Source organism: Rhodoferax sp. LS1R11 (genome assembly GCF_056521395.1).
This window is the reverse complement of sequence record NZ_JBWMAW010000008.1, coordinates 1-57671: the sequence shown is the minus strand read 5'-3', so window position 1 is coordinate 57671 and position 57671 is coordinate 1. Positions and strand designations below refer to the sequence as shown.

51 protein-coding genes (1 of these 51 running past the window's edge) are annotated in these 57671 nt (G+C 56.4%); 30 read left to right on the top strand and 21 right to left on the bottom strand.

Annotated features, from left to right (window positions below):
- The 8 genes from AC097N_RS11315 to AC097N_RS11280 all read right to left on the bottom strand — a co-directional run.
- Positions 1 to 328, bottom strand: partial view of a hypothetical protein gene (locus AC097N_RS11315; RefSeq protein WP_479581118.1) — the 5' end (the start) only. It extends 557 nt beyond the left edge of the window; only the first 328 of its 885 coding nucleotides appear in the window; the start codon lies at positions 326 to 328; its stop codon lies off the left edge, out of view.
- An 88-nt stretch (positions 329 to 416) separates the two neighbouring features.
- Entirely contained in the window at positions 417 to 1259 is an 843-nt protein-coding gene (gene kdsA / locus AC097N_RS11310; RefSeq protein WP_479581117.1) for a 3-deoxy-8-phosphooctulonate synthase, read from the bottom strand.
- Between the two features lie 18 nt (positions 1260 to 1277).
- Positions 1278 to 2585, bottom strand: a complete 1308-nt coding sequence (locus tag AC097N_RS11305; RefSeq protein ID WP_479581116.1) for a 3-deoxy-D-manno-octulosonic acid transferase — start codon at positions 2583 to 2585, stop codon at positions 1278 to 1280.
- A gap of 2 nt (positions 2586 to 2587) precedes the next feature.
- Positions 2588 to 3574 carry a KpsF/GutQ family sugar-phosphate isomerase gene (locus tag AC097N_RS11300; protein ID WP_479581115.1) on the bottom strand — a complete coding sequence of 329 codons (987 nt, stop codon included), beginning with the start codon at positions 3572 to 3574 and terminating at the stop codon, positions 2588 to 2590.
- Positions 3567 to 4520 carry a GNAT family N-acetyltransferase gene (locus tag AC097N_RS11295; protein ID WP_479581114.1) on the bottom strand — a complete coding sequence of 318 codons (954 nt, stop codon included), beginning with the start codon at positions 4518 to 4520 and terminating at the stop codon, positions 3567 to 3569. The genes AC097N_RS11300 and AC097N_RS11295 overlap by 8 nt, the downstream gene beginning before the upstream one ends.
- A 118-nt stretch (positions 4521 to 4638) precedes the next feature.
- Positions 4639 to 5907, bottom strand: a complete 1269-nt coding sequence (locus AC097N_RS11290; protein WP_479581113.1) for a glycosyltransferase — start codon at positions 5905 to 5907, stop codon at positions 4639 to 4641.
- Positions 5892 to 7097, bottom strand: coding sequence for a DegT/DnrJ/EryC1/StrS family aminotransferase (locus tag AC097N_RS11285; protein ID WP_479581229.1), 1206 nt, complete (start codon positions 7095 to 7097; stop codon positions 5892 to 5894). The genes AC097N_RS11290 and AC097N_RS11285 overlap by 16 nt, the downstream gene beginning before the upstream one ends.
- A gap of 16 nt (positions 7098 to 7113) precedes the next feature.
- On the bottom strand, positions 7114 to 7851 hold the full coding sequence (locus tag AC097N_RS11280; RefSeq protein ID WP_479581112.1) for a tetratricopeptide repeat protein: 738 nt from the start codon (positions 7849 to 7851) through the stop codon (positions 7114 to 7116).
- A 148-nt stretch (positions 7852 to 7999) separates the two neighbouring features.
- Here AC097N_RS11280 and AC097N_RS11275 point away from each other — a divergent pair, with 148 nt between their 5' ends.
- Entirely contained in the window at positions 8000 to 8926 is a 927-nt protein-coding gene (locus tag AC097N_RS11275; protein WP_479581111.1) for a glycosyltransferase family 2 protein, read from the top strand.
- A complete protein-coding gene (locus tag AC097N_RS11270; protein ID WP_479581110.1) occupies positions 8923 to 10170 on the top strand; it encodes an acyltransferase family protein in 1248 nt (415 codons plus the stop codon). Before AC097N_RS11275 ends, AC097N_RS11270 begins: the two co-directional genes overlap by 4 nt.
- 315 nt (positions 10171 to 10485) lie before the next feature.
- On the opposite strand, the gene AC097N_RS11265 is transcribed toward AC097N_RS11270, so the two are convergent.
- From AC097N_RS11265 to AC097N_RS11255, 3 genes are read right to left on the bottom strand one after another with little or no spacing between them, the layout of a single operon-like run.
- Positions 10486 to 11388, bottom strand: a complete 903-nt coding sequence (locus AC097N_RS11265) for a hydrolase 1, exosortase A system-associated (protein ID WP_479581109.1) — start codon at positions 11386 to 11388, stop codon at positions 10486 to 10488.
- Positions 11385 to 12245, bottom strand: coding sequence for a hydrolase 2, exosortase A system-associated (locus tag AC097N_RS11260; protein WP_479581108.1), 861 nt, complete (start codon positions 12243 to 12245; stop codon positions 11385 to 11387). Before AC097N_RS11260 ends, AC097N_RS11265 begins: the two co-directional genes overlap by 4 nt.
- A 6-nt stretch (positions 12246 to 12251) precedes the next feature.
- Positions 12252 to 12503: an acyl carrier protein gene (locus tag AC097N_RS11255; RefSeq protein WP_479581107.1), complete on the bottom strand. Its 252-nt coding sequence runs from the start codon at positions 12501 to 12503 to the stop codon at positions 12252 to 12254.
- Between the two features lie 119 nt (positions 12504 to 12622).
- Here AC097N_RS11255 and AC097N_RS11250 point away from each other — a divergent pair, with 119 nt between their 5' ends.
- From AC097N_RS11250 to AC097N_RS11195, 12 genes are all read left to right on the top strand, one after another.
- Entirely contained in the window at positions 12623 to 14245 is a 1623-nt protein-coding gene (locus tag AC097N_RS11250; RefSeq protein ID WP_479581228.1) for an acyl-CoA ligase (AMP-forming), exosortase A system-associated, read from the top strand.
- 35 nt (positions 14246 to 14280) lie between these two features.
- On the top strand, positions 14281 to 15486 hold the full coding sequence (locus tag AC097N_RS11245) for a pyridoxal-dependent decarboxylase, exosortase A system-associated (protein ID WP_479581106.1): 1206 nt from the start codon (positions 14281 to 14283) through the stop codon (positions 15484 to 15486).
- Between the two features lie 64 nt (positions 15487 to 15550).
- Entirely contained in the window at positions 15551 to 17473 is a 1923-nt protein-coding gene (locus AC097N_RS11240; protein ID WP_479581105.1) for a hypothetical protein, read from the top strand.
- A gap of 172 nt (positions 17474 to 17645) precedes the next feature.
- The gene (locus AC097N_RS11235) at positions 17646 to 19025 is read left to right on the top strand and encodes a TIGR03013 family XrtA/PEP-CTERM system glycosyltransferase (protein ID WP_479581104.1); all 1380 of its coding nucleotides are present in this window, start codon (positions 17646 to 17648) and stop codon (positions 19023 to 19025) included.
- Positions 19026 to 19077: 52 nt separating this feature from the next.
- Positions 19078 to 21189 carry an XrtA/PEP-CTERM system histidine kinase PrsK gene (gene prsK / locus AC097N_RS11230; protein WP_479581103.1) on the top strand — a complete coding sequence of 704 codons (2112 nt, stop codon included), beginning with the start codon at positions 19078 to 19080 and terminating at the stop codon, positions 21187 to 21189.
- A complete protein-coding gene (gene prsR / locus AC097N_RS11225; RefSeq protein WP_479581102.1) occupies positions 21186 to 22547 on the top strand; it encodes a PEP-CTERM-box response regulator transcription factor in 1362 nt (453 codons plus the stop codon). Before prsK ends, prsR begins: the two co-directional genes overlap by 4 nt.
- A 36-nt stretch (positions 22548 to 22583) precedes the next feature.
- Positions 22584 to 25364 (top strand): XrtA/PEP-CTERM system TPR-repeat protein PrsT, encoded by a 2781-nt coding sequence (gene prsT, locus AC097N_RS11220; RefSeq protein ID WP_479581101.1) that lies wholly within the window; start codon positions 22584 to 22586, stop codon positions 25362 to 25364.
- A gap of 485 nt (positions 25365 to 25849) precedes the next feature.
- Positions 25850 to 26470, top strand: a complete 621-nt coding sequence (locus tag AC097N_RS11215) for a hypothetical protein (RefSeq protein WP_479581100.1) — start codon at positions 25850 to 25852, stop codon at positions 26468 to 26470.
- A 31-nt stretch (positions 26471 to 26501) separates the two neighbouring features.
- Positions 26502 to 26831, top strand: a complete 330-nt coding sequence (locus AC097N_RS11210) for an HPr-rel-A system PqqD family peptide chaperone (RefSeq protein ID WP_479581099.1) — start codon at positions 26502 to 26504, stop codon at positions 26829 to 26831.
- A complete protein-coding gene (locus AC097N_RS11205) occupies positions 26818 to 27735 on the top strand; it encodes an HprK-related kinase A (protein WP_479581098.1) in 918 nt (305 codons plus the stop codon). Before AC097N_RS11210 ends, AC097N_RS11205 begins: the two co-directional genes overlap by 14 nt.
- Positions 27732 to 28847 carry a nucleotidyltransferase domain-containing protein gene (locus AC097N_RS11200; RefSeq protein ID WP_479581097.1) on the top strand — a complete coding sequence of 372 codons (1116 nt, stop codon included), beginning with the start codon at positions 27732 to 27734 and terminating at the stop codon, positions 28845 to 28847. The genes AC097N_RS11205 and AC097N_RS11200 overlap by 4 nt, the downstream gene beginning before the upstream one ends.
- Positions 28848 to 28933: 86 nt before the next feature.
- Positions 28934 to 29719: a S1 family peptidase gene (locus tag AC097N_RS11195; RefSeq protein WP_479581096.1), complete on the top strand. Its 786-nt coding sequence runs from the start codon at positions 28934 to 28936 to the stop codon at positions 29717 to 29719.
- A 24-nt stretch (positions 29720 to 29743) separates the two neighbouring features.
- Here AC097N_RS11195 and AC097N_RS11190 read toward each other — a convergent pair whose 3' ends face one another.
- The 5 genes from AC097N_RS11190 to galE are packed head-to-tail and all read right to left on the bottom strand — an operon-like array spanning position 29744 to position 36056.
- Complete coding sequence (locus tag AC097N_RS11190; protein WP_479581095.1) at positions 29744 to 31039, bottom strand: N-acyl amino acid synthase FeeM domain-containing protein; 1296 nt, start codon at positions 31037 to 31039, stop codon at positions 29744 to 29746.
- A gap of 14 nt (positions 31040 to 31053) precedes the next feature.
- The gene (locus AC097N_RS11185; protein ID WP_479581094.1) at positions 31054 to 32346 is read right to left on the bottom strand and encodes a GNAT family N-acetyltransferase; all 1293 of its coding nucleotides are present in this window, start codon (positions 32344 to 32346) and stop codon (positions 31054 to 31056) included.
- A gap of 35 nt (positions 32347 to 32381) precedes the next feature.
- Entirely contained in the window at positions 32382 to 33860 is a 1479-nt protein-coding gene (locus AC097N_RS11180; RefSeq protein ID WP_479581093.1) for a mannose-1-phosphate guanylyltransferase/mannose-6-phosphate isomerase, read from the bottom strand.
- A 46-nt stretch (positions 33861 to 33906) separates the two neighbouring features.
- A complete protein-coding gene (locus AC097N_RS11175; protein WP_479581227.1) occupies positions 33907 to 34998 on the bottom strand; it encodes a nucleotidyltransferase family protein in 1092 nt (363 codons plus the stop codon).
- Between the two features lie 38 nt (positions 34999 to 35036).
- Positions 35037 to 36056: a UDP-glucose 4-epimerase GalE gene (galE, locus tag AC097N_RS11170; RefSeq protein WP_479581092.1), complete on the bottom strand. Its 1020-nt coding sequence runs from the start codon at positions 36054 to 36056 to the stop codon at positions 35037 to 35039.
- 164 nt (positions 36057 to 36220) lie between these two features.
- Between galE and AC097N_RS11165 the strand changes: the two genes are divergently transcribed.
- The 10 genes from AC097N_RS11165 (at position 36221) to AC097N_RS11120 (ending at position 49402) form a co-directional block, all read left to right on the top strand.
- Entirely contained in the window at positions 36221 to 36391 is a 171-nt protein-coding gene (locus tag AC097N_RS11165) for a helix-turn-helix domain-containing protein (protein ID WP_479581091.1), read from the top strand.
- Positions 36392 to 36419: 28 nt separating this feature from the next.
- Positions 36420 to 37706: a N,N-dimethylformamidase beta subunit family domain-containing protein gene (locus AC097N_RS11160; RefSeq protein ID WP_479581090.1), complete on the top strand. Its 1287-nt coding sequence runs from the start codon at positions 36420 to 36422 to the stop codon at positions 37704 to 37706.
- A gap of 249 nt (positions 37707 to 37955) precedes the next feature.
- Entirely contained in the window at positions 37956 to 38588 is a 633-nt protein-coding gene (locus tag AC097N_RS11155) for a polysaccharide biosynthesis/export family protein (protein ID WP_479581089.1), read from the top strand.
- A complete protein-coding gene (locus AC097N_RS11150) occupies positions 38585 to 40072 on the top strand; it encodes a GumC family protein (protein WP_479581088.1) in 1488 nt (495 codons plus the stop codon). Before AC097N_RS11155 ends, AC097N_RS11150 begins: the two co-directional genes overlap by 4 nt.
- Entirely contained in the window at positions 40069 to 41256 is a 1188-nt protein-coding gene (locus tag AC097N_RS11145; protein WP_479581087.1) for a glycoside hydrolase family 5 protein, read from the top strand. Before AC097N_RS11150 ends, AC097N_RS11145 begins: the two co-directional genes overlap by 4 nt.
- A gap of 10 nt (positions 41257 to 41266) precedes the next feature.
- The gene (locus AC097N_RS11140; protein ID WP_479581086.1) at positions 41267 to 42544 is read left to right on the top strand and encodes a VpsF family polysaccharide biosynthesis protein; all 1278 of its coding nucleotides are present in this window, start codon (positions 41267 to 41269) and stop codon (positions 42542 to 42544) included.
- A gap of 125 nt (positions 42545 to 42669) precedes the next feature.
- A complete protein-coding gene (locus AC097N_RS11135; protein WP_479581085.1) occupies positions 42670 to 44571 on the top strand; it encodes a WecB/TagA/CpsF family glycosyltransferase in 1902 nt (633 codons plus the stop codon).
- A 63-nt stretch (positions 44572 to 44634) separates the two neighbouring features.
- Complete coding sequence (locus tag AC097N_RS11130) at positions 44635 to 45225, top strand: P-loop NTPase family protein (RefSeq protein WP_479581084.1); 591 nt, start codon at positions 44635 to 44637, stop codon at positions 45223 to 45225.
- Entirely contained in the window at positions 45225 to 47981 is a 2757-nt protein-coding gene (locus AC097N_RS11125) for a glycosyltransferase (RefSeq protein ID WP_479581083.1), read from the top strand. Before AC097N_RS11130 ends, AC097N_RS11125 begins: the two co-directional genes overlap by 1 nt.
- Positions 47975 to 49402, top strand: a complete 1428-nt coding sequence (locus AC097N_RS11120) for an oligosaccharide flippase family protein (protein ID WP_479581082.1) — start codon at positions 47975 to 47977, stop codon at positions 49400 to 49402. The genes AC097N_RS11125 and AC097N_RS11120 overlap by 7 nt, the downstream gene beginning before the upstream one ends.
- A gap of 22 nt (positions 49403 to 49424) precedes the next feature.
- Here AC097N_RS11120 and AC097N_RS11115 read toward each other — a convergent pair whose 3' ends face one another.
- Genes AC097N_RS11115 through AC097N_RS11105 form a run of 3 tightly spaced genes read right to left on the bottom strand, consistent with a single transcriptional unit; the run spans position 49425 to position 52404 of the window.
- Positions 49425 to 50585, bottom strand: coding sequence for a GNAT family N-acetyltransferase (locus AC097N_RS11115; RefSeq protein ID WP_479581081.1), 1161 nt, complete (start codon positions 50583 to 50585; stop codon positions 49425 to 49427).
- Positions 50582 to 51520, bottom strand: a complete 939-nt coding sequence (locus AC097N_RS11110; RefSeq protein WP_479581080.1) for a hypothetical protein — start codon at positions 51518 to 51520, stop codon at positions 50582 to 50584. Before AC097N_RS11110 ends, AC097N_RS11115 begins: the two co-directional genes overlap by 4 nt.
- A gap of 11 nt (positions 51521 to 51531) precedes the next feature.
- A complete protein-coding gene (locus AC097N_RS11105; RefSeq protein ID WP_479581079.1) occupies positions 51532 to 52404 on the bottom strand; it encodes a L,D-transpeptidase Cds6 family protein in 873 nt (290 codons plus the stop codon).
- Positions 52405 to 52619: 215 nt separating this feature from the next.
- On the opposite strand from AC097N_RS11105, the gene mntA reads away from it, so the two are divergent.
- A complete protein-coding gene (gene mntA / locus AC097N_RS11100) occupies positions 52620 to 52964 on the top strand; it encodes a type VII toxin-antitoxin system MntA family adenylyltransferase antitoxin (protein ID WP_479581078.1) in 345 nt (114 codons plus the stop codon).
- Entirely contained in the window at positions 52954 to 53379 is a 426-nt protein-coding gene (gene hepT / locus AC097N_RS11095) for a type VII toxin-antitoxin system HepT family RNase toxin (RefSeq protein WP_479581077.1), read from the top strand. The genes mntA and hepT overlap by 11 nt, the downstream gene beginning before the upstream one ends.
- Positions 53380 to 53418: 39 nt before the next feature.
- Here hepT and AC097N_RS11090 read toward each other — a convergent pair whose 3' ends face one another.
- Positions 53419 to 53919 carry a GDP-mannose mannosyl hydrolase gene (locus tag AC097N_RS11090; protein WP_479581076.1) on the bottom strand — a complete coding sequence of 167 codons (501 nt, stop codon included), beginning with the start codon at positions 53917 to 53919 and terminating at the stop codon, positions 53419 to 53421.
- 103 nt (positions 53920 to 54022) lie between these two features.
- On the opposite strand from AC097N_RS11090, the gene AC097N_RS11085 reads away from it, so the two are divergent.
- The 4 genes from AC097N_RS11085 (at position 54023) to AC097N_RS11070 (ending at position 57126) form a co-directional block, all read left to right on the top strand.
- Positions 54023 to 55411 (top strand): beta/gamma crystallin-related protein, encoded by a 1389-nt coding sequence (locus AC097N_RS11085; protein ID WP_479581075.1) that lies wholly within the window; start codon positions 54023 to 54025, stop codon positions 55409 to 55411.
- 122 nt (positions 55412 to 55533) lie between these two features.
- Positions 55534 to 55968, top strand: coding sequence for a glycine zipper 2TM domain-containing protein (locus AC097N_RS11080; protein ID WP_479581074.1), 435 nt, complete (start codon positions 55534 to 55536; stop codon positions 55966 to 55968).
- Positions 55969 to 56059: 91 nt separating this feature from the next.
- Entirely contained in the window at positions 56060 to 56575 is a 516-nt protein-coding gene (locus AC097N_RS11075; protein WP_479581073.1) for a helix-turn-helix domain-containing protein, read from the top strand.
- Positions 56572 to 57126 (top strand): DUF6036 family nucleotidyltransferase, encoded by a 555-nt coding sequence (locus AC097N_RS11070; RefSeq protein ID WP_479581072.1) that lies wholly within the window; start codon positions 56572 to 56574, stop codon positions 57124 to 57126. Before AC097N_RS11075 ends, AC097N_RS11070 begins: the two co-directional genes overlap by 4 nt.
- A gap of 32 nt (positions 57127 to 57158) precedes the next feature.
- Here the strand turns inward: AC097N_RS11070 and AC097N_RS11065 are convergent.
- Positions 57159 to 57671 (bottom strand): NAD-dependent epimerase/dehydratase family protein (locus AC097N_RS11065; protein ID WP_479581071.1); only part of this gene is annotated, 513 nt, incomplete at its 5' end.

The following is a 57671-nucleotide window of genomic DNA, read 5'->3' as shown; positions in this document are numbered from 1 at the left end:
GGTCTGGTTTCAGCGCGCGCAGTTGTGGTCCGGCCAAGGCCACCAGTTCTTCAAAGAAGGCTTTGGAGGTGTGGTGTGTGAAGAACTCGCGCCACAACGGTGATACACGCTCATCAGCCACCACTTTGCAGGCTGGATAGTCAAACCAGGTGTCTTTGAGTGGACGGCCGTTCAGAATGATGGCATCAGCGGGAAACTGGTTTGAGAGTTGTTCGAAGATTGTCGGGTCAAGAGCCTCGGTAATTACCAGATGTGGATAGGGGTCTGTCACCAAGTCGGCTTTGGCGGCTCTGGACAAAATGCTGAGTGGATTTTTCTGGGGGGTCATATTGCTTCCCAAGAGATGTTGAGGATATTCAACGACGGTTCAAAGTCTCTCGGCACTGGTGCGCAAATCAAGTTGCGTTTGCGTGCGGTTAGGTAATGCGCAGCGGTGAAAAGGATTTCACTAAATCATCTAATGCCTTGAGTTGAGCCAGGAAGGGTTCCAACTGGTCAAGTGGCAACGCACTTGGACCATCGCACCTGGTTGAGTCAGGGGCTGGGTGTGCTTCCAAAAAGATACCAGCCAGCCCGACAGCCATACCGGCTCGGGCCAATTCAGCCACTTGCTGACGGCGGCCGCCAGAAGCAGTACCACCTGGGTCGCGCTGTTGCAGGGCATGTGTTACGTCAAAGATGATGGGCAGGTCGTCGCATACCTTCTTCATCACGCCAAATCCCAGCATGTCAACCACCAGGTTGTCATAGCCAAAGCAGGTGCCGCGGTCGCACAAGATCAGTTGATCGTTACCCGCTTCTTTGAACTTTTCAACGATGTTCAATACTTGTGACGGGCTTAGAAACTGAGGTTTTTTGATGTTGATGACGCACCCGGTTTTGGCTAGCGCCACCACAAGGTCCGTCTGGCGTGCCAAAAAAGCGGGCAACTGCAGCACGTCTACCACTTCAGCTACCAAAGGCGCCTGCCAGGGTTCGTGCACATCCGTGATCACCGGCACGCCAAATTCAGCCTTGACTGCCTCAAATATCTTCAAGCCTTCTTCCAGCCCAGGGCCGCGGTAGCTGTGGATGGATGAGCGGTTGGCTTTGTCAAAGCTGGCTTTGAATACATAGGGTATGCCCAGCTTTTGGGTTACACGCACATATTCGGCGCACGCGCGCAGGGCAAGCTCGCGCGACTCAAGCACATTAATGCCGCCAAACAGCACAAAGGGGCCGGTATTTGAGACCTGGATTTTGTCGTTTATGCAAATCAATTTATTTCTCCCTGCTTATCAGTTGTGCTGCGGCATCAAGGGTAGCAGCAGATCCAAGTGCCGGGCCACGGCACCGCGGGCCTTAGCTAAGGTTTGGTTGATGGCATGAACACTGCTGCGGTAATGGTCTGGGTTGTCGATCAGGGCAAGCCACGTGTTGGTCAACTGGGGCGCGGTAGTGGCCTCAAGCAGGGAGTGCGCGTCCATCAGCAGCCGGTAGACCGGGTAAGACGGGTAAGTGGTGTTCCATCCTGCCCCCACCGTCACGGGCCTGCAAAAGCCAAGGGGTTCCAGCACGTTGTGGTCTACGCCCACATGGGCCACGGTGGCTGCGGCATAAAAGTCGCGCAGCTCACCCATGGTGTCTAGCACCAGGCACGCGGTGTGATTATCAATGGGCGTGTCTGGCACGGTGGATTTAAAGACGCCTGGAAGGCTGCGCTGCATTAGGAAGTTGTGCAGGGTGTCCATGTGCTCGCCAACCTCTGGGTGGCGAGGAGCCAGCACCAGCAGTGCGTCTGAGTGTTGTTTGCGCACGCTCACAAAAGCGTCAAGCACCAGTTCTTGGTCGGCATAGTCGGTGATGCAGCCAGCAACAATTACCGGCCGTCCAGATTCAATGAGCGCGCCAAGCATGACCGGGCTGCGTGCTTGGGCTGGTGACCAGTCGCTGGAGGGCATGGCGTCAAACTTGATATTGCCAACCACTTCAACCCGGCCGGGGTCAGCACCTGCGGCAATCAGGTGTTGGCGAGTTTCTGCAGTTTGCGCGCCAATCGCGTCAAAGGCGCGCACGTAGTCGGCTTGGAACAAGCTACGCTCGATGGCATCCATGCGGCTGGCTGGTGTGTAGTGGTAAAGCCAGGCGTTAACCAAAACTGTGGCGGCGTCAGCTTGTTTGGCCTCAAGCAAAAAGGCAAATGAGAAGCGGCAAGGTGCGTCAGACGGCCAGCTGGGTATTTCTGCCACCACCAGCAGTTGCGGCGGGTAGTGCCGGGCCAACGTGGCAGCATCGGTGGCATGGCCGCGGGTGACACAGACTTCACCCGCAGGGTAGCGCGCCAGGTAGCTGTCGCGGTAGTGCGGGTGGTCTGTGATGAGTACCAGTTTGAGTTGGGGCAGACGGCCAACAATTTCGCGTAACAGGGGGTCGATGGCGTTGAGCTCGCCAATGGTTGACACAAATACCCAGAGCGATGCAAGTGGTTGTGCGGGCAGGACGAGTTTCAGGTGGCCAGCCGCGCTGTTGCCCTTGAGGTCGCTCAGACGCTCAAGCAGCCGGAATGCGGCCCATTTGATGTGGATGCCGAGGGCGATGTTCTTCATGGTTAAATCACGCCTGCCCTGAACAAATCATGCATGTTAAAAGCGCCAACCAGCCGGTTGTCAGGGTCTACCACCAGCATGCCGTTGATGCGCAGCGTTTCCATTTGCTTGACCGCCTCGGCAGCCAGGCGGTCGGCGTCAATGGTGCGCGGGTTGCGCTTCATCAGGTCGGCGATTTTTGCGCTGCGCAGGTCAACGTCGGCAGCAAGAATGCGGCGCAGGTCGCCATCGGTAAAGATGCCCAGAATGTGGCGCTCGCTATCCACGATGGCGGTCATGCCAAGGCCCTTGGCGCTCATTTCGAGCAGGGCTTCTACCAGGCTGCTGGCGCTGCCAACCTGCGGCAGATCTGTGCCTGAGTGCATCACGTCACTAACGCGCACCAGCAGTTTGCGTCCGAGCTTGCCACCCGGGTGCGATCGCGCAAAGTCTTGGGCGCTGAAGCCGCGTGCCTTGAGCAAGGCCACGGCCAGTGCATCGCCCAGTGCCAGCGCAGCGGTGGTGCTTGACGTTGGCGCCAGACCAAGTGGGCAGGCTTCTTTTTCAACTGCAGCGTCAAGGTGCACGTCGGCCAGCGTGGCAAGCGTGGAGGTGCAGACACCCGTGATGGCAATCAGGCTCGTGCCGTGGCGCTTGAGCAGAGGCATGATGGCTACCAGCTCGGTGCTTTCACCGGAGTTAGACAGTGCAATCACAACGTCCTCGGGGGTGATCATGCCAAGGTCGCCGTGGCTGGCTTCTCCCGGGTGCACAAAAAATGCCGGCGTGCCGGTGCTTGCCAGCGTCGCGGCAATTTTGCAGCCGATGTGGCCCGATTTACCCATGCCACTGACTACAACCCGCCCACGGCAGGCCAATATCAGCCGCAGCGCTTCAACAAAACTAGGGCCAAGACGGTCTACCAGGCTACGCACCGCATCGGCTTCAACCCGCAAGACCTCGCGGCCCAGCTCGAGCAATTCGTCGTCGGCAAAGGGGGCGTTAGTCATGGCTGGTTTCGGTGGTGCTGACGGGGTTCGGGGCGCTTGGGCGCAGGGCAGCACGCAGGTTCAGCAAGCCCAACACAAGCGCATGGCGGTAGACATTGGCGTGGTAAATGCCTCGGGCGTTCAGGGTCCAGCGGGTGTGCCATTCCATGACCTTGCCGTAAAATTCAATACGCTGAAACTTGGCCTCGTCAAACAGTTGCTGAAATTCGTCCTGGCGCATCAGGGTGGATGGCGACACCTGCTTGTACGATTCGTCATAGGTGGTTTTCAGTATGACGATGGCCGTGTCGTCGCAAATGCACAAGTCCATGGCTACTACCTTGTCATCAAACCAGTAGCGGTAAATACGGCCGCGCCCTACGTTGCAGAAGTTTTCCAGCATCTTTTGGTAAAACTTGCCTTGAGCGTTATCGGGGTGAATGGCTGTGCCATCGGCAGTCTTCCAGCCTGCGCTTTCCAGTGCACCGTAATCGGCAATGGCTTTGGGCACATCAGCAGCTGCGGTGATGCATTCCAGCCGGATAGTGGTGCCTTCAGTTTGCAATTTGTTGCGCTGCTTGCGGGTGTTTTGTCGCAAGTTTTTACCGCGGGCTTCCCAATAGGCATCAAAGGTGCAGTCGATGTCTACCCAGGCGGTTTCTATGTAGTCTTGGGTGCGTACTTTGGCACTGTCTTCTGGCCGGGGTTGAACGCTTGGGTCAAGCTGCGTTACGCCCAGGCCCAGGGTCAAGCCCGGTAGTTTGGTCACCAACGTATCAATCGTAGTGACTAAGTCAACGCCGTCATTGGACAGCCAGGCGCCCAGCGGTAGCTGAGAGGGTTGAAAGGTTTGCCACATGCCCTTGGGGCCGCGCTGCACGATGGCTGCAGCGCTAAGCTGGCCGTTGGTGTGGCGCAGGCACAGGAGCTCTTCGCCATTGCCAAAAGTGCCAAGGGCGGGTTGCAAAAAAAAGGTTTCCAAAAACGGTGTGCCTGGGTTGACCTTTGCCAAAGCATCCCATTGGCTGGCATAGGTGGGGAATTTCGCGATAGGGTGTAGGGTCCAAGTCATTGCTTTAGGGGTCTCATTGGGTGGCCGAGGGTTGCGCAATATGTTCAAGGTGCGCCTCATCCAGAAGTTTGGCCAGTTCACTTGCTTTTGAAAAACGTGAGAACGATCCTACAAACTTGGTATTGCGGCTGGATGACGCACCGTGGTGTAGTGCAGCCAGAAAATGACCAAGAGCAATGCCAATGAGTTGGCTTGATTCCAGCGGGGCAAGGTGGTGCATACCGGCGCGCTGCAACAGGTTTGCCGTGTCGCTGTCTGCGCCACACAGACCCAGGACGGGTTTACTGGCCCGGATGTATTCATACACCTTGGCGGGAATCTGATCGTTGCAGTCGTCTGACTGCAACACCAACAGGCCATCTGCCGCACACATTTCAGCCAACGCAGCTTGGTAGCCAATGGGTGGCATGATTTGCACCACGTCATCGAGTCCATAAATGGCGCTTAAGGATGCCAAAAAGTCGGAGTGCTCAGGTGCCCTGAATCTCAGCCTGAAATTTTCAGCAACTAAATTCCGGCTGTCAATAAGCTGGCGAACGGCTGCAAACAATTCACGTGGGTTGCGCCATTCGGGGTAAACAATGCCGCTGTGCAGCACGGTAACTTTGCCGGGATTTAGTGACTGGGGCAAAGGGCCAGGCGATAGCGGTATGAAAGATGACTCGTCGTAACCGTTTTCGATGACTTGTATGCGACTGGCTTGCGCCGGGTAGCGGCTGCGGTAGAGTCTGGCCGCACCAGGCGTGGTGAAGACCATTCGGCTGGCACATGTAAATACTTTTTGCTCGACTTTCAAGTAGCTTTGCCAGGTGGCTGGGTCAGATGGGTAGCCCTCATGCGCCATCGGGTCACGAAAATCTGCCACCCACGGCAGGCCACTGAGCCTTGAGAGCCAATAACCAATCAAGTGGGCGGTGGGGATGGGGTAGGTACTCCAGATCACATCGGGGTTGTGCTGCCGGATTATTCGCATGCCTGTGGGTATGGCCCCCAGCAGCCAGCTAAGCCAGCGATCGGGTCGGGCGATCCAGCCTGGGTAGCGGTTAAATAGCGACAAGTGCCGACGGGCATCCAGTGCAAAGGCGCGGGCAACGTGAACGTTGGCCGGAATGTCTTGCAGCAGGTCCCGGCTGGTGTTCTCGTAAGCCCTGGGGTGTGCGCTGAGCACTGCCGGTTGCCAGCCAAACGAAGGTAAATCCTGACTAAAACGCAAGGTGCGTTGAATGCCACTGCTACCTGCCAAGGGCGGGTAGTGGTAAGCGATCATCAGCACCCGTTGCATGGCAACGCCTTATGTAGCTTGTGATTGGGAATGCTGGGTGCATAAACCTGCTTGAGGTTGGCTACCATGCGTTGCAGCTCGCGGGCCGTGAGGTCTTGATGGCAGGCCAACTGGAGCACATGGTGCGACCAAGTGACGCCAAGGTCGCCATCAATGGGTGTCACGGTTGGCCAGAGGCGGTCCCATCGAGACACGGGGAATTCGATCCGACGCAGTTCTGCATAGCCCGGGTCAGGCTGCTCAACCCACAGTGGAAATACATAGGGTACGCAATGATCTGGCAAATGTGGCAACAGTGGGTGCATGCCTGAGACACCAGACAACGCCTTGGCAAAGAACAGGTAGTTTGCACGCCGTCTGTCTACGATGCGACCCTGGGGGGCGTGTTGGGCGATCCAGCGACTGGCTGCTGTGAGCGCCATATGGGCTTGAGCCATGTCAATGGTGAATCCATCACTTGGTGAGTCAACTGGCTGCGCCTGCCTGGCCGGTTGCTCAACCGGTGCAGGCTTGAATATGCTGCGTAGGCGGTTTACACCATTGATCAACGGGGCTACCCCGACGAGCCGGCCGTGGATAACGCCCGAATGGATAATGTCAAAACCTGCTTTGAGTTGGCTTTTAAAGCTGCGTTGATGTCGCGGGGAGGGCGGTGTGGGAACCCGGTTGTCTATTAGGCAGCCGCCCTCGGGCACAGGAAAAAACTTGGTGAGGCTGGCAATGGCCAGGTCGCCCCAGCGGCCCACGGCGCGGCCCCCACTCATGCCAAAGAGTGAGTGGGCGCAGTCTTCAATCAAGTGCACGCTGTTTGTGTCACACCATTGGCGAATGTCAGCCAATGGCTGCGGTAGACCGAAAAAATGGGCGACCAAAATGGCACGGATGTCTGTGCCGTGTTGTTGCCTGAGCCACTGTAGATCAGGTCCACCGCGGTCGCTGATTGGGTAAAAAACTGCCTGCGCGCCCAGCGCCTCAATAGGCGCGATCATGGTGGGGCAGTGGTAGGTGGGTACCAGTACTTTGTCACCTGGACTAACTTTAAGCATTTCAAGCGCCAACAAGATAGAGGCACGGCCACTTACCGTAAATTGGGCTGTAGAGTGCGTGAGTAGGCAGGGTGTGGCCGGTAGTTTGGCCCCTGAAAATGTGGCCCAGTCAAATACGGGAAGGCGTGGGGTTAGATACGCCATTTTCAAATTGCGCGCTTCATTGAGCTGCTTCGGGGACGGATGCAGCGGGTGCAGTTGGTCCATCGACTGTTGTCTCGGTGTGCTCTATTAATGGGGGTTTCCATTGGCTGGCCTTTTCGAGCAGGTTGCGCAGTTCAGTTCTCTCAAAACCAAGCGCCAAAGCGTGATGGGCCTGGATCAGTGCCTTGTTGTAGAGTTTTATGTCAAAGTAAGCTAAACCAATGTTGTAGTGCGTAAAGGCGTTGTCGCCTGCAATTTTGGTTGCCTGTTCCAATTGAGTGATTGCTTCGGGTGTGCGCTTATTTTTCGTTAGAAAAGTGGCATAAATGATACGTGCGATCGCATCGTCTGAGCTGAATCGAATGGCGCGCTCGAAATAACATTCAACATCGAATTTCAATCCGGCCGGTTTTTTGCTGGTTTTTTTTTCACCATATCGCATAACGGCCATCAGCGCACGGTGATGGTTCGGGAAAGCTCTGAGCGTGTAGTCAATATCACCGCCAGGATCATCTCCGCTGCGATGGCCTCTTATCAAAAGTTCAACTTCTTTGGTGAAGTGTGCTCCCTCAACAAGTGCAAGTTTGTAAGTGTGATCGCCGGTGCCCAGCGTTGGAGGGTCCCTATCTGGTCGGTAGTCGTAGGGGCCGAAACCGTTGTTCAGGGGACCACAATAGTTCATATCGACTTGCGCAAAGACGGGCAGGTAACCAAAAAATATACCGAAAATGAGAAGCGTTCTTAAAGGAATCATTGGTTACACCCTCCATTCCTGTTTAATATTGACCGGGAAAGCTGACGCATTTTTCTTGGACTGTCTCAATTTTAGGCTTGGGACTATTTGAGAAATTTTGCTGGTTGTAACATGATTTTTATTGCCAATTTTCAAACTGATTGCGAAAATGAATTTAGCCATGCCGAAAGTCTCTGTCGTTTTACCCGCTTACAACGCAGTGCCATTCATTCGGCAGACGATTGCCAGTATCGCCGCACAGAGTTTTGATGACTTTGAGATCGTTGTTGTCGATGATGGCTCAACTGATGCTACAGCAAAGGTCGCAGCGGCACAGGATCCGCGGGTCCGCGTCGTGCAGCAGCCTAATCAGGGAATTGCGGCTGCCAGAAATGTCGGCATCTCACATGCTCGCGGCGAATGGATAGCTTTCATGGATCATGATGACTTGTGGCACCCGCATAAGCTGAAAGCTCAGTGCGAGGTGCTTGGACGCGATCTGGATTGTGGGATTGTCTACGGTGAGTTTTTACGGTGGGATCCGCTAACGCCACCTGTTTTTCCAGATCAGATGATCGATAGCACGCGTGTGGTTGCTGACTTGTCTGGCTCCATACTCCCACAGCTCGTTCGGACCAATTGGGTTTTGCTGAGCACTGCGGTGATCAGGCGCAGCGTATTTGAAACTGTCGGGGAGTTTGATCCTGCCATGCCGCCGGCAGACGATTGGGACTTTATGCTCAGGGCTGCAGAGCATCACCGATTCATCAAGCTTGCCCAGCCGGTGACACTTTACCGAGTGCATGACGGGCAGACGTCGTTGAAGCTGACCCCCAGGAATGTCGAGTTTGAGCTAAGGGCGAGGGCGCTGGATCGATTAAACGCCTTAGGCGGGACTGTTTTGGATATGAATGACATAAACCAAAGACAGTTTCGTGCGTTGTTTAACTACGGATATCTTCAATATGGTGCGGGTTTTTACAGGAAGGCGCGTTCGACCTTTTTTTCTTCCTTGCAATTTCGTGCAATCTCTGGAAAAGCATGGAGATATTTGGCTGCATCCTGTGTCAAGTCAGTTCTAAGTGATCGACCATGACGATATTTGATTGCTGCTTTGTAAGGTCAAGTGGAACGTTTTGGGATCCGGTTAGTCCTTGGGCCGCAGTTTTTGCATTGCTGTTGGCATTTTCCACATCTTTCCTGATATCCAAAAAGTTCGGTTCACCACCGGAAGAAGGACGATTTTCATCAATAGATGGGTTGCGTGGCTATCTGGCATTTTTTGTTTTTCTTCATCATTCGTGTGTCTGGTATTTTTATTTGAGAACGAGTGAGTGGAAGATACCGCCTTCTAATCTCTATACCCATTTTGGACAGAGTTCAGTCGCTTTATTTTTCATGATTACCGGATTTCTTTTTTTTTCCAAACTCATCGATGAGAGAGGGGGGGAAATAGATTGGGGTAGATTATTCTTGGCAAGAATTTTTCGACTTGTACCTTTGTATTTTTTTGCGATGTTATTATTTTTTCTCGTAGTTGTTGTTTATTCAAAAGGCGTTTTTAATGTTTCAGTTTTAAAATTGGTTGATGGAGTAATACGGTGGTTGGGCTTTACGATAACCGGCGGGCCAGATCTGAATGCTATTGATCGTACTTGGATCATTGTTGCGGGAGTTACATGGTCGTTATCTTATGAGTGGATTTTCTATCTTTCACTTCCTCTCCTGGCTATGATGATTGGTGTGGTACCCCCACTCCTTTTCGTCGGTATCGGTGTTGCCAGTCTCGTATATTTAGAAGCATGGCATACCAGCATTCATTACTTGTCATTTGCCGGCGGAATCATCGCCGCATTCCTTGTTCGGTTGGACTGGTTGCGTCGTTTTGCAATCGGTAAGATGGCATCCTTTATTGCCATTGGCTGTATAGTCTTGGCGGTAGCTGTCTTCCCTTCCGCGTATGGAATCGGACCCCTTTTCTTACTGGCAATTTCCTTTTCATTAATCGCTTCTGGAAATAGTTTGTTTGGCGTATTAATAAGTGAATCCTCGCGCACACTTGGTGAATTTGCATACGGAATTTACCTGCTTCACGGCATCACCCTTTTTTGTGTGTTCAATTTTTTAGTTGGAGTGCCTGAATCGAAGGTGCTATCGCCTCTTCAGTTTTGGTTTGTCATTTTTTGTATAACTCCTGTGTTGATATTTATCTGTTTCCTTGCGTGTAGATTTATTGAGCGTCCTGCCATGCTTAAGGTCACCCCTGTTACTAGTTTTCTACGCACTTGGAGGCGACGTCATGTTGACTCCTTTTTCGGCAATATGGCAGGTCGCATGTAAAGCGTTCTCTTGCTGGTGCATTTCTTTGTGAATCGCCTCGGGATTTGTGGATGATGAAACCTTTGAGCAGATGGAGTCATGAGCAAATAAAATCGGTTTTTTCCGAAATGCGAGAACGTGCTGTGCGCATGGTGCGAGAGCACCTTGACGAATACCCTTGAGTGGGGGTCTTGGTTCAACACTACTGACTGCGGGAGCCCGTTGGACACATTTCACCGGCCGAAACGGAGGCAAATTATTATCGGTAACTCGCCGAGACAGTCAATTCTGAGGTCTTAACTGGAACCAATCTGCCTACAGGCAACCCGCGGCGATTCAAATATTACTGAATGCAGCCAACCAATCCAGTGTGATTTGTTCGGCTCTTCGGCGGGACGCAGCACCAGAAAAAGTGTGATCAACGCCGGGCACTTCATGACGCTGCAGGTGCGCATGGCCCAGGTAATTCTTCCACATCGCGTCAGAGCTTGCGAATTCTTGAAACTCTTTGGCCGTGTAGTCGTCACCGCTGAGGATCAATAGTATCGTTCCAGGGAACTGATGCCATGCCACAGCCATTCGTTGCTGAAAAGGTTTTTCGAGGGCTTTGGATTGACGGGCGCTGGTGACGGCACGCTCGTGGGTGTTATCTGCGTTTGATTTACTCGATCCTCCAAAAGCTACAAGTATGTTTTGCAGCAAGCCACTCAGGGCTTGGGTGGCTACGCCGCCGCGCAGTAGCTTCAGCCAGAACTCTTTTTGCTTCAACCGTTGGAGGTAATAGTGTTTGACCTGGGTACGGGCCAGACTGGCTTCAGATCGAACCCATGGATTCAGCAGACACAGGCCTGTCACGCGTGTGTCACGAGTTTCATGGCAATAGAGCAGGGCGGCGGCGGCGGCATCACACAGGCCCCAAAGCGCGACATGTTCGATGCTGGGCAGACGCTGTTGCAGTGTGCCAATGGCGGCGGAAATGTCGGCGTTCACGGCTTCAAAATTTCGCTGCTGACCTTCGCTGTCGCCCATGCCTCGGTAGTCAAATCGGAGTACGGCATACCCTGCGGCGGCCAGCGCGCGCGATAACAGTACAAATTGCCGGTGGCTCCCCGCTCGATATTGCGGGCCACCCACAATCACCACAATGCCCGTTTTCGCGGGAGTTTCTGGTCTGGCCAGAATACTGACCAACGTGTCGCCCTTGCAGCCAAAGAGTGCGGTTTCTTCGGTGTAAGTCATGCAACTGCCTTCAGCAGCGCTGCCGTAGAGGCTGCAATCAGTGCAGGGGCATCTTCTATTTCAGTGGTTTGCCAGAATGCGGGGCCCTTGGTTGGGTAACTATTGACTCTGAAGCCAGCTTGTTGCCAGCGGGCAACGGTTTGGGTTGAGACGGGGCTCAAAGTTGCGTCTTCCCGGGTGGAGATTTCCAGCCATTCAATTCGCGACACCTGGCCGGACTTTGGACTTGTCGGTGGTGCAAGCGTTGCGTTCTCCAGACCTGAAGCCAGCCCGGGCGAAAGGGAATAACCCGCAATTTCAACGGACGAGCCATCGGCCAGTTGCCGGCGCATGCCCTCCATGACGCCTTTGGACTGACCTCCAAGCATGTCAGTTGCCACTTTGAGACGCAAGAACTGCTGCAACAATTGCTTGCCTGTCGACGGCGGCTGCCAGAATAGAAAGTGGCAGGTTGCGTCTAGCTGGCCTGCCACTTCAACTGCCAGCAGGCAGCCAGCACGCAGGCCCCACAGCCAAAGCGGCACCTGATTCACATCGTTGTTATGGGCCCTATCGTAAGCGCGTAGCCATAGGCAGGCTTGTACGACGTCATTCACCCAGCTTTTCCAGGTGGCATCACCAAAATCGCCGGAACTATCTCCACAGCCCAGCAAATCAATTTGCAGTACTGAGAACCCGGCTTGTGCCAACGCTCGAGATTGCATCGCCGCCATCCGGCGGGCTTTGTTCATCTCTTCGGCAAAAGGATGAATGTAAACAACCAAGCCTCGGGTTAGAACACCTTGCGATGGATGGAGCAGACAAAAACGTTGCCCGTTCTCAATGGGGAGAAAAAAAGCCTCGGGCTGCACGGACATCGGTCGTCAACCGGCCAATTTTTCGTTAACAAAATCAGTTAAAGAGCCCACGGTCGCAAAGGTGGCTCCATCGATGTCGTCATCGTCTACCACCACGCCAAACTGTTCCTCAATGGTTGTAATAAGTGAAACCACCGCCATTGAGTCCAACTCAGGAATAGCGCCGAGTAGCGGTGTGTCGTGGGTGAAGGTGGCGGACCGACCGTTCAAGCTCAATACCTCGTCAATGACACGAAGCACTTCTTTCGTAACATCCAATTCAAACTCCCAAATAAACAATCGGCCCAAGTCGACGCATTTTAGGGCTCTCCGTGAGTGCGGGCTGTAAGATACTTTTATGCTTGCCAAATTTAATCGAGACTCTCGCTTTCATGCCCATGATTGAATCCACCCTCCTGCATGAGCTGATTGCCTTGTCCGCCGCGCGCGCCCCCCAGGCGACGGCTCTCACCAGTGGCGCGTCTTCAATGACTTACAGCGAATTGAGTGCCGGTGTCAGGCAGTTTGCCTCTGGAATCGTGGGATTGGGGCTGGCACGCGGTGACCGTGTCGCGATTTATCTGGAAAAGCGTTTTGAGACCGTGATTGCCAGCTTTGGCGCACCGGCAGCTGGGGTCGTTTTTGTGCCGATCAATCCGTTGCTCAAGCCGGAGCAGGTGGCATTTATTCTGCAAGACTGCAATGTGCGGGTTCTGGTGACCTCGCCTGAGCGGCTGCCTTTGCTGAAAGAGGTCTTGGTCGGGTGCCCAGACTTGCGACATGTGGTGGTGACCGATTCTGTGGCCAAGACAACCCAGGAGGAGCGGACCGTCATTAGCGCAATGGTGGCGACCACTTGGAGCGACTTGCTTGGTAGCCCTTTCCGGCGGGGCCATCGGGTGATTGACACCGATATGGCCGCCATTCTTTACACCTCGGGCAGCACCGGCAAGCCGAAAGGTGTGGTGTTGTCGCATCGCAATATGGTGGCAGGGGCCAAAAGCGTGGCGTCTTACCTTGAGAATACAGTGCAAGACACGCTGCTGGCTGCGCTACCCTTGTCCTTTGACGCCGGGTTCAGCCAGCTCACCACTGGATTTCACGCGGGCGCCCGGGTGGTGCTGCTGAACTACCTGATGCCACGCGATGTACTCAAGGCGATGGAGCGGGAGGGCGTGACCGGTCTTACGGCCGTGCCGCCCTTGTACATCCAACTGGCGCAGTTGGAGTGGCCCGCCCCCATCAAAGAGAAGTTGCGCTATTTTGCCAACACTGGCGGGCGAATGCCGCGTGAAACACTCAATGCCTTGCGCCAGAAGGTTCCCAATGCGAAACCATTTCTGATGTACGGGCTGACCGAAGCCTTTCGCTCCACCTACCTGCCGCCTGAAGAGGTCGACCGGCGCCCGGACTCTATCGGCAAGGCCATTCCAAATGCAGAAATTCTGGTCCTGCGCGAAGACGGTTCGTCTTGTTCGCCAGAAGAGCCCGGCGAATTAGTGCACCGCGGTGCCTTGGTGGGCATGGGGTATTGGAACGATGCTGACAAAACTGCGGAGCGCTACAAGCTCTTGGCCTCAGACGCGCCGGGTCGTCAGCGTGGCCTGCAGTTGCCTGAATACGCAGTTTTTTCCGGGGATACGGTCAGGATGGATGCCGAAGGGTTTCTGTATTTCATTGGGCGGCGCGACGAGATGATGAAAACATCGGGCTACCGGGTCAGTCCCACTGAGGTCGAGGAAGTTTTGTACGCCACTCAGATGGTCAGTGAATGTGTTGCCTTTGGCGTGGATCACGCGTCTCTGGGTCATGCTATACATTTAATAGCTACTCCCGTAGGTGGAGCGGGCGCTATTGACCTAAATCGCTTGATGGCTGAATGTCGGGCTCGCATGCCGGCTTACATGGTTCCGGCGGGTATCGAGGTTGTCTCAGGCCCGCTCCCGCGCAATCCGAATGGCAAGATTGACCGTAAATTACTGTCAACCGATTGGTTGGCGCGTCACAAGGCTGAAGCATGATCGTTCCTGAGCGTCAGATACCCGTTCATGCGGCGATGAACCAATTTCCTGTCAGTGATGGCGAATTGATCGTCGGCGGTGAGCGGCTGTCACTACTTGCCGCCCGGGTGGGACAAACCCCTTTTTATGCCTATGACCGTTCCCTGTTGCGCGCAAGAGTCACTGAATTGCGCAGCCTGCTGCCCCGCGAGGTCAAGCTGCACTACGCAATGAAGGCCAACCCCATGCCCGCCGTCGTCGGCTTCATGGCGGGTTTGGTGGACGGAATTGATGTGGCCTCCGCGGGTGAGTTGAAGGTGGCTTTGGACGCAGGGGCCGATCCAAAAGAGGTGAGCTTTGCTGGGCCTGGCAAACGTGATGTCGAGTTGCGACAGGCTGTGGCGTCTCGCGTACTAATCAATGTGGAGTCATTTCGCGAAGTGGTTGCGTTGGAGGCCATTTCATCAAAGTTGGGGGTGGCAGCCCGCGTGGCTGTGCGTGTTAACCCGGACTTTGAGCTCAAAGGTTCGGGCATGAAGATGGGTGGCGGCCCCAAGCAGTTTGGCGTGGATGTGGAGCAGATGCCTGAACTGTTGGCCGATATCGGGCGAGCTGGCCTGGCGTTTGAAGGATTTCATCTTTTTGCTGGCTCGCAGAATCTGCGCCCGGAATCCATTTGTGAGGCGCAGCAAAAATCATTTGAGTTGGCCGTGCGCTTGTCGCAGGATGCGCCCCTGCCGGTGCGGTTTTTGAATCTGGGTGGCGGTTTTGGCATTCCCTATTTTCCCGGGGAGCAGCGACTTGACTTGGGCCCTATTGGTGACAATCTCGCCCGTCTTGCCCAGCGATCGCAGATTGAGTTACCTGACGCTGCCTTTGTGATTGAACTGGGTCGGTATTTGGTCGGCGAGGCCGGTATTTATGTGGCCCGCATTGTGGACCGCAAGGTCTCTCGTGGGCAGGTGTATCTGGTGGCTGATGGTGGTCTACACCATCATTTGTCAGCGTCGGGCAACTTTGGACAGGTAGTTCGGAAAAACTACCCCGTCACGATTGGGAATCGGGCCGACTCGATGGAAAAAGAAGTGTCTTCCGTGGTTGGGCCACTGTGCACGCCTTTGGATTTGCTGGCAGACCGGATGTCCTTGCCGGTCGCTCAGGTGGGGGACCTTGCGGTCGTGTTCCAGTCGGGCGCCTATGGCGCAAGCGCCAGCCCGCAGGGCTTCTTGGGACATCCTGCTTGTGTCGAGGTTCTTGTTTAGATTGGGCCTACTGAGAGGGGTGCCTTGGCTGTTGGTCAGCGTGGGCTGTTGTGCGGCGGGGGCAATGCTTGCGTGGCATCACCCTTTGTGGCCGGTTGCGGCGCTGACGCTGTTTTGGTTTTGGTCCCTGGTCGCGGCCTGGTGTCCTGGTGCTTGGTACTTTGTGGTACCCGCCTGTCTTCCTTTTCTGAATTTCTCCCCGTGGAGTGGTTGGATTGTTTTTGACGAGTTTGACCTTTTACTGCTGGGCGCTCTTGCTGGCGGTTACGGGCGTTTGGCTTGCAGTTGCTGGTCTGGCAGGGGCATCAAAATATCAATGGAGTTGCGGGGGCTGATCGTCGTTTTGGGTGGCACAAGCTTGCTCGCGCTTTGGCGGGGATTTGAGGATGCGGGTGGTTTTTCGTTTGACTGGTTTGCGGGCTACACCGATGCCTTGAACAGCCTGCGTCTATTCAAAAGTGTGGGCTTTGCCCTGCTGTTTGCGCCTCTATTGCCAGGGCAACCGCAAGGTGCAGCAAAGGATGGTCAACGTTTGGCTGTTGGCATGGTGGCAGGGCTGACAGTGGTTACGCTTGCGGTGCTTTGGGAGCGCGCGGCCTTTCCTGGCGTATTTGATTTTTCAGCCCATTACCGGACTGTGGCTCTTTTTTGGGAAATGCATGTGGGCGGCGCTGCGATCGATGCTTATTTGGCTATGACCACCCCTTTTATTGTTTGGGCTTTGGTGGTTTCCCGTCGACCGGTAATTTGGACTGGGTTGTCGGCGCTGGCCTTGTTAACGGGCTACGCTTGCTTGAGCACCTTTTCCCGAGGCGTTTACTTTTCTGTTGCAGGCTCGTTGTGCCTCCTCGGTTTGTTGTTATGGGGGCAACGGTCTCACGTCAATCCATTGGCGCTCCTTCGTCACGCTTGGCAACGGCATGGGCTCGATACGTGGCGGGCAAAGGGGGCTTTGTTTTTGGTGGCCGCATTGGCTGCCGAGGTCGCCGTCGTACTGGGTGGAGGGTCCTTCATGGCGAAGCGTCTGGACAGGACTGATCGGGACATGGGTAGCCGCATCGCACATTGGCAGAATGGCGTTGCTCTGCTCCATGGGCCAACTGACTGGCTGCTTGGCATAGGCTTGGGGCGCTTGCCTGCCAACTATGCTGCGCAGGGCCCCCAAGGTGAATTTTCGGGCCGTGTAAATATTGAACATGAGTCTGGGACGGACGGAAAACTCAATACGTTCGTTTCGCTGCATGGTCCGCAATCGCAAAAAAAACTGGCAGGGCTGTACGCATTGACTCAGCGGGTGGGTGAGGTTTCAGGCGGGCGGAATCAGGTTAGTCTGGACGTCCGGGCCATCACGTCAACCGAAGTCTATGTGGAACTGTGTGAGCGACATTTACTGTATGACGGAGATTGCCAGGTCGGATTTTTACGGGTTGTGCCGGGTACGTCGGTAGACAAAGAAAAATGGCGAACCTTTGCGGTGTCGCTTGACGGTCCGGTGTTGGATAAGGGGCCTTGGTATGCGCCGCATCTCACCGTTTTATCACTGTCCGTCCTGAACGAAGGGCAAAAAGTCGATCTAGACAATGTGAGACTGACAGTGGGAGGCGGAAGTAGTGTGCTTGAGAATGGCAACTTCTCAAATGCGTTGGCCCACTGGTTGCCTGCTGCGCAGTTCTATTTTTTACCGTGGCACATAGATAACCTGTTTCTTGAAGCGCTCGTGGAGCGCGGGGTCATCGGATTGGCACTCTTTCTCACGTTAACCGGGTACGCGCTCTGGCATCTTGTTTTCGGCCAAGCCCGGTCGATGCCTCTATCACCCTATCTGGCTGCTTCCCTTTCCGCCGTGCTGTTGGTCGGGCTGATCAGCAGTGTCATGGATACACCGCGTATACATTTCATGGCTTATATGCTGGCGCTATTTTCAATTCAGTTAGGTGCACTCTATAGAACTCCTGCCCCTCTGTTTCTTGCCGACCATGCTGCATAGTCGTAGCCTGTATACACTTGTTCAGCGTAGAGAGGCATAGATGTAATTGCTACACTGGAGTTTCGAATTCCGGTAACGGTCATGTCAAGTCGTCAGCCTGTGTCAGCCATTGGGCAGCGGTGTACTATAAGAATGGATTGCTCAAGACTGAGCATGAAAATGGGGTCTGAAAATGGTAAAAATATTCAATCACTATTTTCGTAAGCGTACGCTTTTGCAGTTTTTCTTTGATGTCAGCATTGTCTTGGCTACTTTGGTGGTTTCTATCCTTTCCCAAGTGGCGGATCCAGGGTCAGAGTCATTGGTCGTTGTCAGTACCTCTTTGTTGCTCGCGGTCGGCATTTTGGTAATTAATGCAGGCCTTGGTTTTTACCGACGTGGCCACAACCTTACATTGGCGCAATCTGGTGCTCGGGCTGCCCTTGCCTTGTGCCTGTCTTTGCCATTCGCGTATGGGATTTTTCGCCTGTCCCCGCTCAAACTCGAAGATGGCAAAATATTTTTGATGACTTTGACGGCAGGCGTCGCCTTGATGTTGATCAACAGAGTTCGTGTGACACAAAAATCTAAAACGAAGACCCGGCAACGTGTTCTTATTTATGGATCGGGGATGCGCGCAAAGTTGGTTGGTCGAAGTCTAAAAATGTCAGACCCGAATGTCGATCTTTTGGGCTATTACCCCAGCCCCAATGAGATTGCAAGTGAGGTTTCTGCTTGGGGCCTTTTGTCACCTGAAAAATCGTTGACAGATATTGTTCACGAGCAAAAAGTCGATGAAATTGTGGTTGCCCTGACTGAGCGTCGTGGTGGCAGCATGCCTTTACGTGAGCTCCTCGATTGCAAGCTGAGGGGCGTGCGGGTGGTCGATATCGCCACCCATTTTGAAAAAACACTGGGGCAAATCAGGCTTGATGCGGTATCTGCCGGCTGGCTTATCTTTGGAGATGGTTTCGAGCAAGGCCTTGTCAGAACCTTGATTAAACGCTTTTACGACATTGTGGGGGCCGTGGCGTTGATAATTTTGTCTTTGCCGGTGATGTTGGTCACTGGGCTCCTGATTTTGCTGGAGAGCCGTGGGCCCGTTTTATACCGGCAGGAGCGGGTGGGGCTGAATGGGCGTTTGTTTAACGTTACCAAATTCAGAAGTATGCGAACTGATGCTGAAGTTGACGGGAAACCCCGGTGGGCATCGGCTACTGACGACCGAGTGACGAAGGTAGGCAAGGTGATCCGAAGGTTGCGAATTGATGAGTTGCCGCAGTTGTTCAACGTGTTGGGTGGATCGATGAGCTTGGTGGGCCCGCGGCCAGAGCGCCCCTACTTCGTTGATAAATTGACCCAGGAAATCCCTTACTTTGCAGTGCGCCAAAGTGTAAAGCCTGGTGTCACTGGTTGGGCGCAGGTGCGCTACCACTATGGGGCCTCAGTCGAGGACTCGGCCGAGAAGCTTCAATATGACCTGTATTACGTTAAAAACCACACTTTGTTTCTTGACCTCATCGTTCTTTTTGAAACGGTTGGTGTTGTTCTGACCGGGCAAGGCGCACATTGAGCTGGCCGTGGTCAATTTTTATTCCCAGGTCCTAGTCAGACTTCTTTAGTTCATGAGCGGCGACAGCATTCAATTGACGGCGTGGAGCTACGGTTTTGCCGGATTTGTCTATTCAGTATTTTCCTTTCGGCTGTTTCAGTTAGGGTATGCCTCAGCACCGCGAGAATTGACAAGGCAAGCCCTATTGGCAGCGGTGACCTTCAGCGCCGTATGGGGGGGGTTCGGGCTGGCGTTGTTGCTATCCGGCAAGTCGATTTTTCTATTGCTTAGCTTGCTGGGCGATTTGCTCCGATACGTTTGTTGGTTTGTTTTTTTGATTGCTCTTTCTAGACCCGGTCGGACACAAGACGTCCCCTATGGGAGGGCATGGACAACTCTCTTCTCAGGCGTCTTGTTTTTTTTGGGGTTGATGGCCTTGTTTTTTGGTGCCATAGGCATTGGTGTCCTTGGCGATCCTTCGCGATTGGCCCTATTCAGTTCCATGGCCCTATCGGTTTTCGCCATGGTTCTTCTAGAGCAGGTATTCAGAAACGTCTCAGAGGATTCGCGGTGGAGCATCAAACCTTTATGTCTTGGTTTGGCCGGCGTTTTTCTGTTTGATCTGTATCTTTTTTCGCAGGCGGTGCTATTCAATCGCCTTGATGAAGACGCGCTTGGCGTGCGCGGCGCCATGCATGCGCTGGTTGTGCCTTTGTTGCTGATTTCAATTTCCCGTCGACGTGATTGGATCAGCAAAATTCACCTTTCCCCAAAGGCTGCATTCCATTCCGCAACGCTTTTGATCGCCGGAATTTACCTGATTTTCATTTCTGGGGTCGGCTACTACGTGCGCTACTTCGGTGGCGAATGGGGGCGGGCACTCCAGGTCGGGCTGGTTTTTTTTGCGTTGATTGGTCTTGTAATCCTTGCCTTATCTGGATCGATGCGCGCCAAACTACGCGTGTATTTGGGCAAGCACTTCTTTCGTTATCGTTACGATTACCGAGAGGAGTGGCTTAAATTCACTCGGACCTTATCTCCCAGGAATTCGCCGCAAGAAATGGGACAGCAGGTTGTCCGTGCGCTAGCCGAAATGCTGGAGAGCCCCGCTGGCGGGTTGTGGATGAAAGCCAAAGGTGAGAGCGCTTTTAGCCAGACAGCACGCTGGAACTTGGCTGCCGTGTTGGAAAAAGAAGAGCGTAACTCGCCATTGTGCGAGTTCATGATGAAGAGCGGCTGGGTCATCAATCTAGAAGAGTACCGTTCATATTCGCGTCGCTACGGGACATTGAAGCTGCCAAGCTGGCTACAAGAGTTGGCCCAAGCTTGGCTTGTTGTGCCGCTTATAGTGGGCGACGAATTGATTGGCTTTGTCGTGCTGGCCAGTGCACGCACGCGCGTCGATGTGAATTGGGAAGTCAATGATTTATTGAAAACAGCGGGTCAGCAAGCGGCTGGCTTTTTGGCGCAGATGCAGGCTACCGAAGCTTTGCTCGAGGTCCGAAAGTTTGACGCCTTCAACCGGATGTCTGCGTTCGTCGTCCATGATCTAAAAAACATAGTGACGCAACTTTCCTTGATGATGAAGAATGCCAAGCGGCTGGCTGATAACCCGGAGTTTCAGCAGGATATGTTGCTGACAGTTGAAAATTCACTGGATCGCATGCGGCAGTTGATGCTTCAATTGCGAGAGGGGGCAACTCCTGCGGGCGCAGTTTTTGGTGTTGGTCTTGAGGCCATCATTCGCCGTATAGAAGGTGTTGCCAAAGGGCGGGGTAGATCACTTGAGCTTCAATTGCTGGAGGCTGTTGACACGCGTGGTCATGAAGAAAGGCTGGAACGAATCATCGGACATGTAGTCCAGAATGCCTTTGATGCGACAGATGTTCACGGACGCGTCTGGATCAAGCTTGATCGTTCCGGTGGTCGGGCAAGGGTTGTTATCGGTGATACAGGCTTGGGAATGTCTCAGGATTTCATCCGGGATCGATTGTTCAAGCCTTTTCAAACTACCAAAGAGGCTGGAATGGGGATTGGCGCCTATGAAAGCTTTCAGTATGTGCGGGAACTGGGTGGACACATTGAGGTTGAAAGTGAACTGAACAAGGGCACCACGGTCACAATACTCTTGCCATTATTTGAAACCCAGAAGACTTCGGACCTTCATTCGCTGGAATCCTCATGACATCTGAAAAAACGCGCGCCCTATTGATTGTAGAAGATGATTTGGCATTGCAAAAGCAAATCAAATGGTCGTTGGACCGGTTTGATTCGGTGACCGCACACGATCGGGAAAGTGCAATGTTGCAACTGCGCAAAACAATGCCCGCGGTGGTGACCATGGACTTGGGGTTGCCGCCTGATGCTGACTCAGTCTCTGAAGGATTCAAGTTGCTTGAGCAGATTATGGCGGTTGACCCGGATATCAAGGTGATTGTTCTCACCGGGCAAAATGACCAGAAAAATGCGCTACGTGCAGTCGCTATGGGTGCCTATGATTTTTTTGCCAAACCGTTTGAACCGGAATTGTTAAATCTCACAATTGAACGAGCCTTCAGGTTGTTCGAGCTTCAAAGTGAAAACCGGCGTTTGCGTGAATTACATCGTCCGGACTCTCTTTCCGGTCTTATGACGCGGGATCCTGAAATGATGCGCGTATGCCGGACGATTGAAAAAGTGGCGGGCAGCAATGCCACCGTGATGTTGCTTGGTGAGAGTGGCACTGGGAAAGAGGTGCTTGCAAGGGGATTGCACCAGTCTTCGCCGCGTCGCGCTGGGAAGTTCGTTGCAATCAACTGTGCTGCCATTCCGGAAAATCTCCTTGAGAGTGAGCTTTTCGGGCACGAAAAAGGCGCTTTCACTGGTGCCGCCAAAATGACTTTGGGAAAGATTGAAACTGCCAATGGCGGCACATTGATGCTCGACGAAATAGGAGACCTCCCATTTCCATTGCAGGCCAAATTGTTGCGCTTTTTGCAGGAACGTGTCATCGAGCGTGTGGGGGGGCGGCAGGAAATACCAGTGGATGTTCGCATCGTTTGCGCAACACATCAGGATCTGAATGCGCTTGGCAAAGAGGGGAAATTTCGTGAAGATTTATATTACAGATTGGCCGAAATAGTTATCAATATTCCGCCGTTGCGTGATCGTGTCGGCGATGCAGCGCTATTGGCACATGCATTTGTCAGACGCTTTTCGCAAGAGCAAAATCGTCCTTCAATGATGTTGACGGAAGGTGCTTTGAGATCGGTTGAAAATCATCCTTGGTCGGGCAATATCCGTGAACTTGAAAACTGTATCAGGCGCGCCACGATCATGGCAGATGGCAACCAGATTTCAAGCGAAGATCTGGGATTGACTAATCTTGCCGCCGATGACGTCGAAAGCTCTCTTGACTTGCGATTGATTCGTGACAGTGCTGAGAAGCGCGCGATTATTGCGGCGCTGGGACGTGTTAATGGAAATATGGTGAAGGCCGCTGAATTGCTGGGTGTGAGTCGGCCTACGCTTTACGATTTGATGCACCGACTGGGCTTGAAGTAATTTGCTTCGCTCAAAAATTTAATCTATGGGTAAAACATGAACTTCAAGAAAACAAATATGCGTCAGGTCATATCGATCGCGCTGATGTCGATGCTGCTTGGCGCTTGCAGCGAAAAGCCTGAAGCCATGCTAGCCTCTGCCAAAGACTATTTGGCAAAGGACGATAACAAAGCTGCCGTCATTCAGATCAAAAATGCGCTGCAGAGCAATCCCAACTCAGCCGAAGCACGTTTTCTTTTGGGTTCATCGCTTCTTAATACTGGCGACCCCGTCGGAGCTGAAACCGAATTGCGCAAGGCGCTTGATTTGAAACATCCGGTGGATGCAGTGGTGCCCCTGTTAGCCAAAGCCTTATTGGCTCAGGGGCAAGCGAAGAAATTGACAGATGAGTTGACCAAGTTTGAATTGACTCAGGCATCTGCCAAGGCAAGTTTCCAAACTTCGTTGGCATCTGCTTACCTCATGCAGGGCAAGGCGGAACCTTCGCAAGTCGCCTTGAGCGCAGCCTTGTTTGCGGAGCCAGGTTATGCGCCGGCACTGATTGCACAGGCGAGACAAAAGGCTGGACAGCGTGACTTTGACGGCGCACTGGTGGTGGCCGACGAGGTAATTGCCAAGTCGCCCAAGAACTACGAGGCTTGGAAACTCAAGGGCGACATTTTGTTATATGCGAAAAATCAGGCACCAGACGCGTTGGCAGCTTATCGCAAGACAATTGAAATCAAACCTGATTTCCTGGCGGGCCAGGTCGCTGTTATCACGATGTTGCTGCAGCAAGGCAACATCGCCGATGCGGCGACGCAAACAGAGCAATTGAAAAAATTCGCTCCCAACCATCCGCAAACCAAATACCTTGAAGCCCAGTTGGCGTTTCAGAAGAAAGACTTCAAGCTGGCCAGAGATCTGATTCAGCAGGTCTTGAAGGTAGCCCCAACAAATGCTCAAGGTTTGCAGTTGGCTGGCGCGGTAGAGCTTCAGCTTAATTCGCCCGTGCAGGCGGAAGGCTATTTGAGCAAGGCTGTTCAGGCTGCCCCGGAGCTTGCCTTGGCCCGTCGGTTGCTCGTTCTTACCTATCTGCGATCGGGGCAATCGGCTAAGGCGATGGCAACTTTGTTACCTGCTCTGAATCGTGAAAATGTGGATCCTGAATTGCTATCCGTGGCTGGCGAGGTTTATCTGCAAAACGGCGACATCAAGAAGGCCGAAGAGTTCTTTGCGAAGGCGACCAAGCAGGCGCCCAAAGACGGTAGAAAACGAACATCTCTCGCCTTGACTCATTTGATGAGTGGTCAGGTAGATACTGGATTCAGCGAGTTGGAAGAAATTGCCGCCTCTGATGCGGGTACGACGGCAGATTTGGCTCTCATCAGCGTGCATTTAAGGCGTCAAGAGTTCGACAAGGCATTGAAGGCCATTGATGGTCTTGAGAAAAAGCAGCCGGACAAAGCGTTGGCGGCCAATTTGCGGGGAAGAACCCTGATGGCCAAACAAGATACTGTAGGAGCCAGAAAAAGCTTCGAGCGTGCTTTGACGATCGATCCGACCTACTTTCCTGCCGTGGCCAGTCTGGCTGGGCTCGACATGGCGGACAAGAAACCGGAAGACGCCAAAAAGCGATTCGAAGCCGTGTTAGCCAAGAATCCTAAAAATGGCCAAGCATTGCTGGCACTGGTAGAACTCGCCGCAAGGTCGGGCGCAAACAATGAAGAGATGACCAAGCTGATTGGGAATGCCGTGGAGGCCAACCCTACGGACGCAACACCGCGTTTGTTACTGATTGACCTTTACTTACGCAACAAGGACGTCAAATCAGCCTCGTCGGCAGCACAAAATGCCGTGACTGCATTGCCCGAAAGCCCAGAAGTGCTCCATGCATTGGGCCGCACGCAACAAGCCGCTGGGGACATTAACCAAGCTATTGCCACTTTTAACAAGCTGGCAGTTATGCAGCCTTTGTCACCACAGCCTCATATGCGCCTAGCAGAAGCTCAAATGGTAGCCAAAAACAAGGAAGCTGCAGTGAGCAGCCTTCGTAAAGCGCTGGACATCAAGCCGGACCTATTGGAAGCGCAGCGTGCGTTGATCGCGCTACATCTTGACGGAAAGAGGATTCAGGACGCGCTAACCATAGGCCGTACCGTGCAACAGCAACGGCCCAAGGAGGCGGTGGGTTATGTTCTCGAGGGTGACATCAACGCTTCGCAGAAAAACTGGGATGCGGCAGCAACTGCCTATCGAGGTGGGCTCAAGCAGGTGAATGCGCCTGAGTTGGCCATCAAATTGCATTCTGTTCTATTGGCGTCTGGCAAGGGTGTTGAAGCGGATAAGTTCTCAACCAGCTGGCAAAAAGACAACGCCAAGGATGCTGCCTTTTTGTTTTATCTGGGTGATGGAGCCATTGTGCGCAAAGACTACGCCGGAGCTGAAAAGAATTATGCGGCGGTGGTCAAGCTTCAACCCAACAGCGCGGTCGCCTACAATAATTTGGCATGGGTGAGTGCCAAACTGAATAGAGATAACGCCATCGCTATCGCCTTTGCCGAGAAAGCAAATGCCTTGGCGCCAAATCAGCCCGCTTTTATGGACACCTTGGCCATGTTGCAGTCGGACAAAGGCGACTATGCGACGGCGGTGGACCTCCAAAACAAAGCGCTGATCCTTCAGCCGCAAAATGCGGTATTCAAACTTAATCGCGCAAAAATTCATATTAAAGGTGGGAAAAAAGACTTGGCGAGGAAAGAGCTGGTTGAGCTGACCAAACTTGGCGATAAGTTTGCGGGACAGGCTGAAGTTGCAGCTCTTATGAAGGGTTTGTAGATGTGTCGATTTTGTTTACTTCCAGCAGGCGACTTGGATGGTGCAAAATATAATTACTATATAAATCAATGACTTGGTTCGTTCGGCACGAAATATGCTGGTCGTCGCTATTGATGGTGCCTGATAGACGACTATAGGCGAGTACAGTAATACGTAGAACGTCAGCGATTGACATAAGATGGTTAGCATTGAGGTCGGCTGGGTCAGCGTATTTGTCGTAACCTTTGCAAGATTTGCTGTGACGCGAGGGAGTTTATATATGAGCACTGAGAATACTGAGTCCACGGAGCAAGCCAGCGCAGAAATGTTTTTCTGTGCTGCAATTGCTTGCCGCCATGTTTCCCATAAGGGAATCTGCAAAGGACGGATGGCTCCTGATGCCAAGATTTGTTTGTCAACTTTGGCGACTCAGAGTGAGCTGATTTCTGCCTACTCTTGCTGAAATTCGCCCCGAATTACTCGACTCAACCGTTTGGACAAACATCATGCAAAACGATCTTTCATCTACCCAGTCAAGCGAAGGCGAGAGCGGGCCATTGGAGTCGTCGTCGGCGATGTCGGCCGAGGCGCAGGCACGTAGACGTGCCCTATTTAAGGGTTTGAGCAGGGGCTCGGCGGCGCTGGCTATGGCGGTACCTATCAGTACGCTGGCGGCGCCTACTATCATTGGTGGTGGCAAGCTGTGCACGGTGTCGGGGGTACAGTCCAACATCGGCTCGCATCCCACGGACGGTGGAGTTTGCTCGGGCTTCCAGCCGGGCCACTATGCCCCCCCCCTAGGCAGCTTGGCGAACTGGCCGAGCTACAAGGCAGGCCCGCCGGCCATCGCCACTAATACGGTTGACGGCATTTTGTTCAACCAAGACACTAACTTTGCAACAGTGTTCGGTTCCGGGCCTGCTTCAACGAGTTTGTTTAATATTTTGAAAAATAGGCCTTTGACCGATCAGGCTGTTTGGGTGACGGCGCTGCTCAATGCGCTCAATCCGAGTAATGTCAACTTCCCCTACAACGCGTCGCAGGTGCGGGCGTTTTATATGGGTGGGGGCGTGCTGAAGACCCAGGCGTTGGCCTTTTTCAGAGGTTACATGCAGACCGTCGCGTGATCGCGGCGCTGGCTGTGATCCGTCTTCGCGCATGAGCGAGAGCTTGTCGGCAACGGGTTTCTCACAACCCGCCTATCGGATCAATCCGCTCGTTGAGTTGCATTGGCTTCAGTTTGATGATGACTGGGTTTTGTTTGATGCATTGTCGGGCCAAACTCACCAGATGACCGCAGTGGCGGCGGCCCAGTTGATGAGCTACGAGGAGGGCTTACCGTTGTCCATGACCGCGCTGCTGGCGATCTTGGGCCGTTATTTTGGTATTCCCATTGAGGCGACGGAGGCAGCCTTTGTGTCGGCGGTGATCGACCAGCTGGCCGCACTGGGTCTCATCACCCCTATGCCCGCTCATGTTGTTGTCTGAGTTGCCGCCCACTGAACTTGTGCGGCGCCTTTGTGGCGGAGGTTTGGCGTTGCGCACGGGACCTTTCGTGTTTCGCATTTTTTCGCCGGTGCCGTCGGTGGCCGAAGGCTTGAGCCTGCTTTATGCGTCCAACCTGTTGGCCGCAGAAGTTGAGTTCGTCGATTTCGACGTGCGGCTCGAATGGGTCCACGGTCTGCGCAGGTGGCTTCGGCCGCAGGTGCGCTTTGTCTTTGACGGCGAATCGCCTTTCGAGCCGCTGCCTGCCGACCATGCCTACCCGCTGCTGGAATGGGCAATGAACTGGTGCATTTCATCTCATGCCCACCAAGGCCTGCTGCTACACGCAGCGGTGGTTGAGCGGCAGGGGCTTGCGGTCATTCTGCCGGCGCCACCTGGCTCGGGCAAGAGCACCTTGTGCGCCGGGCTTGTCAGCAGTGACTGGCGTTTATTGTCGGACGAGGTCACCATGATCTCGTTGGCCGATGGGGGTGTTACTGCACTGGCCCGGCCCGTCAGCCTCAAGAACGAGTCGATTGAAGTAATCCGTCGCTTTGCGCCGCATGCTGTGTTCAATCGTGTTTCGCACGGTACCGTCAAGGGCAGCGTCACCCACATGCGAGCGCAAGCTGAGCATGTGCGCCGCGTCGACGAGCGCGCACGGCCGCGCTGGGTGGTGTTTCCACGCTATGTGTCCGGTGCGGACCCAACGATGCAACTGCGGCCCAAGGCCGAAAGCATGTTGGAACTCGGGCGCAATGCCTTCAACTACATGGTGCTGGGGCAATTGGGCTTTGAGGCACTAGGCGATCTGGTGGCGAACTGTGACTGCTACGATTTTCATTACAGCGATCTCAATGATGCAACAGTGGCGTTTGATGCGCTGCTGCAGCAGGCGCTCGAATGAGTGGTTTAAATTCCGCCTGCCAGGTCAGCGGTGACCTGCTGACAGCGGTATGGCAGCACCCGCAGCGTCTGCCGAAGATGACGCTCCGGCAATGGGAGTTACTGCTGGGGCAGGCGCGGCAGGCCCGGCTGATCTCGAGGCTAGCCCAGCATTACATCGATCTGAATGCGGTTGACTCGGTGCCCGAAGCCGCCTGGCGCCATTTGGATGGGGCGCTACGGTGGGTAGGACGGCAGCGGCACGAGGCGCAGTGGGAAGTCGATTGCATTCAACGTGCTCTGCAGGATGTCGACACCCCCATCGTGCTACTCAAAGGCGCTGCCTATGTTGTTGCCGGCTTGCCAGCGGGCAGGGCCAGGTTGTTCTCTGATATTGACATCCTGGTCAAGAGGGAGCGCTTGCCGGAGGTCGAGGGCGCGTTGTTTGGTGCTGGGTGGATTGGCGAAGAGCGCGATGCCTACAACGATCGTTACTACCGAGAGTGGATGCATGAAATCCCGCCGATGAAACATGTTCAGCGCCAAACGGTCATTGATGTGCACCATACGATCACACCACCCACCTCTCGATTCAAAGTCAATGGTTCTACGCTGTTCGATCGCCTCGTGGCTGTCGACGAGGGGCGTAGGCTGTATGTGCTGGCACCACCAGATATGGTGTTGCACAGTGCGGTGCATTTGTTCCAAGAAGGCGACTTCAGTCACGGACTGCGCGACCTGCTGGATATCAAGGATTTGCTGACACATTTTGCTCAGCAACAGGACTTCTGGTCTAGTCTGTTTGATCGTGCGGAGAATCTGGGCCTACAGATACCCCTGTTTCATGCGCTGTTTCACGTTCAGCGGCTGTTCGGCGTGTCAGCGCCGGCTGAATGGACGTTGCGTGTACGCCTGTTTGCTCCAGCAGCGCCGGCCCGAATCACGATGGTGTGGCTGCTTGGATTGGCTTTGCAGCCAGATCACCCGAGTTGCAACACTCGTTGGACCGGCTTGGCCCGATGGTTACTCTACGTTCGTTCGCATGCTTTGCGTATGCCATTTCACATGGTTGTGCCGCATCTTCTACGCAAAGTTTGGATGAAGACTTTTCCACAGAAAAGAATCAGTCATTGAGCAAGTGAGCATTGCAAAATAGACAAAAGAGCACGAAGAGTTTGTCTGCACATGGCTCAACAATAGAAACAACGGATATTTAAAAAATGAACAAAAGACTATTTCTCCTTGTTCTCATAGGTGTCTTCTTTGCAGGGCCTCTCAGAGCAGACCTTTCTAGCACCATTACCAAAATCAAACCAGCGGTCGTCTTGGTCGGGACCTTTAATGCCACCAGCAACCCGCGCTTCGGCTTGAGAGGCACAGGATTTGTCGTTGCCGATGCTGGCCAAGTCAAAAGTAATCTGGTCATCACCAACGCCCATGTCCTCCCGCAATCGGCTGACGTGGACGTGAATGCGACTTTGGTCGTTCAGAGTGGCGCCGGTCAAAACGAATTGCAGATGCGCGTTGCCACGGTGCTCGAAGTGGACAAAGTTCATGATTTGGTTTTACTGCGCTTCGACGGCGCTGCCATACCCGCTTTCAACGTGCGAGATTCCGATTCGGTCCGAGAGGGGCAGGCGATTGCCTTTATCGGGTTTCCGATTGGGGGGGCGCTGGGCTTCTCACCCGTGACGCATCGGGGTATTGTGTCGTCGATTGCCGCGGCGGCTTTGCCAACCCCATCGGCTCAAAAGCTTAACGAACAAACGATACGTAATTTGCGTAGCGGCGATCGGTTCAATGTATTTCAGCTTGATGGGACAGCCTATCCTGGTAACAGTGGTGGCCCCATGTTTGACCCTGAGACAGGCGATGTCCTGGGAGTTCTCAACATGGTGTTCATCAAAGGAACCCGTGAATCGGCTTTGACCAACCCATCGGGGATTAGCTATGCGATTCCGTCCCGATATGTACTGGAGTTACTCCGGAGAAACAAGAAAGACTGAAGCCAAGCCTGGTAACGACTTGCTTTATGACGTGAGAAACCGAGTGGCATTGTCCATATCTTCATGGGTTGCGCCTGATTTCAAAACACCAACGAACTTGCGCCAGGACAAGTCGGTTTCCGCCAGTTTGAAACCATAGATGCCGTATGGCCCAGTGTATTTGCCGTGCACTGGCATGGCCTTGATGACAGATTTTTCATCCATCCCGAGCTGAATTGTGGCTTGTCCCCACACTTGGGTGGGCAATGGTTCTTTTGAGCGAGCCAAGAAACCATCTTCTGATATCTCAATGATGCGTAAGTCGTAAGGGTCTGCGGCCTCTCGTCCGGTTGTCGTAAAACTGGCCGGGCATTTGAGTGAGTAGCGTCGATGCTCACGCTGGCGAATTCGAAAATTGGACTCAGAGAAAAACGCTGGCAGTACAGACCTGTACTCAGGAATGTTGTAAATGCAATGCAACAAACCCTTTTCTCGTTCGTTCAGGTGATCAAACGTTTGTGTGCGCTGATTGAAAAAATAGTCTAAGAGATCAGGTGTCATTACCGGATCATTGGTTGTGTAGTAACGCCTGCGGGGCATCACAATATTGCGCAATCGAGTCCGCCTGAAATACAAATACAAATTCTTTCGGCGCGTGCGCTTCCCATAGACCTGCTTAAGATTACCTGGGGCCTCTTGTAAATCCAGGCAGGCACCGACAGCCGGTGCGCCATTTACAAAATCATAGTTTTTAACTGAGGCTTGTTCCAGCCGCTCGAACAACAAGAGTGATTCATACATTTCAATCTTGTTGGGGTTGACGGCAATTACCAGGTGGCGGGTATCAAAAAAAGTCGTGCAATAGTCATACATGAACTTCATCAAAGGGAACAGGATCATGCCCCCTGTATTCCTGAACTTGGGGTGAACAGCCAGCGCCGAGACTTCCGCCAATTTTCCTTCCTTGGCACGAATTTCCTGCAGGTCAAAGATAGACTTCAACGGAAACCCGAATACGCTCTCTCTGATCAGGGACAAGGTGCCAACCACTTCACCGTCAAACTTGGCGCACAGTGTAGTCGTCGTTGGGAGCGCATGGTAAATGTTGACCCGCATGCCTGAGGGGTGGGGCACCATGAAGCCGCTGCCAACATAGGCGTCGTGCAAAAGCTTGAAACAAGCTTCCAGTTCTTCCTTGGTCTCTGCAATTTTGAGAACCAGCCGTTTGTCTGGTCTGGGGTCGCAATCGACAAAAGAGCGGTAGAGCGCAAATCGCCATACCTTTGGAAGTACCGAAAAAATCTTGCGTAGAGTATGGTGAAGGAGTCTCTTGGGGCTCAAAGCGCGCGATCTTGTCATGACAGCAAAAACCGGGTCGCATATTCCAGGTCCTCATGCGTCGCGCCCGATTTCAGGGCGCTGACGAATTTACGCCAAGCCAAATCGGGCTCGGCGAGTCGGAAACCGTAAAACCCCTCAAATCCATTGGCTTTTTCCCGTATGGCCATGACTTTCACGGTTGACCTTTCTGCCTGCCCCAATTGAATTGCTGCCTCGCCCCAAGTATGAAGCGGCAAAGGCTGGAGAGACTTGGCCTGAAATCCATATTCGGACAACTCCACGATTTCAAGCTGGTGGCTTTCAACATCAACCTGCAGGGTTCCCGGGCATTGGACGGTGTACCGCTCGTGTTGTCGAAGCCAATGCTGGCGCGTCACCTCAGACGGCATTTCGGGCAAAACGATTTTGTAGGCAGCGAGGTTGTAAATGGCGTGCAAAAGGCTCTTCTTGCGCGCCTCAAGCTGGGAGAAGACCTTGGTCTTTTGATTGAAAAAGTAATCAAGCAAGTCCGGCGTCATCACGGGATCATTGGTCGTGAAATAACGCCGGTTGGGAACGACAATATTGGGCAGCACGGTTTTGACGAAATACTGATGCAAATTTCGACGTTCCTTTTTCTTTCCATAAGTGCGTGCAAACACTGCAGGAGCGCCGTACAGGTCCAATGAAGCACCGACAGCTGGCGCCCCGTTGGCGAAGTCATAGTTGGCAATCGAGCTCTCCGACAGTCGGCGGAAAAACAGGAGTGATTCGTACAACTCAATCCGGTTTGGATTGACTGCAATGACGAGGTGACGCGTGTCAAAAAAAGTCGTGCAGTAGTCGTACATGAACTTCATGAGCGGGAACAGGATGGCACCTCCTGTTTTCCGGAACTTGGGGTGAACCGCAAGCGCCGATACTTCTGCAATGTTGCCTTTGTTCGCACGAACTTGACTCAGGTCAAAAATGGATTGCAGGGGAAATCCAAAAAGACTCTCCCTGATCAGGGACATGGTGCCAACCACTTCGCCGTCAAACTTGGCGCACAACGTGGTGGTGGTAGGTAAAGCATGGTAGATCGTAACCCGCATACCTGACGGGTCGGGCTTCATGAACCCGCTACTAACGTAAGAATCGTGCAATAGTTTGAAACAAGCCGCTAACTCTTCCTGAGTCTCCGCAATTTTTAGAACGAGGCGGGGGTCCGGATGAGGGTCACATTCGACGAATGAACGATAAATGGCAAATCGCAATGGCCGGGGTAGAAATGAAAACAGGTTGCGAAGGCGTTGATGAACGACCTTGCTTGCTTCCTTATTTTTCACGTCTTGTCCCCATTCAAACGCGGGGCTGCAAGCAGCTACCGCCCATACACATCCTCAAACCGAACAATATCATCTTCACCCAAGTAAGATCCTGACTGCACCTCGATCATCTCCAATGCAACGCAGCCGGGGTTTTCAAGCCGGTGGGTGGTCCCCAGTGGAATGAAGGTTGACGCATTCTCTGACAATAAGAACGTGTTGTCACCCATGGTTACCTTGGCAGTCCCGCTGACGACAATCCAGTGTTCTGCACGGTGGTGGTGCATTTGAAGCGACAGCGTACCGCCGGGTTTCACCACAATGCGCTTGACTTGAAAGCGTGCGCCCGCATCTACACTGTCATACCATCCCCAAGGGCGGAACACCTTGCGATGGATCGTTCCCTCAGTGCGTCCCTGCTTTTTCAGGCTGTCCACAATTTTTTTCACATCTTGGGTCTTGTCTTTGTGCGCCACGAGAATGGCGTCTGCGGTTTCCACCACCACCAGGTCACTCACACCAACACAGGCGATCAAGCGCCCCTCCGAAAGAGCCAGTGTGTTGTGACAATCCTGTAGCAAGACATCACCCTGAGCAACATTCCCAGAGGCATCTTTGGGCAATACCTGCCACAAAGCATCCCAGGCACCGACGTCAGACCATCCTGCCGTGAGCGGAATTACGACACCGGGCGGCAATGCGCTGGCGCCTGTGACCGGCTTGATAGCATTCGCGGCAATACGCTCCATCACTGCATAGTCGATGGAGTCGCTCGGGCAGTTGGCAAAAGCTTCCTTGCCTACGCGAACAAACTCACCGTCTGTCGAACCCTGGTCCCAAGCCGTCTGGCAGGCCGCCAGGATGTCAGGTCGACATACGCGGATGGCGTCCAACCACACTGAGGCTCGCATCATGAACAATCCGCTGTTCCAGAGGTAAGAGCCCTCGTCAAGGTAGGTCTGTGCTGTGGCAGCGTCGGGTTTTTCGACAAATCGGGCGATGACTTTGGCCGAAGATTGTGTTGCCTGAGCGGAGTTGGGTTTGTACGCCCCTCCCGATTGGATATAGCCGTAGCCGGTCTCGGGGGCATCAGGTGTGATGCCAAAGGTGACGATGGCGCCGTTCGCTGCCAGGGAGGCACCTTGGCTCACCACGCTCTGGAATGCCACGACATCGACAATGACGTGATCAGCTGGCATGACCAGTAGCACTGGATCTGCTCCGTTTTTGGTAGCGGATAACGATGCAAGAACAAGGGCTGGAGCTGTATTTCTCCCTGTTGGTTCCAGGACAATAATGCCAGGTTTTCCCATCAGGCGAAGTTGCTCGGCAATGACAAAACGGTATTCTTCGTTGCACACGACCATGGGTGGCGCCAATTCCGCCCCTTCTGTGCCTTCCACCCGGCGTACCGTGGCTTGAAGCAGGGAATCGTCGCCAATCAATGGCAGCAATTGCTTGGGATATTTCTCACGAGAGAGGGGCCACAGGCGCGTGCCAGAGCCGCCAGATAAAACAATGGGTTGAATCAACATGGGAATCCAGTTTTAAAGTGGGAGATGGTGTGAAGCGGAGCAGCTTTCATGCCCGCGCGTCACCCCAGCGCAGTTGGGAGGTGTCGTCACCGCGGTACAGGGTCTCACCCCGACGGTCCACGCAGTAGTTGGGTGACACAATCATTTCGTTGAACCGCATGTCGGCGGCAATGCGCGTGTACTCAAACAAGACGCTTCGGGTCACGTTAGCGCCTGACCGCACATGGCAACCGTTGCCAATCCAGGCTGGTCCTGTGATCACTGCGCCAGGCTCGATACGGGCGCTCGAGCCGATGTACACCGGTCCTTCGATCGTCACTTCATCCCAGGCAATGGAGGTGTTGAGTCCGACCCAGACGCCGGGTTTGATTTCACGTCCGGGCATGTTCACTTCGGCCACTTCGCCGCGCAATACCCGTTGCAAGACGGACCAGTAATCACTCACCCGTCCGATATCGATCCAGTTGAAAAACCTGTTCTGCGCATAAAACGGCAGACCTTGCTCGACCAGGTGAGGGAACAGCTGCGAACCGATGTCGTAAGGTTTGCCTGAGGGCACCATGGACAGTACTTCGGGTTCAAAGATGTAGATGCCCGTGCTCGCCAGTCTCGACTTGGCTTCGGCGGGTGTTGGTTTTTCCTGAAAAGACTGAATCTTGCCGTCTTCGGCCGCCACGACAATGCCATAGGCCTGAACATCCTGCAGCGGCACGTCAAGAGCCACAACACTGGCAATCGCCCCTTTGGTCTTGTGTTCGTAGAGGGCCGCACCAATGTCCAGGTCGATCAGCGCGTCGCCACACAGCACCAGCGTTGTTTCATCAAAGAAGCCGCTGAAGTCCTGAATGCGACGCATACCGCCAGCCGAGCCCATGGGCCGGGGCAAGATGTCACCATGGTCCAGCACGCCTTCGTAGGAGTAGCCAATTTCGACGCCCCAGCGGTGCCCATCGCCAAAATAGCGTTCTATTTTTTGATGATGGTAGGCAACGTTCACCATGATTTCCTTCACCCCGTGGCGGGCCAGATGCTCAATCTGGTATTCCATCAGCGGCTTGCCCAGAATCGGCACCATTGGTTTGGGCAAGTCCTTTGTCAAGGGGCGCACCCGCGTCCCTTGTCCCGCTGCCAAAATCATTCCCTTTGCCATTTTATTTCCCTTTTTAGTGATTCAATTCAGGATGATGTGTACCCGTTTGGGTTTGCGCTTTGCCAACGCCACGAATCCAAGCACATGGTTGGCAAGTCGCGTTTGGCCTGCCAACCCAGCAGTGCCAAGGCCTTAGCCGGATTAGCGTAGCATGCAGCTATGTCGCCTTCACGACGGGGTGCGACTTTGTACGGCACTGGCTTGCCACTGGCCTGCTCGAAGGCCCGCACCATGTCCAGGACGCTGTAGCCTACGCCAGTGCCCAGATTGATGGCTGTGCACTCGGCGTGTTTCTCCAGTCTTTCCAATGATTTCAGGTGTCCCAGGGCGAGATCGACCACATGGATGTAATCGCGTACACCCGTACCGTCCGGCGTGTCATAGTCGTCACCCCAGACGTTGAGGAATTCGCGTCGCCCCACGGCCACCTGTGCAACAAAGGGCAGCAGGTTGTTGGGGATGCCTTGGGGGTCTTCACCCATCAGACTGCTGGCGTGTGCGCCTACCGGGTTGAAATAGCGCAGGATGCCGATGCGCCAGACCGGGTCGCTGCGGTGCAGGTCACGCAACATCTCTTCAATCACCAGCTTGGTCTGGCCGTAAGGGTTAGTGGTTGACAACGGGTGGTCTTCGGTCAGCGGTAGTTGCTGTGGATCACCATACACCGTGGCGGACGAACTGAAAACCAGCGTCTTCACGCTGCATTTCCCCATCGCTTCAAGCAAACGGACGGTTCCTACGACATTGTTGTCGTAGTAGGCGAGAGGCTTTTGTACTGATTCGCCCACCGCCTTGAGTCCGGCGAAATGGATTACGGCGCTGGCCCCACTTTGCCTGAGCGCCGCCTCCAGCGCCCTTGAATCCCGGATGTCACCTTGAACAATATCAAGTTTTTTCCCCGTGATGCGCTGCACGCGCTCCAACGATTCGGGTTGGCTGTTGCTGAAATTGTCAAAAACTGTAACGCTGTGCCCCGCCATCAGCAACTCAACGCAGGTATGCGAGCCGATATAACCGGCGCCGCCGGTAACAAGAATCATGGTCATGGCTTACTCTGAAATTAGGAGAAGAGTTTAGTCTGTGTACGGCGCACCTGAAGGACAGGAGCGCAGTCGCCGTAAGTGAATGTGGCAGATGTAATTTTTCAGAGTCACCGTGAAGTTGACCCCATTTCGCGGACGCCTTATTGTTCTCAAAGAAGGAGTCCGAAATGCCTATTACCAAACCGCCGTATTCGGCGCAATTTCGTCAACAGATGGTCGAACTGGTGCAAGCTGGGCGCAAGCCCGGTGACCTGGCCAAAGAATTCGGCTGTCACATCACCAGCATCTTGAGTTGGGTACGCAAGGCGCAGCGTCGCCAACTGATGCCGGCCCACTGAGCGCGGTTGAACGACAGGAGCTTATGGAGTGCGTCGCAAGTACCACCAAGTCCAGATGGAGCGTGGGCGGATTCAACCGGTCGTCGCAACGGGGGGGAAGAGTCTTTACGCCTACAACTCCTCGGCGGGGGTGCCGGCGAATAAAGTTTCATTTGACAGACCTCATTCAGATCCATTGAATCTGGCATTCGACCCTTGGCAGGCACCTTTTGTGCGTTGGCTTGCCACGAATGGCGTCAATGCGGATTTCTGCACCAGCATTGACCTGCACCAAGATGCAGCGGTGTTGACTGGGTCTCAGCTGTTCTTGACGGCGGGTCATGATGAATACTGGTCGCGTGCAATGCGCTCTAAATTGGATGCCTTTGTCGCCACTGGCGGCAATGCCGCCATTTTCAGCGGCAACACCTGTTGGTGGCAGATTCGCTTGGAGGCCAATGCGAAAGGGGCCGCCAACCGCTCCCTGGTTTGCTACAAGTCACGGACAGCAGATCCAGACACACGCGAGCCTTTCAAGACCACCAACTGGATTGATCTGGTACCGCCAGAGCCGGAGAACAGCACCATCGGTTTGGGCTGGCACCTAGGCGCCTCCTGGACCAACGCCTACACCCGGCCGGATACGCCCTATGTTGTTCATCGAAGTGAGCACTGGATCTTTGAGGGGACGGGTTTCGGAAGTGGCGCGCGTTTTGGAGGCGCCTACTCTGGTTATGAAACCGATGCGCTGGCCTTTCGCACTGGTCTGGATGGCCATGCTTACCCGACTGCTGTTGACAAAGCCCCTGCAACACTTCGTATTCTGGCCCTTGCAGATGCGAGCACATGGGATGCCCAAGCCAAAGCGCTCGGCCTTGGGGGGGAGAAGTCAGGGTATGCCGCCATCAGCATTCACTCGCGCGGCGGAGCGGCTGGCGCCGTATTCAATGGTGGAACAACGGATTGGGCGAAGGCTTTGCAGCCGGAGCTTGACGGACAGATCGCCACCCCCTTCAGCCGCATCACACGCAATGTTGTGACGCGACTCAGCGCGCGCCATCTGGAAAGTGCCGATGTCAAACGGTGGCATAACCCGCAAATCAATGGAGACGGTGATCGCTATCTTTTCAGTTTGAATGCCAATCTTGGTTATGGCTGGCTCGCGGATGGCGTTGCGTTCCATGCGTTTGCTACGAATTTGGCGGGGACTGTTGCTGTTTACCAACATCACATCGTCCAGGCCAACGGCGATGGTTGGCGCTTCTTTTACTCGCCGAACCTGAGTGAGTCAAGTTGGACTTTCGATGGCGTGGCTTTTTTTGTGCCAAGCACCTGATGTCTTAGAGAGTACGAGTCAGGCTCAGCATGAATATACGAATTCATTCGTTACCTATTTCACGTCAATCGAATTTCATTCAATAGGTTGAAACGAAAGTTCACAACCATCCGGTAACATATCTTGGCAGTTGTATCAATATGTACAAGCTGTTTTAATTGGCTGATGTTCTGCCGGCGTTTATCTAGCATGCACTTTTTATATCGATTTTTCGGATTTCTTGGCGTTCTTATTTTCGCCTTTGCGTCCGTGACACAAGCCTCTGAAGACGTGGTGACCCCAGTGGGTACCGGGTACCGGGTGGCCGTCAATGACGAACTGAACTTCCGGTTTTTTTACTTGCCAGAATTCAATACGGTAGCTACGGTCCGTACCGATGGCCGCGTGTCACTGCCGCTGGTTGGCGAGGTGCCGGTCGATGGCCTGACCGTGGCCGAATTGACTGAACGGGTTGAGCGGCTCATGTCTGCACACGCCCGTCGCCCGCAGTTGATGATCAATGTTCAAGGGGGAACTTCCCAGCGCGTTTTTGTCGGAGGTGAGGTGATTCGGCCGGGAGTGCAGCCCTTACAGGGTCCGTTAACGGTTTTGCAGGCGGTCATGGTCGCCGAAGGTCTCAAGGACGGGGCGCAGCCTCGTGAAGTCATCGTGCTGCGGCGCGGACCTGCGGGCTCGCGCACTGTGTTGCCGGTTGATCTGAGTGCTGCGATGAACGGCAGTGATCTGTCACAAGACCTGTTGCTTCAAGCCTACGACGCCGTCATTGTGCCTCGCAGCGGGATCGCGAATCTTGGTCTGTGGGTTGACCAGTACGTCAAGCGGGTGCTGCCGTTCAGCCTGGGGTTCAGCTACACGATCAACAAGAATGGATCTATTCAATGAACTCGGGACAAGCTGGCCAGAACCGCTTTGATTCAGTCCCTTACGCCCAGCGGGGCACCGCATTGCTGGAGATACTCACCGTTTTCTTCAAGGACAGTCGGCGCATTGGTACTGCTTTTTTGATTTGCCTGGCACTGACCGTCGTCATCTCGCTATTGCCGTCCAAAAAGTACACCTCTGACGCGGCGCTGCTGCTTCGTTTGGGACGCGAATACGTTTACACACCCGAAGTCGGCGACACCAATACGGGCACCCCCATTGCGTATGACCGCGAGCAGACCCTGTTGGCGGAGGCAAAAATACTGACCAGCCGTGAAATCAAAACCAGCGTGCTCGACAAGATGGGCGTAGCGCAGATATACCCCAATCTTGAGGCGGCTGACCCGGACAAGCAGCGCAATGCGGCATTGCTGGCCTTTGAGCGTTCCCTGGATGCCGAACTCCTCAAGGGCTCCAATCTCATGCAGGTCAGCTTCACCCACACCAACCCCGAAGTGGCGGCCAAGGTGCTGACGCAGGTGATTGACGCCTATTTGCAGCGGCGCAGTGTCATTTTTGCGTCTGCAGCGTATGGTACCGCCGAAGCCGACTTCGTGGCGCGTACCATGCAACTCAATGCGGCCGAGGCCAAGCTGGCGGCGCTGAAAGGTGAACGCAGTATTCGTGCCTTTGGCGAGGAGCAAAGCCTGTTGCTGGCGCAGCGCAACACGCTTGAAATGCGCCAGGCCGACACCGCGCTGGCCCTGGCCCAGTCCAATGCCCGCACGGCCTCCCTGAAAGACAGTCTCTCGGGTTTGCTGGTGGATGTGACGCTCTCCAGTGAGACCCAGCGCAGTGAGGCCATCGAAAACGCGCGAAAACTGATGCTGGATCTGAAGTTGAAGGAGCGCGACTTGAGCGCCAAATTCCTTGACAGTAATCTCACGGTGCAGGATGTGCGTGCCGATATTGAGCGTACCAATGCCTATATCCGCGAGCTGGAAACCAATCCGACACGTACGGTGCGTACCGGCCGAAGCCCGGCCCGTGATGTCGTCGAATCAGATCTCCTTCGAACTTTGGCCGATACCCGACAGGCACGCGCGGGCACGTCCGCCCTGGTAGCGCAGCGAAATGCCATTGACAAGCGTCTGGCCGCTTTTGCCGCCACTGAAATTGAACTCCCTGCGCTGGAGCGCGAGCGCAGGTTTGCCGAAGTGAACTATGACGCAGCGGCCAAACGTCTGCGAGATGAGCAGGCTCTGGAAGACCTTGACCGCAAGCGCCGCTCCAATGTGAGCATCGTGCAGGCGCCGGTGGTTCCGCTGCAAGCCAAGACCATGCAACCGATCATCCTGCTTGTCGGTCTCTTCTTAAGCCTCTGCGCGGCGCTGCTCACCGCGTTTTTGAGTGCGTTGCTGCGCGACACCTTTCTGACCCCTTCTCAGGTCGAGCGCCGGCTGGGTCTGCCCTTGCTGGCCGCAGTACCCGAGGGCCGGGTGTGACCCCAGCGCGTGGGGCAACGCGGGTCAAGAGCGATCTTGACCGGCGAGAGGTCTTGCGGCGACTCGCCGGTTCGGGCGTCGCGCTCGTGAGTGCTTTTTCAGCTCCGCCCAGTGCCGGCGCTTCCACCCCTGAACACCCAGAGTTGCGTCGCGGCATCAATCTCACGCACTGGTTCGAGTACGAGCAGGGGCAGGCAGTGTCTGTGGGCGAGTTGCGCATGCTTCGCCATTCGGGTATGGACCATGTGCGTATTCCCGTGGACCCGGTTGTGGGTGGATGGCGGCCAGAGGTCGGCGCAGTCCTGCGCTTCCTGCCCGCCTTGCGCCTTGCCGTTGAGCAAGCTTTGGGTGCTGGGCTCGACGTTGTGCTCGACTTGCATCTGGAGCCCGCCACCAAGCAGCAAATCGAAAACGACACAGGCGCCGAGGCTGCTTTGCTAACCCTCTGGTCACAGCTGGCGCGTGCTTTTGCTGACCTCCCGGCAGGGCGGATTGCCTTTGAGCTCTTCAATGAGCCGCAGTACTACGGGTGGCGCGCTTTACGCTGGCCCGCGCTGCAGCAGCGTTTGTTGCAGGCATTGCGCACGCAGGCGCCAAGGCATCTGGTACTCCTGAGCGGCAATGAAGGCGGTAGCCTCAAAGGCTTGAGCCAGCTGCCCCTGGTTCGCGATGCGGCCGTGGCTTACGTCTTTCATTACTACGACCCATTTCTGTTCACCCATCAGGGTGCTCACTGGCTGGACACCCGGTACACCACGGCTGGCCTGTACCACGGAGTGCGGTATCCCGCCCAGTTCCAGGTAGCCGGACCTGCGCGACTGAATCAACCGCATCCCCGAGCCGCACAGGAAATAGCCCAATACCTCAAGGACGATTGGGGTCCGCAACGCGTGCGTGCCGATCTTGATGTCGCTGGCCGATTCGCGAAAACCCATGGCGTGCGCGTGTTATGCAATGAGTTCGGCGCCATTCGCGCGCATGTCGATGTACCGTCCCGCTACCGCTGGATGATGGACGTTCGCAGTGCACTGGAAGCCAACGGCCTTGGTTGGACGCTATGGGATTACACGGACATATTTGGCATTACGGCGGAGTCTTCCCAACTCCATAAAACAGGCATGCGCACGCTGGAGCCAGAAGCCGTGCGTGCGCTGGGCTTGATGCCGGCGAGTGTCGTGCAGTAAAGACATGGGCATGCAAACCGAAACCCTGTCCCGGAAGACAGCCTGGTTGCTGCTGGTGACGGCCGTCTCCGCCTACATGCTCCTGTCATCTTCCATGCTGCTTCGTCTGGGTATCCCCTACGACGCACCATTTGGCCCCCCGTTTGCCAAATTGCACCCGGGAACTTATTGCCTGTTTTTGGCGTGGTTCACGGCGCTTTCCAGTCACGGCAATCCCTTGCAGGTCCTTGGTGAACAAATGGCCCGCCACCGACTGATGGCGGTATACCTTTTCTCCATGGTGAGCGTTTTTGCGTGGGCGGTCTTTCGTCACGGCACGTCGGGGGCGGCTTTCATCATCGAGTCCCTCTGGACGCCCGCCATCCTTGCCTTCACGTTGGATCTGATCGATGCGCGGCGGCACCGCCAAATAGTCAAGGTCATCATTTTTTTACTGGCTTGTAACGCCTTGCTTGCCATTGGCGAAGCACTCACCCCTTCACGCCTGACCCCGTTGCATGTAGGGCGCAACGACATCGTGGCAGAGGAGTATTTTCGTGCCTCTGCATTTCTGGGACACCCTTTGCACAATGCGCTGATTACGGCCTCCTTGCTGCCCGCGGTCACATTGTTGCCGTGGTCAAGGATGGGGAAAGTCGTGTTCATCGGAACGTTGATGCTGGCGCTTCTGGCCTTTGGCGGTCGCACCAGCGTCGTCCTGGCGGTTTTGCTGTATGGAACTTATTTTTCGGTTCGCGTTGGCCATGATGTCATTCGGGGTCGCTTGAGTTACTTGCAGCTTACCGGTGGCAGCCTGGCATTGATGTTGGGTTTTACCGGGTTGGTCGGCGTGGTGGTCGTCTCCGGACTCGGGGAGCGTATTTTCAAAAACCTGAAGCTTGACTCCAGCGCCAGTGTGCGCCTGCGCGTGTGGGACGCCTTTAACTACCTGTCTGATACCGATTGGTGGATGGGGATTGCGCCCACTGACATTGATCACATCGCCGTGCGTATGGGGCTTGATCCCAATTACGAGGCCATCGAGAACTTCTGGATCTACCTGTTCATGCAGTTTGGGGTGATCGGTTTTGTTCCCTTTCTGGTCGGCATTGTTTGCCTGACCTTCATCTTGCTGAAATCGGCTACCCCTCCCATGCGAATGGCCATCTTGCTTTACTTCATGGTGGCGTCAACCGCCAACACCCTGGCCTCCAAAACTGTATCTCTGATGCTGCTTGTGGCGGTTATTCTGGCTGGCGTTGCGTTTCGTCGACAACCCGCCGCCACTTTGTTTGGGGGCGCACGTTGACAACAACCCAGGTTCGTATTTTTTATCCCGCCGACCCCATGGGCGTTGTTCCGGGGGGGATTGACACCTTTTTGCGGGGTCTTATCAAGTGGGCTCCGCCTGAGCTCGAGTTCAGCCTTGTCGGCATGACGACTGACCCACTGGCCCGGCCGCCAGGCGTCTGGACGCGCTGCAGGTTGGGTGACCGTGAGTTTAATTTTTTCCCGGTTGTTACCGTTAGCGACGCAGGAGGCCGCGGTCGAGTGCCGCTGTCTCTGCGTTTCACCCTGGGCGCCTGGCGTTACATGGCCAAATTGCGTTCTGGATTCGACATCTTCGATTTCCACAGACCGGAGCCCAGCCTGCTTTTCAAAGCGGACCACCGACCGAAAAACGCCTATTTCCACAATGACCCCAGCACCATTGGGTCAAAGCACTCAGACAATTTGTGGCGGCGCCTGCCAGGCATTTACGAAAACATTGAAATCAGCGCGTTTTCGGGCTTCGACAGCGTGTGGTGCGTGCGTGAATCCGGCGTGCAAACCTTGCGCGAGCGCTATCCCGTGATGGCCCATCGCATTCAGTTCATTCCCACCTGGGTTGACGCCGATGTCTTCAGTTGTGTCGACGACTCGGCCCGCCAAGTCCTCAGACATCAGATCGCGCAGGCCGAAGGCTTGGATATTCAAGCCCGGTGGGTCGTCACGGTCGGGCGTCTCGATACCCAGAAAGATCCCTTGTTGATGCTGGCCGCTTTCGCCCGGGTGCGCGCGCAAGGACGCAATCTTGCCTGGCTCGTGGTGGGTGACGGCGTGCTGCGTGCCGATATGGAACGCGCCGTGGCGGAAGCCGGGTTGGGCGAGGTTGTCCATTTCATGGGCTTGCGTCCGCCCGCAGAGATCGCCAATCTGCTTCGGGCCTCTGATGTGTATGCCCTTTCTTCTGCCTACGAAGGCATGCCCATGGCCTTGCTCGAAGCGCTTGGCTGTGGCTTGCCGGCGGTGGTCACCGATGTCGGCGAAGTCCGCCGCGTTGTCATCCCCGGTGTCAATGGTGCCATTGCAACCTCCTGTGATGTTGCAGCATTTGCCCACGCGCTGTCTGAGGTTCTGGATCACGCCTCCCTCTGGCGTGGCGCGGCCACGCAAGCTGCCGTCCAGGACTACCAACCCGCCAAGGTACTCAAAGCCGCTTATGACAACTACCTGACGCTGGGCGCTGGTTATACCCGTATCCGTGAAGCAACGCAGGACGCACGAACTGCGAACGCTCCCGGACGTCCGCGTGGCTGGGTTGTCGGCGTGCCGATCGACCTGCTCAATCGCGCTGGCGCCAGTGAAAAACTGATGCTCTGGGCCAAGAACCGCGAGTCGCGGACGGCCTGCTTCGTCAATGTGCACTCGGCCGTGACCGCGTCTTATGACGAACGTCATCGCCTGTCATTGATTGGAGCCGACTTGACGGCTCCTGATGGCGCACCGATCGCCTGGACCTTGCGCAAGACAAGAAACCCGGCTCAGGAGCGTGTCGACGGACCGGGCATGATGATGAACTTGTGCCGGGACGCGCAGGCTCAAGGCGTCAAAATTGGACTCTATGGCTCCAGCCCGGAAACTCTGGATGCACTGGTTAGCCGCCTGGAGGATGCGTTTCCTTTGCTGGAGATCAGCTACGCCTACTCGCCACCGTTTCGGGCACTCTCCGATGCGGAGGACGAGGCCGTTTGTGCCGATATTGTGCACGCTCAGGTTGGACTGCTGTTCGTGGGCTTGGGATGTCCGAAGCAGGAGTTCTGGATGGCCCGCCACCGCGGTCTTATTCCTGCGGTGATGTTGGGTGTTGGCGCTGCCTTCGAGTTTCATGCCGGAACTGCCGCACGTGCCCCCGCATGGATGAGTGAACGTGGCCTGGAATGGCTGCACCGCCTCGCGACCAACCCCCGTCGCCTGGGGCGTCGTTACCTCTATTCAAACTCGATCTTCCTGACCATGAGCGCCCGCGAAGCCATGCGTGACAAGAAAAAAGACCGGCGAACCGCACCGTACTGAGCCACCCGCCAAGTGTTGATAATTCAATTTTCAGAAGACTGAACCAAAAAGATGATCACAAGCATGGAACTGCGTCAGATCGAAGACCTTGTCACCCGCGTAGATGCCCAATTGAGCAGACCGGGCGGACGAATCATCGGGTTCATCGCCAGCGGAGCCGGGGAGGGCACCACTTCTCTTGCCCAGGCCTACGCGGCAACGGTCGTCTCACATTTGCGCCGGCGTGTCCTGCTGCTCGCCGCCGTCAATGAAGACGCCAAGGACCCTGGCGTGCTGAATGCCCTTTCGCAAGGCTGGCCGCTCGACGACTGCCTGAAACCGCTGGCAGGCGGTGGTCAGACCGGAACGCTGGGCGGACGTCAGGCGGGAGACACCCTTTGGGAACTGCTGGCGCGGGACGATCTGTGGCAAGACTTGCGTAGCCGTTTTGATGACATCGTTCTCGATTTGCCTGCATCGTCCGTCTCGCGTCTGGGGCTGATGACCGCCCCCCATTGCGACGGGGTGGTGGTGGTCATCGAGGCTGAAAAAACTCGTGCCCCGGTGGTGGAGAGTCTGATCGCCAGTTTGCGCGCTGTGCGTGCCCCGGTATTGGGGACGGTATTGAATCGACGCCGCTTCTACCTGCCAAAACGGGTTTACCGCTGGCTCTGATGTCCAGTCGGCCTGAGACCTACAGTTTGCGCCTGCGCGTATTTTTGCGGTTCGGTGAGTTGCCGCAATGGATGGGGGATCTGTTGGTTGGCTTAGACCGACTGGAGGGGGTCAACCTGCAGGTCATGCGCTTGGACACCAAGCCTGCAGCCTCTGCGTTGTCATCGGCTTCACGCCTGTGGCGCACACGTCTTCCAGCCCTTTCACCTTGCAAGGCAGACCACACCGCCATGCAGCGCCTCGCGCAGTGGGAGTCTGCCGCAGCGCAAGCGTGTGATGTCACGTTGTTGATGGATGCTGGTCTTAGTCCCACATCGGCTCAAACGGGTGGCGCATCGCTGCATTGGGCGGTGGTGGACAGGCTCGGCCAGGCGCTATGTCCCCAGTTTCCGCTCCTCGAAGAAATCTGTGCCGGTAAAGGACTGGCGCTGACCTTGAACCAGCGCCAGTCGATGACTGGCCCATGGTATGCCGGACGCAACCTGCACCTGCGCGTCACGACCCGCTACGGGTGTGCCGTGCCATCCCTCTCGAAGGCCGTTTCACGTCTGGTACAGCAGGCCATCACGGACCGGTCTCTCGGAAACCACCTGGTGTCTCAACCCGTTGGTTTCCCGGCCGCTTGCGCTACCCTCAAAGAGGCGCCGCCCTTGTCGTGTGCTCCGTGGTGGGCATGCCTGCGCGGCAGCGCCCGTGCCCTGGGGGACCGGGTAAAAGCCCGGATGTTGAGCGAATACTGGCGTATCGGCGTGATCGATGCGCCCGCCCATACGCTGCTGGATGATGCGCCGTTACCCGAAGTTCGCTGGCTGACCCAGTCCACCACAGCCGGTTACTGGGCAGATCCGTTTGGCCTGCCGGGGGACCCCCATCGTTTGGCCTGCGAGTATTTTAATGAGCGCACTGGTGTTGGTGCGCTTGAAGTCTTGCGGTTTGACGGCAGAACCCAAGTGATGGAGCGCACGCCGTTGTCCGTCGGTGGCGGGCAGCATGCCTCCTTCCCGAACGTCTTTGAGTTTCATGGCCGTCATCTTGGTATTGCCGAGACACTGGCTGCGCGCGAATGCCTGTTGCATGAGGTTGACGGCACTGGCCAGTGGCACCCCCTTTTTCCCTTGCTGCAGGGTGTCGCCGCAGCGGACCCGGCACTGTTCACCTGGGAGGGGCGCCTGTGGCTCGCCTACACAGACACCGATCTGGGCACCCTGGACAATCTGTGTCTGCAATACGCAGATCAACTCGACGGCCCTTGGACGCCACATGCCAACAACCCTGTCAAAGTCGACATCACCGGCGCGCGCATGGCAGGCGGTTTTTTTCGTCACCAAGGGGCGCTCTACCGCCCGTCACAGAATTGTTTGCAGACCTACGGCGGCGCTGTCGTCCTGCACCAGATTACCGAACTTACCCCGCACCGCTTCAGTGAAGTTACGGTGCGCACCTTGTCGCCTGATCCACAAGGTCCCTGTCCGCACGGCTTGCACACCCTCAACGCCTGGGGCGACAAAACGCTGGTGGACGGAAAACGCCATGGCGTCAATCCCATCGTCCTCTGGCGCAATCTGCGCCATCGGTTGGTCAGTGGCCGTGCGCGCAGCACCTTGACCGGCTTACCCGTGTCAACGGTTGACCAGGGCGTCAGGCGCCATGTCATGGTTTACGTGCCGCACCTGCGTACCGGGGGCGGCGAAATCTCCATGCTTCGTCTGGCCGCAGGCCTTGCCGCGGTGGGCCTGCAGGTTGACCTGGTGGTGCATTCCGAATTGACCCGCGAGCTGGAGGTGCCGGCCGGTGTCACGCTTGTCAACCTGAACTGTGGTGGCACCGTTGGCGCGGTGTGGCGCCTGTCGCAGTTGCTGCGTGAACGCCGACCTCAGTGGGTCCTGAGCGCCTTTCCGCATACCAACATCGCGGCCGTTGCGGCCCTGGCCCTGTCCGGGCTGGACGGTCGCTGCGTGATTTCCGAGCATGCCCCTTTGTCGCTGCAAATCGAAAAGCAGGGCAGCTGGCGTTATCGCTTGCTTCCTCCCCTGGTGCGCTGGGCCTATCGACGTGCACATGCCGTTGTAGCGGTGTCCGGTGGCGTACGCGATGACTTGCAACGTCTGCTGGGGCCGGGCGTTGCCCCTCGGGTCATCAGCAATCCGGTGCTGGCGCCTGGTTTTGAAGCTGAAATGGCACTCGTGCCCGGTGACCCCTGGCTTGTTGACAGCACCCTGCAAGTGGTGTTGAGCGTCTGCCGCCTGAGTGTCGAGAAAGACCTGGTCACTCTGGTGCGCGCATTTGCCGAGGTCCATCGCCTGCAGCCTGCCACCCGCCTGGTGCTCGCGGGTGAAGGGCCGGATCGCCCGCGCCTGGAGGCTCTGGTGAATGACATGGGGCTCAACGGTGTCGTGCGCCTGCCCGGTCGCACCGCCACACCGCTGGCCTGGATGCGCCATGCGGCCGTCTTCGTATTGGCCTCCCAGTACGAAGGATTTGGCAACGTACTGGTCGAAGCCATGGCCTGCGGCACCCCGGTGATCAGCACAGACTGTCCCGTCGGCCCGCGTGAAATACTGGAAGACGGTCAACTAGGCACCCTGGTGCCGGTGGGTGATGCCCCCGCGATGGCGCAGGCCATTGCCGCCGTGCTGGCCAGGCCTGCGCCGCCGCCGGGGGCACGCGAGGCCGCGCTTCAGTACACTCAAACCCACGCCTGTGCGACCTATCTGGAACTTTTTGAGAGTCTGTACGCAGGCGGCGCACGATGCTGATCAGCCACACCCTCAAATACCTGCCAGCCCAGTTGCTGTCGCCTGTTGCGCAGCTGGTGTCCATGATCCTGTGGACTCACTGGTTGCTGCCTGCCGAGATGGGCCTGTTCACACTGGTCAGCGTGACCCAGGAAATAGCCTTTACGGTCTGCCTGGGCTGGTTCTCGGTCTATGCTTTGCGCTACTTGCCGGCAGACACTGACCGGGCGGCCCGCCAGCGCTACCTCGGTGCTGAAAACGTCGTGGTCCTGGTCAGCGTGGCTGGGGCCTTGGTCATTGCTGCCGTGACGGCCTGGAGCCTGCACGATGGTCGCGCGCTGTGGTTGTCCACCCTGGTCATAGGCTTGTTTTTTGCGACCCGCGCCGTCAACACCCACTACGGCGAGCGCGCCCGCGCCCAATCGGCTTTTCTGGCCTACACCCTGCTGCAGGTGGCCGGCCCCGTGGGTGGGCTGGGTCTGGGCCTGCTGGCGTTCCAGTACTTCGAAGCGTCGGCGCTGCTGCTCCTGGCGGCCTACGCCACGGCGCAGGCGCTGGGCACGCTGCTCGCCGTTCCCATGCTCGGCATGCACTGGAAGTTCTCCCGGCCCGACGCCCACTTGCTGCGTGCCGCCATCAGCTTTGGCGGGCCCGTGCTGGGGCTGGGCATCCTCGGCTGGGTGGGGGAAAACTACATCCGTTACCTCGTGCAATGGCAGTCCGGCGCGGCCGCGCTGGGCCTCATGATTGTGGGCTGGTCGCTGGGGCGCCGTTGCGCCTCGGTGGCCAGCATGCTGGTGGCCACTGCGGCGTTTCCATTGGCCTCTCGCCTGCTCAACGAAGGCCGGCGTGACGAGGCCATTGCCCAGTTGCGCGTGAACGCCGCTCTCATGCTCGCTGTTCTGGTGCCGGTCACGGCGGCGCTGCAGCTGCTGGGCCCGCCCCTGGTGGCACTGGCGGTGGCTCCCGAATATCGGCAAACGACCATTGAGCTGCTGGGCTTGTCGGTGCTCGCGGGCACGCTGCGCAACCTCCACATGCACGTCACGGACCAGTTCATGGTGCTGGAGCGTCGCATCAGGGCGGTTGCCATCATTGATGTGGTGGAAATCGTTGCCTGCGGCCTGGCCTCCCTGATCGGGCTGTATGGCTATGGCCTGCACGGTGCGGTCATCGGCCAGGCCATTGGCTCGCTCATCACCCTGGGTCTGAGCATGTACTGGGCGCGCATTCATCAGGGCTTTCACTGGCCCTGGCCGGAGACTGTCAAGGTCTTGCTGGCTACTGCCGTCATGATGGCAGCCATCGCCTGGCTGGGCGTTGATGCAAGCCTGCGCGGTCTGGTGAGTGGAACGGGCGTTGGCATGTTCGCCTATGCGCTGGCCTCGGCAGTCTTGTTTGCACCCCAGTTACGCCGGTTACGCGCCTCACGCCATCTTTGACTCGGAGCGGTGGGGCCCCTGGCTACTCACGGCGCAACAGCGCCACCATCCAGGGCTGCCGTTTCATCGCCCGTCGCAGACGCCACGCCCAAGTCACGGGCAAACCGCGCCAGGACAGCGCTTCGCAGCCGTCAAACAGCGCAATGTGGCTAACCCCGAAGGCTTGTTTGTGCCGGTAGTCCCCAATGCCAAAATCAAACCAGCGCAGCCCCTGCGCATGCAGATGTTGCGCGGTCCGTTCGCACAGCAGCCGCCCCGGTGAGCAGTGCTTCCACTCATCGCCGCCCGTGCTCAGACGCAGGGCAATAAAGCGGTGACGGCTGGCCACCCCCAACTGGATCGCCACCACGTCACATCCATCGCGCAGGGCGGTCAGCACCACGCTGCCATCGGCCAGTCCACCCGCCAGTGCCTGACGGTAAAACGCACGGTACACCGGTTGGTCCAGCACGTAGTCGTAGTCCAACTGATCCATGCGCTGTTGCTGCTGGTGCTCCAGTTGTTCAAACAAGGCCAGCGCAGCCTGCGGGTCGGTGACGCATTCAAAGCGCGCTTGCTCGCTGCGGGTGAACACGCGCCACGAACGCTCGAACTCCTTGCGTACCCGTTTGTCCAGGGAGTGTCGCCAGCCGTCCCAGTCGTCACCGGCAAAAAACTGGTTGCCAAACATCTCGCAGTCCTGCAGTCGCGGGCGCAACGCCAGCATGAGCGGGTTGATGCGCTGCAAATTGCCGTCCTGCGGCTGACCGAGCATCTTGTCGATGCGCAACACATCATGCCCCCGCAGCGCCTGGCGCACCGCCTGCCACATCCGTTCAGCACAGCCCGTCATGGCGGCGCTGTCGGACGCATCACTGTTGCCAGCCCAGTCGGGCGCCAGCAGTGGCGAGACATAGTCAATCACGGTGGCATCGGCAAACCCCACCATGGACACTCCTCCCTGGCGCCAGGACACCAGTGGCAGCAGCATCACATCGGCCCCCGTATCGCAGCGGCGAACGCCCACCAGCAGGGGTTTGACACCGTTGTGCTGGCCCAACGTGGCGTACCAGGCGCTTACCCAGGGCAGGGCATGAAAAGGGGAGGAGTGCTCGTCCAGCAATCGCGCCCAGCGCGCCAGGAAAGGCGTTACCGCCGTGCCGACATCCACCACATAGTCAAGGGACTCCCCGCGCAAACTCATTGGCCAGGCGGCGCCACGTCCACCATGCCGCCGGGCGCGCCGGGTACCAGCTGGAACTCGACGGGCCGGTGCGCCCGCTGGGTGCTGGCCGCCCAGGGACTGCGCCGCCAAGCCGCCTGCAAGACTGCCTTGGCCCAGTACCGCAGCCCGTCAACGCCACGGCTGCGTGGTTGCCAGTGCAGGTGGTTACGCAACACCGCATTGGCCAGGTTCACCTTTTGGGAGCGACGGTTCGCATCCGTCCAGTGTTCGGTGGTCACCGAGATGTTAAGACAGTCGTGGTTGTCAATGCGGTGGGGCGAATTCAGCGGCCAGGTCAGCATCCCGCCGGGTTCCAGTTCAAACACCTGGGCGTGGGCGTCAAATTCCGGCCGGTAGTCGAGCTTGAACTCGAACCCCGACAGCGCAATATTCTCCAGCCCCACAGGCTCCAGAAAAGGCGGCTGCGGCGCATACACATACACCCGCTTGCGCCCGCTGATCTGCCACAGCGCTTGCCCTGGCAAGTCGCAGTGGTAGTGCACCTGTGCTTTGGGTGACGAAATCAAAATCCCCATCTTCAGCGCGCCCGGCTCGAACCCTGGCACCTGCGCTGCCATCTCGGCGTAGGCGGCGTCCAGCAGCTCGCCATAGCGGCGGTCCAGGCGTCCCACATCGCGCAGGTTCAGCCACATGCTGCCGCTGGCAATCGTGTCCATCACTTGTTGACCGGACACACCGGCCATCTCTCCCTCGCGCCAGCGCCGCTGGCCCTCGCCGTCGCGGCTGGTTTGCACCAGCGCATAGTCGCCGCGCGGGTAGTCTTCGATCAGGCTGGCGAGGGCCTCCCGGCTGAAGAGCGGGTTCTGATGCAAGGTGTGCGGCAGGTTCATGGGGCGCTGGTTCCAGCCCTCGGTGAACTCCGGCTTCCAGTGGGAAAATAGGGGTGAGGGCATGGCTGTGATTGTCAATTCAAGGGAGTTTCACGCTGGATGAGCCAGCGCCCATCCACTTGTACCAGCACCAGGCGCTTGCGCACGCGGTCGGTCGGGCCGTCGCTGCGGTAGTGCTGCACAAACGTCGCGGTCGCGGCATCGCCCTGGCGTTTGAGTTGCAGTTGGCTCACTTCCACGGAGATGTCCTTGCGCGATGCAATGCGTTCACGCCGCTCGTCCACCCAGGCCTGGCGGGTCACTTTGGCGCGGGGACCGGCATAGTCAGGGGTATAGGCCGCAAGGTAAGCGTCCACATCGCGCCGACTCCAGGCTTGCGCCCAGGCCAGCACCGCATGGCCGGGTGCCGCGAGTGTATCTTCTGCCGCTACCGGGCTCGTGACAGGCAAGGGCTGCGGCGCCTTGATGCCCGCGGCCTGGCGAGCGAGCGTTGCCTGACGCGTGCCCACCGGCGAAGACGCCACGTCATGCGGCCCCAATTGCAGATCAATACGGTATTCAGCCAGGGTCAGCTTGTCCCGACTGTTCACCACCACCAGCAGGTCCAGTGCGGGCACATTGGACGGCAGGCGCTCCACCCGAAGCACCACCCGCCCTGCAGACGCCTGCGCGCTGATCAATGTGCTGGCCAGACCCGGGGGGTAAGTCAAACCTGCCACGCCATAGGCCTCACGCGTCGCCACGTTCACGCGGATGGCGCGCGGGTCGATCGGGTCTTTGTCACTCACATCAATTTCGGCGAAGGGCGCCTGGCCCGAGGCCGGTTTCCAGTGCAATGTGCCTACATCCAGGGCTAGGGCGGCCCAGGGGGTCAGCGCTAGACAGGCCGTGGTCAGCGTGCGGGAGACTCGTGCGGGGGCGAACAAAAAATTGGAAATGTCAAACATGGGAGTTCAATTATGTCATCGCACCACGCCGGTGAATACTCTAAAAGTATCATGTGTTTTAGCCCTCCAGCCCATGTAAGACAAGCGCAAGAAGCTATTATTTTGATAGCGAAAGAGGCTCCGGTCATAATGCCCAAATGGCAACAAAAATTCGTCAGCTCCTCGCCCATGGTGGTCCGCTTGTGACTGCGATTCGGCAGTGCATTCCTCAGGTCATGGCAGTCTATGCGTTCGGCAGCCAGATACAAGGTACAGCTGGCTCTGAAAGTGATCTGGATCTGGCCGTTCTGGTCGGGGGCTACGCAGACCCGCTTGCCCTGTGGGACCTGGCCAGCCGCCTGTCCGATATCACGGGTTGTCCGGTGGACCTGTTGGACCTTCGCGCGGCGTCTACCGTCATGCAATACCAAGTCATCACGACGGGGGAACGCCTTTGGTCCATTGGCCTGCAGGCGGGGCTCTTTGAATGTTTTGTGCTCAGCGAGAAGACGGCTCTGGACACCGCCCGTGCGCCATTGATGGCCGACATTCAGGCAACAGGGAGAATTCATGCTCGATGACGTACTGGTCAACAAATCCGCCACGGTGGAGCGTTGCGTGGGACGGGCTCGCGAGGAGTTCAACCGTGAGCCCTCCACTTTTGCGACCGACTTCACCCGCCAGGACGCTGCCATCCTGAACGTGCAGCGCGCGTGCGAAGCAGTGCTGGACATGGGGCAGCACCTCGTGCGGCGCGAAAAGCTGGGTGTGCCCCAGAGCGCCCGCGATGTTTTTGATTTGTTGGCCCGCGGCCAATGGATTGACGTGCAACTGGCAGACGCCCTCAAGCGCATGGTGGCGTTTCGCAATATTGCGGTGCATGACTACCAAAGTCTCCTGCTGCCCATTCTTGTCAACGTCATTACCCTGCACCTGGGCGAATTTTTGGAATTTACGCGCCTCGTTTTGTCGCGGGACGGCGCAGTAAAAGCTTAATTTCCAGCGCTGGCCCAGCCACTACGGCCCAAGCTGCTACTATTTAGATAGCAAAACAGTCTCCACATAGTCCTTGGTAAACCGGTGTACTACCGCAGAGGCCAGGGCCTCGGCCAAAGGCCACCAGCGCAGGTCGGCGTGTTGGGCGTCAAAGGCGGGCAGCGCAAAGTCAGCCGGCACCTGCACCAGGTGCCCCAGCACCACATAGTGTGTCGATACGCCCACATCCTGCGCTGACCCTGCGAAACAATCCTGGTAGAAATGCTCGTAGGCCCCCAGCAACCTTGGCGCCTGAGGCAGGGCCGCCAGTTGCAGGCCCAACTCTTTGTCGGCCACACGGGTCAACGCGGTGGCGATGGGCTCGTTCTTCAGGATGCGCCCGCCCGGCACAAACCAGAAACCCTGCGCGGGCCGGTTGTTGCGCAGGCCCAGCAATATCTCGTCGCCACCGCGCACCACGACCAGGTCCACGGCAACCAGGGGTGTGGCGGACACCACATTCAGAAAGGCTTCAGCGCTCAGCAAGGCAGGATGTGTCATAGGGTGTGGATTGTATTTTTCTGCAACAACGAATGTACGCCAACGCACTGACATCTCTCTGATGGGCGCCTACGCTCAGCCCATCAAATACGTTGGAGACTTTATGAACACTTTATTGAAAAACACCGTGGCAGTTGCGGCCTTTGCCCTAGCAGGCCATGCATTGGCACAAGTCACCTTCTATGAGCGCGACAATTTTCAGGGCCGCTCCTTCACCACGGATCGCCCGGTCGGCGACTTCGACCGTGCGGGCTTCAATGACCGCGCGTCCTCGGTGGTGGTAGAGAGTGACCGCTGGGAGGCTTGCGAGGACCTCCGGTTTGGCGGACGCTGCGTGGTGCTGCGTCAGGGCAAATATCCCTCACTGGCGGCCATGGGCCTGAACGACCGCATCTCGTCGGTGCGTGCGGCCGGGCCTGAAGCGCGAGCCAACGGCAACGACGACAATCGCGACAACCGTTATACACCTGCACTGCCGGTGGCCCGGGTCACCTTTTACGAGAACGACAACTTTCAGGGCCGCGCTTTCACCACCGACCGACAGGTGGGCGACTTCACTCGTTTCGGCTTCAACGACCGTGCCTCCTCGGTGCTGGTCGAAGGGGATCGCTGGCAAGCCTGTGAAGATGTCCGCTTCGGTGGTCGCTGCGTCGTCTTGCGCCCGGGTGCCTATGCCTCTTTGGGCGCGATGCGCCTTGACAACAAGATCACGTCGGTGCGTGCCCTGGCGCGCGATGTCCGCGTGAACGACAACCAATATGCCCCCATGCCAGTGGCCTCGCAGGCCGTCTTTTATGAACGCCCGGATTTTGGAGGCCGGTCCCTCACGGTGGTCGAACCGCTGGACAACTTCAGGCGTTCGGACTTTGACAACCGCACCAATTCGGTCATGGTCACAGGCGGCTCCTGGGAGTTGTGCGAAGACATTCGCTTCAACGGTCGCTGCGTGGTGTTGCGCCCGGGGCGCTACCCCTCGCTGACCGCGATGGGCCTGGCCGATCGGGTCTCTTCGGTGCGCGCCGTGCGCGGCGACATCGCGGTGAATGACAACCGCCGCCCTGTGGGTGAGCGGCTTTTTGAAGCCAACATCACGTCGGCACGCGCCGTGCTGGGTACCGCCGAGCAGCGTTGCTGGGTCGAGCCAGACCAGGTCGTCCAGAATCCGGGAAATACCAACCTGGGCGGTGCGGTCGTCGGCGCGCTGCTTGGCGGCGTTCTGGGGCACCAAGTGGGTGGTGGCACGGGCAAGGACCTCGCCACGGTGGGGGGCGTGATTGCCGGCGCCGTCATTGGTTCCAATGTTGGTCGCGACGGCACCAACCAGCCCACTCAAAGTCAGAACATGCAGCGCTGCGCCAGTACCAACGGCCAGGTACGGCCAACCTACTGGGACGTGACCTACACCTTCCGTGGACTTGAGCATCGTGTCCAGATGACCACACAGCCCGGTGCCACCATCACGGTCAATGACCAGGGTGAGCCACGGGTCTGAGTGCGGCGGGAGCGTGACAGTTACTGCCCCTTACAAATGAAGCATTTCAAGTACATGCCCTTTTCAGTCTCAAACGTTATTTGCTCATACGCTACAAGGCCGATCACCTGAACGAACCTCACATGAACACAACACAAACCCCAAACCGTATTCACCCCTTGATGGCTGGTGCTGCCGTCTCTGTCACGCTGGTCAGCCTGCTGGGCATGGCGGCCATCACCGGCATTTTTCCCAATTCACATGCGCTTGCACCCGTCGCGGCGCCCGTCGCCGCACAGGTTGCGCCTCAAAAACCCGTGGACGCTGACTTTGCGGTGCGTCAGCCTGCAGTGAGTCACGCTGTCGCCACGCACACAGCGCCAAAGCCCGTGCACGTAGCCCAGGCAGCACCTGCGCCTGTTGCCAAAAACAGCCCGATTGGCATCGGCGTCGGCGCTGTGCTCGGCGGGTTGATTGGCAACCAGGTCGGTGGCGGCAACGGCAAAACCCTGGCCACCATTGCCGGCGCCGTGGGTGGCGGCTACGTTGGCAACGAAGTTGCCAAAAGAAATCAATGAGTTGAGTCTTAAGGTAAGACGCCCCATTTGCAGCAATCGCACGCATTGAGTTGAGTTGTATGGTACTTCATACATGTATAGAATTCAACACATGCAGTCATCATCGCAAAACATTGGTAAAACGCTTCGCTCCCTGCGCATTGCCCAAGCTTTGTCGCAAGAGGCGCTGGCCGTTGCTGCGGGTATCAGCCGCACCACCTTGATCCAGATTGAAAAGGGCAAAGACACCCAAATGTCGAGTGTCGAAGGGGTCGCCCACGTGCTGGGTGTTGAGTTCGGCATCCTTTCAGAATCCCCTGAGTTGGCGCGACGGCGCCAAGCGCGCGCGCAGCTTCAAACCAGGCTCGCCACCTCGCGTGAAAAGCATCTGAAAATTGCGGTCAAATTCGCTTTGGGGGGCGAAGAAGCGATGTCCATGAAGCAAAGCGCGCTTCGCATGGTCAAGCTCTGGACGGACAAGCAACTTTGCAGTCCGGTCTACATTGAGCGCTGGTCGCAAATACTGGATGCCGAACCTCAGCAAGTTGCGCAAAGTCTCCTGACCATGGACGATGAATGGGGCCCTGCCTTGCGCCAGAACACGCCCTTTGCCATGGCCATGCCATGAACATCGAAGACATTGATTGTCTGTTGAGCAAAATTCGCGATGCAAGTGGACTCGATGAATTTGTGGTGATCGGAAGTTTGTCTGCCCTGGGCTTGTCAGCCCAGGGACTTCCGTCGCGGATGACATGGTCAATGGAGGTGGACGCCTATCCAGAGCGTGACCCTCACCGCGCCCCGGAGTTCTCGGCAAAATTTGGCGAAAACAGCAGTTTCCATCAAGAACGCGGCTACTACTTTGACGCCGTTAACCCCGATCTACCCACGTTGCCAGAGGGGTGGGCGCAGCGAATGATTCGCCAGGTGCTCCCCTCAGGTGTCAAAGTCAAATACCTGGAACCCAACGACTGCGCTGTATCCAAATATGCGCGGTCAGAGCCCAAGGACCGGGAATGGATACGGGCGGGTATCGAAGCCGGTATCTTGTCCTTGCCCACCATCGAATACCGCATGCGTGAAACGCTCTTCATCGACGATGCCGAGCATCGCAAGGCCAAGGCTGCTTTGTTGGAGGACTCGCTTTGGTTCCAGTCGCTGCGCGGCCTCGCTCCCTGACCCGCACCAAGGGGGTTGCCCCCTGGTACTGACTAGGTCGTCGTCAAAAACTCCGCATAAGCCACCCCCAGCCCCTGCACAAACCCGGTCCTGGCCGTCCACCCCGCCCGGCTCAGCAGTCCCACATCCATGAGCTTGCGCGGCGTGCCATCAGGCTTGGTGGCATCAAACACAATCTCCCCGGTGTAACCAATCACGTTTTGGACTGTTTCTGCCAGCTCCCTGATCGTCACATCATGGCCCACGCCAATGTTGATCAGCGGCGGCTCAAACTTGCCACTCTTGGACTCATCACTGCCCAGCAAGGCGGTGTACTGCTCATCGGGGAGGCGCATGACGTACACACAGGCATCGGCCATGTCTTCGCTGTACAAGAACTCGCGCTTGGGTGTGCCCGTGCCCCACACCGTTACCGTGGGGGCCTTGCTTACCTTGGCTTCATGAAACTTGCGGATCAGCGCCGGAATCACGTGGCTGTTCTCGGGGTGGTAGTTGTCCCCCGGGCCATACAGGTTGGTGGGCATCGCTGCCAGGTACTGCGTGCC

Coding starts and splice junctions, on each gene's coding strand:
- galE (WP_479581092.1), bottom strand. CDS start 36,056: ATGACCATGATTCTTGTTACCGGCGGCGCCGGTTATATCGGCTCGCAT.
- AC097N_RS11305 (WP_479581116.1), bottom strand. CDS start 2,585: ATGAAGAACATCGCCCTCGGCATCCACATCAAATGGGCCGCATTCCGG.
- AC097N_RS11110 (WP_479581080.1), bottom strand. CDS start 51,520: ATGCCCTCACCCCTATTTTCCCACTGGAAGCCGGAGTTCACCGAGGGC.
- prsK (WP_479581103.1), top strand. CDS start 19,078: ATGAGCGGCGACAGCATTCAATTGACGGCGTGGAGCTACGGTTTTGCC.
- AC097N_RS11175 (WP_479581227.1), bottom strand. CDS start 34,998: ATGATTTTGGCAGCGGGACAAGGGACGCGGGTGCGCCCCTTGACAAAG.
- AC097N_RS11265 (WP_479581109.1), bottom strand. CDS start 11,388: ATGACTTACACCGAAGAAACCGCACTCTTTGGCTGCAAGGGCGACACG.
- AC097N_RS11180 (WP_479581093.1), bottom strand. CDS start 33,860: ATGTTGATTCAACCCATTGTTTTATCTGGCGGCTCTGGCACGCGCCTG.
- AC097N_RS11080 (WP_479581074.1), top strand. CDS start 55,534: ATGAACACAACACAAACCCCAAACCGTATTCACCCCTTGATGGCTGGT.
- AC097N_RS11150 (WP_479581088.1), top strand. CDS start 38,585: ATGAACTCGGGACAAGCTGGCCAGAACCGCTTTGATTCAGTCCCTTAC.
- AC097N_RS11240 (WP_479581105.1), top strand. CDS start 15,551: ATGCTTGCGTGGCATCACCCTTTGTGGCCGGTTGCGGCGCTGACGCTG.
- AC097N_RS11290 (WP_479581113.1), bottom strand. CDS start 5,907: ATGCAACGGGTGCTGATGATCGCTTACCACTACCCGCCCTTGGCAGGT.
- hepT (WP_479581077.1), top strand. CDS start 52,954: ATGCTCGATGACGTACTGGTCAACAAATCCGCCACGGTGGAGCGTTGC.
- AC097N_RS11090 (WP_479581076.1), bottom strand. CDS start 53,919: ATGACACATCCTGCCTTGCTGAGCGCTGAAGCCTTTCTGAATGTGGTG.
- AC097N_RS11275 (WP_479581111.1), top strand. CDS start 8,000: ATGAATTTAGCCATGCCGAAAGTCTCTGTCGTTTTACCCGCTTACAAC.
- AC097N_RS11210 (WP_479581099.1), top strand. CDS start 26,502: ATGAGCGAGAGCTTGTCGGCAACGGGTTTCTCACAACCCGCCTATCGG.
- AC097N_RS11130 (WP_479581084.1), top strand. CDS start 44,635: ATGGAACTGCGTCAGATCGAAGACCTTGTCACCCGCGTAGATGCCCAA.
- AC097N_RS11285 (WP_479581229.1), bottom strand. CDS start 7,097: ATGGCGTATCTAACCCCACGCCTTCCCGTATTTGACTGGGCCACATTT.
- AC097N_RS11075 (WP_479581073.1), top strand. CDS start 56,060: ATGCAGTCATCATCGCAAAACATTGGTAAAACGCTTCGCTCCCTGCGC.
- AC097N_RS11205 (WP_479581098.1), top strand. CDS start 26,818: ATGTTGTTGTCTGAGTTGCCGCCCACTGAACTTGTGCGGCGCCTTTGT.
- AC097N_RS11260 (WP_479581108.1), bottom strand. CDS start 12,245: ATGTCCGTGCAGCCCGAGGCTTTTTTTCTCCCCATTGAGAACGGGCAA.
- AC097N_RS11215 (WP_479581100.1), top strand. CDS start 25,850: ATGCAAAACGATCTTTCATCTACCCAGTCAAGCGAAGGCGAGAGCGGG.
- AC097N_RS11270 (WP_479581110.1), top strand. CDS start 8,923: ATGACGATATTTGATTGCTGCTTTGTAAGGTCAAGTGGAACGTTTTGG.
- AC097N_RS11245 (WP_479581106.1), top strand. CDS start 14,281: ATGAACCAATTTCCTGTCAGTGATGGCGAATTGATCGTCGGCGGTGAG.
- AC097N_RS11125 (WP_479581083.1), top strand. CDS start 45,225: ATGTCCAGTCGGCCTGAGACCTACAGTTTGCGCCTGCGCGTATTTTTG.
- AC097N_RS11115 (WP_479581081.1), bottom strand. CDS start 50,585: ATGAGTTTGCGCGGGGAGTCCCTTGACTATGTGGTGGATGTCGGCACG.
- prsT (WP_479581101.1), top strand. CDS start 22,584: ATGAACTTCAAGAAAACAAATATGCGTCAGGTCATATCGATCGCGCTG.
- AC097N_RS11135 (WP_479581085.1), top strand. CDS start 42,670: ATGACGACTGACCCACTGGCCCGGCCGCCAGGCGTCTGGACGCGCTGC.
- mntA (WP_479581078.1), top strand. CDS start 52,620: ATGGCAGTCTATGCGTTCGGCAGCCAGATACAAGGTACAGCTGGCTCT.
- AC097N_RS11280 (WP_479581112.1), bottom strand. CDS start 7,851: ATGATTCCTTTAAGAACGCTTCTCATTTTCGGTATATTTTTTGGTTAC.
- prsR (WP_479581102.1), top strand. CDS start 21,186: ATGACATCTGAAAAAACGCGCGCCCTATTGATTGTAGAAGATGATTTG.
- AC097N_RS11250 (WP_479581228.1), top strand. CDS start 12,623: ATGATTGAATCCACCCTCCTGCATGAGCTGATTGCCTTGTCCGCCGCG.
- AC097N_RS11195 (WP_479581096.1), top strand. CDS start 28,934: ATGAACAAAAGACTATTTCTCCTTGTTCTCATAGGTGTCTTCTTTGCA.
- AC097N_RS11200 (WP_479581097.1), top strand. CDS start 27,732: ATGAGTGGTTTAAATTCCGCCTGCCAGGTCAGCGGTGACCTGCTGACA.
- AC097N_RS11120 (WP_479581082.1), top strand. CDS start 47,975: ATGCTGATCAGCCACACCCTCAAATACCTGCCAGCCCAGTTGCTGTCG.
- AC097N_RS11300 (WP_479581115.1), bottom strand. CDS start 3,574: ATGACTAACGCCCCCTTTGCCGACGACGAATTGCTCGAGCTGGGCCGC.
- AC097N_RS11070 (WP_479581072.1), top strand. CDS start 56,572: ATGAACATCGAAGACATTGATTGTCTGTTGAGCAAAATTCGCGATGCA.
- AC097N_RS11085 (WP_479581075.1), top strand. CDS start 54,023: ATGAACACTTTATTGAAAAACACCGTGGCAGTTGCGGCCTTTGCCCTA.
- AC097N_RS11140 (WP_479581086.1), top strand. CDS start 41,267: ATGCAAACCGAAACCCTGTCCCGGAAGACAGCCTGGTTGCTGCTGGTG.
- AC097N_RS11105 (WP_479581079.1), bottom strand. CDS start 52,404: ATGTTTGACATTTCCAATTTTTTGTTCGCCCCCGCACGAGTCTCCCGC.
- AC097N_RS11235 (WP_479581104.1), top strand. CDS start 17,646: ATGGTAAAAATATTCAATCACTATTTTCGTAAGCGTACGCTTTTGCAG.
- AC097N_RS11165 (WP_479581091.1), top strand. CDS start 36,221: ATGCCTATTACCAAACCGCCGTATTCGGCGCAATTTCGTCAACAGATG.